General features: G+C 45.7%; 56 protein-coding genes (1 of these 56 running past the window's edge). 16 read left to right on the forward strand and 40 right to left on the reverse strand.

The window, feature by feature from the left end; all coding sequences use genetic code 11:
• Window positions 1-146: 146 nt before the first annotated feature.
• The 5 genes from OIU26_RS06070 to citZ all read right to left on the reverse strand — a co-directional run bounded on the left by OIU26_RS06070 (window position 147) and on the right by citZ (window position 5,509).
• The gene (locus OIU26_RS06070) at window positions 147-1,016 is read right to left on the reverse strand and encodes an SDR family oxidoreductase (RefSeq protein ID WP_025676257.1); all 870 of its coding nucleotides are present in this window, start codon (window positions 1,014-1,016) and stop codon (window positions 147-149) included.
• Window positions 1,017-1,228: 212 nt separating this feature from the next.
• A complete protein-coding gene (locus OIU26_RS06075; RefSeq protein ID WP_013370353.1) occupies window positions 1,229-1,645 on the reverse strand; it encodes a hypothetical protein in 417 nt (138 codons plus the stop codon).
• 350 nt (window positions 1,646-1,995) lie between these two features.
• Window positions 1,996-2,937, reverse strand: a complete 942-nt coding sequence (gene mdh / locus OIU26_RS06080) for a malate dehydrogenase (RefSeq protein WP_264216274.1) — start codon at window positions 2,935-2,937, stop codon at window positions 1,996-1,998.
• A 16-nt stretch (window positions 2,938-2,953) separates the two neighbouring features.
• Window positions 2,954-4,249, reverse strand: coding sequence for an NADP-dependent isocitrate dehydrogenase (icd, locus tag OIU26_RS06085; protein WP_016819629.1), 1,296 nt, complete (start codon window positions 4,247-4,249; stop codon window positions 2,954-2,956).
• Window positions 4,250-4,396: 147 nt separating this feature from the next.
• Entirely contained in the window at window positions 4,397-5,509 is a 1,113-nt protein-coding gene (gene citZ / locus OIU26_RS06090) for a citrate synthase (protein WP_013370349.1), read from the reverse strand.
• Between the two features lie 344 nt (window positions 5,510-5,853).
• On the opposite strand from citZ, the gene ytvI reads away from it, so the two are divergent.
• Window positions 5,854-6,972 carry a sporulation integral membrane protein YtvI gene (ytvI, locus tag OIU26_RS06095; protein ID WP_264216275.1) on the forward strand — a complete coding sequence of 373 codons (1,119 nt, stop codon included), beginning with the start codon at window positions 5,854-5,856 and terminating at the stop codon, window positions 6,970-6,972.
• 28 nt (window positions 6,973-7,000) lie between these two features.
• On the opposite strand, the gene OIU26_RS06100 is transcribed toward ytvI, so the two are convergent.
• From OIU26_RS06100 to OIU26_RS06130, 7 genes are all read right to left on the reverse strand, one after another.
• Window positions 7,001-7,399, reverse strand: coding sequence for an FxsA family protein (locus OIU26_RS06100; protein ID WP_013370347.1), 399 nt, complete (start codon window positions 7,397-7,399; stop codon window positions 7,001-7,003).
• Window positions 7,396-7,914, reverse strand: a complete 519-nt coding sequence (locus OIU26_RS06105) for an acyl-CoA thioesterase (protein ID WP_044785433.1) — start codon at window positions 7,912-7,914, stop codon at window positions 7,396-7,398. The genes OIU26_RS06100 and OIU26_RS06105 overlap by 4 nt, the downstream gene beginning before the upstream one ends.
• 135 nt (window positions 7,915-8,049) lie before the next feature.
• Window positions 8,050-9,258 carry a pectate lyase gene (gene pelA / locus OIU26_RS06110; protein ID WP_264216276.1) on the reverse strand — a complete coding sequence of 403 codons (1,209 nt, stop codon included), beginning with the start codon at window positions 9,256-9,258 and terminating at the stop codon, window positions 8,050-8,052.
• Between the two features lie 206 nt (window positions 9,259-9,464).
• Window positions 9,465-10,307, reverse strand: a complete 843-nt coding sequence (pstB, locus tag OIU26_RS06115; RefSeq protein ID WP_264216277.1) for a phosphate ABC transporter ATP-binding protein PstB — start codon at window positions 10,305-10,307, stop codon at window positions 9,465-9,467.
• Window positions 10,308-10,324: 17 nt separating this feature from the next.
• On the reverse strand, window positions 10,325-11,221 hold the full coding sequence (gene pstA, locus OIU26_RS06120) for a phosphate ABC transporter permease PstA (protein WP_013309592.1): 897 nt from the start codon (window positions 11,219-11,221) through the stop codon (window positions 10,325-10,327).
• Window positions 11,221-12,153 carry a phosphate ABC transporter permease subunit PstC gene (gene pstC, locus OIU26_RS06125; RefSeq protein ID WP_013370343.1) on the reverse strand — a complete coding sequence of 311 codons (933 nt, stop codon included), beginning with the start codon at window positions 12,151-12,153 and terminating at the stop codon, window positions 11,221-11,223. The genes pstA and pstC overlap by 1 nt, the downstream gene beginning before the upstream one ends.
• 105 nt (window positions 12,154-12,258) lie before the next feature.
• On the reverse strand, window positions 12,259-13,182 hold the full coding sequence (locus OIU26_RS06130; RefSeq protein ID WP_013370342.1) for a phosphate ABC transporter substrate-binding protein: 924 nt from the start codon (window positions 13,180-13,182) through the stop codon (window positions 12,259-12,261).
• A 206-nt stretch (window positions 13,183-13,388) separates the two neighbouring features.
• On the opposite strand from OIU26_RS06130, the gene OIU26_RS06135 reads away from it, so the two are divergent.
• A complete protein-coding gene (locus OIU26_RS06135) occupies window positions 13,389-14,276 on the forward strand; it encodes a LysR family transcriptional regulator (protein WP_264216278.1) in 888 nt (295 codons plus the stop codon).
• A 94-nt stretch (window positions 14,277-14,370) separates the two neighbouring features.
• Here the strand turns inward: OIU26_RS06135 and pyk are convergent, their stop codons facing one another.
• The 6 genes from pyk to OIU26_RS06165 all read right to left on the reverse strand — a co-directional run bounded on the left by pyk (window position 14,371) and on the right by OIU26_RS06165 (window position 22,657).
• Entirely contained in the window at window positions 14,371-15,801 is a 1,431-nt protein-coding gene (pyk, locus tag OIU26_RS06140; protein WP_013370340.1) for a pyruvate kinase, read from the reverse strand.
• Between the two features lie 125 nt (window positions 15,802-15,926).
• Window positions 15,927-16,910, reverse strand: a complete 984-nt coding sequence (locus OIU26_RS06145) for an acetyl-CoA carboxylase carboxyltransferase subunit alpha (RefSeq protein WP_264216279.1) — start codon at window positions 16,908-16,910, stop codon at window positions 15,927-15,929.
• On the reverse strand, window positions 16,911-17,804 hold the full coding sequence (gene accD, locus OIU26_RS06150; RefSeq protein WP_013370338.1) for an acetyl-CoA carboxylase, carboxyltransferase subunit beta: 894 nt from the start codon (window positions 17,802-17,804) through the stop codon (window positions 16,911-16,913). It lies immediately after the preceding gene.
• 180 nt (window positions 17,805-17,984) lie between these two features.
• On the reverse strand, window positions 17,985-18,173 hold the full coding sequence (locus OIU26_RS06155) for a hypothetical protein (RefSeq protein ID WP_007429680.1): 189 nt from the start codon (window positions 18,171-18,173) through the stop codon (window positions 17,985-17,987).
• Between the two features lie 153 nt (window positions 18,174-18,326).
• The gene (locus tag OIU26_RS06160) at window positions 18,327-18,824 is read right to left on the reverse strand and encodes a phosphatidylglycerophosphatase A family protein (protein ID WP_013370337.1); all 498 of its coding nucleotides are present in this window, start codon (window positions 18,822-18,824) and stop codon (window positions 18,327-18,329) included.
• A gap of 167 nt (window positions 18,825-18,991) precedes the next feature.
• Window positions 18,992-22,657: a DNA polymerase III subunit alpha gene (locus OIU26_RS06165; protein WP_264216280.1), complete on the reverse strand. Its 3,666-nt coding sequence runs from the start codon at window positions 22,655-22,657 to the stop codon at window positions 18,992-18,994.
• Window positions 22,658-22,794: 137 nt separating this feature from the next.
• Between OIU26_RS06165 and OIU26_RS06170 the strand changes: the two genes are divergently transcribed.
• On the forward strand, window positions 22,795-23,124 hold the full coding sequence (locus OIU26_RS06170) for a YtrH family sporulation protein (RefSeq protein WP_013309582.1): 330 nt from the start codon (window positions 22,795-22,797) through the stop codon (window positions 23,122-23,124).
• A 12-nt stretch (window positions 23,125-23,136) separates the two neighbouring features.
• The gene (locus tag OIU26_RS06175; protein WP_013370335.1) at window positions 23,137-23,634 is read left to right on the forward strand and encodes a hypothetical protein; all 498 of its coding nucleotides are present in this window, start codon (window positions 23,137-23,139) and stop codon (window positions 23,632-23,634) included.
• Between the two features lie 42 nt (window positions 23,635-23,676).
• On the opposite strand, the gene OIU26_RS06180 is transcribed toward OIU26_RS06175, so the two are convergent.
• From OIU26_RS06180 to OIU26_RS06190, 3 genes are all read right to left on the reverse strand, one after another.
• Window positions 23,677-25,011, reverse strand: a complete 1,335-nt coding sequence (locus OIU26_RS06180; RefSeq protein WP_058711216.1) for a DRTGG domain-containing protein — start codon at window positions 25,009-25,011, stop codon at window positions 23,677-23,679.
• A 198-nt stretch (window positions 25,012-25,209) separates the two neighbouring features.
• Entirely contained in the window at window positions 25,210-25,494 is a 285-nt protein-coding gene (locus OIU26_RS06185) for a hypothetical protein (RefSeq protein ID WP_025676037.1), read from the reverse strand.
• A gap of 72 nt (window positions 25,495-25,566) precedes the next feature.
• Window positions 25,567-25,911, reverse strand: coding sequence for a YlbF family regulator (locus OIU26_RS06190; protein WP_013370332.1), 345 nt, complete (start codon window positions 25,909-25,911; stop codon window positions 25,567-25,569).
• A gap of 162 nt (window positions 25,912-26,073) precedes the next feature.
• Between OIU26_RS06190 and OIU26_RS06195 the strand changes: the two genes are divergently transcribed.
• From OIU26_RS06195 to OIU26_RS06220, 6 genes are read left to right on the forward strand one after another with little or no spacing between them, the layout of a single operon-like run.
• Window positions 26,074-27,453, forward strand: a complete 1,380-nt coding sequence (locus OIU26_RS06195) for a YheC/YheD family protein (protein ID WP_040101721.1) — start codon at window positions 26,074-26,076, stop codon at window positions 27,451-27,453.
• A 43-nt stretch (window positions 27,454-27,496) separates the two neighbouring features.
• Complete coding sequence (locus tag OIU26_RS06200; protein WP_064963841.1) at window positions 27,497-28,651, forward strand: YheC/YheD family protein; 1,155 nt, start codon at window positions 27,497-27,499, stop codon at window positions 28,649-28,651.
• A gap of 12 nt (window positions 28,652-28,663) precedes the next feature.
• On the forward strand, window positions 28,664-30,034 hold the full coding sequence (locus OIU26_RS06205) for a YheC/YheD family protein (RefSeq protein WP_264216282.1): 1,371 nt from the start codon (window positions 28,664-28,666) through the stop codon (window positions 30,032-30,034).
• A complete protein-coding gene (locus OIU26_RS06210) occupies window positions 30,031-31,137 on the forward strand; it encodes a YheC/YheD family protein (protein WP_264216283.1) in 1,107 nt (368 codons plus the stop codon). Before OIU26_RS06205 ends, OIU26_RS06210 begins: the two co-directional genes overlap by 4 nt.
• Before the next feature lie 18 nt (window positions 31,138-31,155).
• Window positions 31,156-31,671: a GNAT family N-acetyltransferase gene (locus OIU26_RS06215; RefSeq protein ID WP_264216284.1), complete on the forward strand. Its 516-nt coding sequence runs from the start codon at window positions 31,156-31,158 to the stop codon at window positions 31,669-31,671.
• Complete coding sequence (locus tag OIU26_RS06220) at window positions 31,653-32,831, forward strand: YheC/YheD family protein (RefSeq protein WP_013370325.1); 1,179 nt, start codon at window positions 31,653-31,655, stop codon at window positions 32,829-32,831. Before OIU26_RS06215 ends, OIU26_RS06220 begins: the two co-directional genes overlap by 19 nt.
• 101 nt (window positions 32,832-32,932) lie before the next feature.
• Here OIU26_RS06220 and OIU26_RS06225 read toward each other — a convergent pair whose 3' ends face one another.
• The 3 genes from OIU26_RS06225 to OIU26_RS06235 form a co-directional block, all read right to left on the reverse strand.
• Window positions 32,933-33,634 (reverse strand): HAD family hydrolase, encoded by a 702-nt coding sequence (locus tag OIU26_RS06225; RefSeq protein WP_016819605.1) that lies wholly within the window; start codon window positions 33,632-33,634, stop codon window positions 32,933-32,935.
• A gap of 83 nt (window positions 33,635-33,717) precedes the next feature.
• Window positions 33,718-34,380 carry a class I SAM-dependent methyltransferase gene (locus OIU26_RS06230; protein ID WP_264216285.1) on the reverse strand — a complete coding sequence of 221 codons (663 nt, stop codon included), beginning with the start codon at window positions 34,378-34,380 and terminating at the stop codon, window positions 33,718-33,720.
• Between the two features lie 27 nt (window positions 34,381-34,407).
• A complete protein-coding gene (locus tag OIU26_RS06235; protein WP_264216286.1) occupies window positions 34,408-37,257 on the reverse strand; it encodes a methyltransferase domain-containing protein in 2,850 nt (949 codons plus the stop codon).
• A 389-nt stretch (window positions 37,258-37,646) separates the two neighbouring features.
• Here OIU26_RS06235 and OIU26_RS06240 point away from each other — a divergent pair, with 389 nt between their 5' ends.
• A complete protein-coding gene (locus OIU26_RS06240; RefSeq protein WP_264216287.1) occupies window positions 37,647-38,720 on the forward strand; it encodes a glycosyltransferase in 1,074 nt (357 codons plus the stop codon).
• A 163-nt stretch (window positions 38,721-38,883) separates the two neighbouring features.
• Here OIU26_RS06240 and OIU26_RS06245 read toward each other — a convergent pair whose 3' ends face one another.
• The 7 genes from OIU26_RS06245 to OIU26_RS06275 all read right to left on the reverse strand — a co-directional run bounded on the left by OIU26_RS06245 (window position 38,884) and on the right by OIU26_RS06275 (window position 45,761).
• Window positions 38,884-39,453 carry a manganese catalase family protein gene (locus OIU26_RS06245; RefSeq protein WP_016819601.1) on the reverse strand — a complete coding sequence of 190 codons (570 nt, stop codon included), beginning with the start codon at window positions 39,451-39,453 and terminating at the stop codon, window positions 38,884-38,886.
• A 41-nt stretch (window positions 39,454-39,494) separates the two neighbouring features.
• Window positions 39,495-39,995 (reverse strand): spore coat protein CotJB, encoded by a 501-nt coding sequence (locus OIU26_RS06250; RefSeq protein ID WP_436449031.1) that lies wholly within the window; start codon window positions 39,993-39,995, stop codon window positions 39,495-39,497.
• 1 nt (window position 39,996) lies between these two features.
• Window positions 39,997-40,221: a spore coat associated protein CotJA gene (locus tag OIU26_RS06255; protein ID WP_016819599.1), complete on the reverse strand. Its 225-nt coding sequence runs from the start codon at window positions 40,219-40,221 to the stop codon at window positions 39,997-39,999.
• A gap of 277 nt (window positions 40,222-40,498) precedes the next feature.
• Window positions 40,499-41,857 (reverse strand): hemolysin family protein, encoded by a 1,359-nt coding sequence (locus OIU26_RS06260; RefSeq protein ID WP_264216288.1) that lies wholly within the window; start codon window positions 41,855-41,857, stop codon window positions 40,499-40,501.
• 107 nt (window positions 41,858-41,964) lie between these two features.
• Window positions 41,965-43,095, reverse strand: a complete 1,131-nt coding sequence (gene yfkAB / locus OIU26_RS06265) for a radical SAM/CxCxxxxC motif protein YfkAB (protein ID WP_013370310.1) — start codon at window positions 43,093-43,095, stop codon at window positions 41,965-41,967.
• Between the two features lie 97 nt (window positions 43,096-43,192).
• Window positions 43,193-44,353, reverse strand: coding sequence for an HD-GYP domain-containing protein (locus OIU26_RS06270; RefSeq protein ID WP_264216289.1), 1,161 nt, complete (start codon window positions 44,351-44,353; stop codon window positions 43,193-43,195).
• Window positions 44,307-45,761 (reverse strand): bifunctional metallophosphatase/5'-nucleotidase, encoded by a 1,455-nt coding sequence (locus tag OIU26_RS06275; RefSeq protein ID WP_264216290.1) that lies wholly within the window; start codon window positions 45,759-45,761, stop codon window positions 44,307-44,309. Before OIU26_RS06275 ends, OIU26_RS06270 begins: the two co-directional genes overlap by 47 nt.
• A 272-nt stretch (window positions 45,762-46,033) precedes the next feature.
• Between OIU26_RS06275 and OIU26_RS06280 the strand changes: the two genes are divergently transcribed.
• Window positions 46,034-47,098 carry an HD-GYP domain-containing protein gene (locus OIU26_RS06280; RefSeq protein ID WP_165084071.1) on the forward strand — a complete coding sequence of 355 codons (1,065 nt, stop codon included), beginning with the start codon at window positions 46,034-46,036 and terminating at the stop codon, window positions 47,096-47,098.
• 169 nt (window positions 47,099-47,267) lie between these two features.
• Here OIU26_RS06280 and OIU26_RS06285 read toward each other — a convergent pair whose 3' ends face one another.
• Complete coding sequence (locus OIU26_RS06285) at window positions 47,268-48,122, reverse strand: manganese catalase family protein (RefSeq protein ID WP_013370306.1); 855 nt, start codon at window positions 48,120-48,122, stop codon at window positions 47,268-47,270.
• Window positions 48,123-48,347: 225 nt separating this feature from the next.
• On the opposite strand from OIU26_RS06285, the gene OIU26_RS06290 reads away from it, so the two are divergent.
• Window positions 48,348-49,187 (forward strand): manganese catalase family protein, encoded by an 840-nt coding sequence (locus OIU26_RS06290; protein WP_165084067.1) that lies wholly within the window; start codon window positions 48,348-48,350, stop codon window positions 49,185-49,187.
• 226 nt (window positions 49,188-49,413) lie between these two features.
• On the opposite strand, the gene OIU26_RS06295 is transcribed toward OIU26_RS06290, so the two are convergent.
• A complete protein-coding gene (locus OIU26_RS06295; RefSeq protein WP_014599600.1) occupies window positions 49,414-49,776 on the reverse strand; it encodes a YmaF family protein in 363 nt (120 codons plus the stop codon).
• A gap of 1,400 nt (window positions 49,777-51,176) precedes the next feature.
• Window positions 51,177-51,782 (reverse strand): CPBP family intramembrane glutamic endopeptidase, encoded by a 606-nt coding sequence (locus OIU26_RS06300; RefSeq protein ID WP_264216291.1) that lies wholly within the window; start codon window positions 51,780-51,782, stop codon window positions 51,177-51,179.
• 231 nt (window positions 51,783-52,013) lie between these two features.
• On the opposite strand from OIU26_RS06300, the gene OIU26_RS06305 reads away from it, so the two are divergent.
• Together OIU26_RS06305 and OIU26_RS06310 are read left to right on the forward strand one after the other, a co-directional pair.
• Window positions 52,014-52,274, forward strand: coding sequence for a hypothetical protein (locus OIU26_RS06305; RefSeq protein ID WP_165084064.1), 261 nt, complete (start codon window positions 52,014-52,016; stop codon window positions 52,272-52,274).
• An 86-nt stretch (window positions 52,275-52,360) separates the two neighbouring features.
• On the forward strand, window positions 52,361-52,630 hold the full coding sequence (locus OIU26_RS06310) for a phage antirepressor KilAC domain-containing protein (RefSeq protein WP_264216292.1): 270 nt from the start codon (window positions 52,361-52,363) through the stop codon (window positions 52,628-52,630).
• Window positions 52,631-52,749: 119 nt separating this feature from the next.
• Here OIU26_RS06310 and OIU26_RS06315 read toward each other — a convergent pair whose 3' ends face one another.
• Both OIU26_RS06315 and OIU26_RS06320 read right to left on the reverse strand, forming a co-directional pair.
• Window positions 52,750-52,914 (reverse strand): hypothetical protein, encoded by a 165-nt coding sequence (locus OIU26_RS06315; protein ID WP_165084054.1) that lies wholly within the window; start codon window positions 52,912-52,914, stop codon window positions 52,750-52,752.
• Window positions 52,915-52,982: 68 nt separating this feature from the next.
• On the reverse strand, window positions 52,983-53,255 hold the full coding sequence (locus OIU26_RS06320; RefSeq protein WP_185156554.1) for a hypothetical protein: 273 nt from the start codon (window positions 53,253-53,255) through the stop codon (window positions 52,983-52,985).
• Window positions 53,256-53,329: 74 nt separating this feature from the next.
• Between OIU26_RS06320 and OIU26_RS06325 the strand changes: the two genes are divergently transcribed.
• Window positions 53,330-53,611 carry a tyrosine-type recombinase/integrase gene (locus OIU26_RS06325; protein ID WP_165084062.1) on the forward strand — a complete coding sequence of 94 codons (282 nt, stop codon included), beginning with the start codon at window positions 53,330-53,332 and terminating at the stop codon, window positions 53,609-53,611.
• Here the strand turns inward: OIU26_RS06325 and sufB are convergent.
• The 4 genes in view from sufB to sufD are tightly spaced (at most 30 nt apart) and all read right to left on the reverse strand, a layout consistent with a single transcriptional unit that may run on beyond the window.
• On the reverse strand, window positions 53,601-54,998 hold the full coding sequence (sufB, locus tag OIU26_RS06330; protein ID WP_264216293.1) for a Fe-S cluster assembly protein SufB: 1,398 nt from the start codon (window positions 54,996-54,998) through the stop codon (window positions 53,601-53,603). The two genes, OIU26_RS06325 and sufB, sit on opposite strands and share 11 nt — an antisense overlap.
• A 30-nt stretch (window positions 54,999-55,028) precedes the next feature.
• On the reverse strand, window positions 55,029-55,451 hold the full coding sequence (sufU, locus tag OIU26_RS06335; protein WP_013309555.1) for a Fe-S cluster assembly sulfur transfer protein SufU: 423 nt from the start codon (window positions 55,449-55,451) through the stop codon (window positions 55,029-55,031).
• Window positions 55,441-56,664 (reverse strand): cysteine desulfurase, encoded by a 1,224-nt coding sequence (locus tag OIU26_RS06340; RefSeq protein ID WP_264216294.1) that lies wholly within the window; start codon window positions 56,662-56,664, stop codon window positions 55,441-55,443. Before OIU26_RS06340 ends, sufU begins: the two co-directional genes overlap by 11 nt.
• Window positions 56,661-57,671, reverse strand: the 3' portion of a protein-coding gene (sufD, locus tag OIU26_RS06345) for a Fe-S cluster assembly protein SufD (RefSeq protein WP_264216295.1). 294 nt of this gene lie beyond the right edge of the window; 1,011 of the gene's 1,305 nt are visible here — the last part of the coding sequence; its start codon lies beyond the right edge, outside the window; the stop codon is at window positions 56,661-56,663. The genes OIU26_RS06340 and sufD overlap by 4 nt, the downstream gene beginning before the upstream one ends.

A 57,671-nucleotide genomic window follows, 5' to 3' on the forward strand; every position in this document is an offset into this window, starting at 1 on the left:
TATAACTCAATTCGCATTCAAACAAAACTAAACAACCAGTCGCCGGTTCATTTCCGACAACTGGCTGCTTAAACTTGGAAGGTGTTTTGATCCCTGTCTCACAAACGGGGGTCAGTCCCGACTGCCCCAACCTTTTCTTTATCCTCTTATCCGTTTACAACTTCACCGCCATTAATATGAATAACCTGCCCGCTTACATAAGACGAATCGTCTGAGGCAAGGTACACATAAGCTGGCGCCAATTCTTCCGGCTGACCTGGGCGTTTCATAGGCTGTGCTCCTCCAAATTCGCTCACTGTTTTTGCATCAAATGTAGACGGGATTAACGGTGTCCAGATCGGTCCTGGTGCTACAGCGTTCACCCGAATACCTTGATCCGCCAAATTGAGCGAAAGGGAACGAGTGAATGATGTGATTGCCCCTTTGGTGGAGGAATAATCAATGAGTGTCTTATTCCCAGCATACGCGGTAATCGACGTTGTGTTGACGATCGCGCTCCCTTTCTTCAAATGCGGCAATGCCGCTTGTGTCAGGAAGAACATACCGAAGATATTCGTACGGAACGTGCGCTCCAACTGTTCTTTGGTGATATCCTCCAGCTTTTGCTGTGGATGCTGCTCGGCCGCATTGTTCACGACAATGTCGAGCTTGCCCAGTTCGTTCACCGTCTGTTGCACCGCTTTTTTGGCAAATTGGTCATCTCCGATATCGCCAGGAATCAACACGCATTTGCGTCCTTCCTGTTCGACTTGACGCTTGGTTTCTTCCGCATCCTTATGCTCATTCAAGTAGACGATAGCTACGTCCGCACCTTCTTTGGCATACGTGACAGCTACAGCCCGCCCAATTCCACTGTCTCCACCAGTAATCAGTGCAACTTTGCCTGTGAGCTTGCCAGCCGCTTTGTAAGTTGGTTTTTCAAATTGAGGTGCAGGCGTCATTTTGGATTCAATCCCTGGTTGCTGGTCCTGATGCTGTGGGGGCAAGGTTTGCTGAGGTTGGTTGCTTTTAGCCATTATACATTCTCCCTTCAAAATCAGATATTTTTAGGATGCAACATTTGCATCCACTCTACTCCTGATTTACCACACAAACTTATCGGTTAAACGAAAAAAGAAAAAACTAGCTATATGAGCACACAAAAAAACGGCCTGTGCTTATTCTGCACAGACCGCTTTATTCAACGTTAGCCTTCGTCATTATTTAATTGGCCGATTAAAATGGTTCATTAAATAATATGGCTGTATACCATTAAAATCGTAATTAGAATCATGAAGACAGCCAGCAGCGTGCTGAACATCCGCATTTTACCAGCGTATTGCGTAATCGGCTGTTGGTTGCGAACCGCTTCCAGTGACAAGCGTAATGGCTTACCCATAGCACCAGCGATACCGGAAATGGCAAGAAACAACACCAACACAACAACGATCCATGCTACCGAATAAGAATCCCAAACAAAGATCATATAGATGCCGCTAATAAGGACAAGAATCAGTGCAAATTGAGCCAGACGGTTCAATAGCTGTACAGCCGATATTGTCCCTTCCTGCGCGCTTGGAGCCAATTTGTCGATTTTGCCCACAACGAAGGGAAGCAATAAATAAAAGCCCATTGCCAGTGATCCAATAATGTGAATAAAAAACATTTTTTACAACCTCCCAGTTCTTTGTTTTCTTACAAACTTTTTTCCATAGAACGATCATATTCCAACGAATGACTAGCATCTTTGCAATGTTTTGGGACATGCTTTTCTATGTAACTATTAGTGCATATGAACTCTATTATACCGGGGAAGTGGATCAAAGCAAAGGAATACGACGGGGAAAGTTTCAGCTTGGGGGGAGGGTACAAACCCAAACTGAAATTTTCAATATTAAATGAAAAGGAAGAAAACGAATAGACTATTAAAAAATGAAAGAGGTGGCCAGCAGCCATAACGATGGCTAGGGGACACCTCTTCAAGTAAAAGTATACTGTTTTAGTAGAAAATCGGATCTATACGTTGACTATTTTAGTCACATTGCGAACCGCTTCAGCGGATTCATCGAGCGCTGCTTTTTCTTCGGCTGTCAATTCCAACTCGAACACTTTTTCGATGCCATTACCGCCAAGAAGTGTAGGCACACCGAGGAACAAGTCCTGATAGCCATACTCTCCTTCCAGGTAAGCAATGACTGGAATAATCCGTTTTTTATCTTTTACAATCGCTTCTGTCATTTGCGCAAGCGAAGCTGCCGGAGCATAATATGCGCTGCCATTACCCAATAGGTTAACGATCTCTCCGCCGCCCACTCGTGTACGTTGTACGATCGCCTTGATACGTTCCTGAGAAATCAGGTTTTCGATAGGTATACCTCCCACGCTGGAATAGCGTACGAGCGGCACCATATCATCACCGTGACCACCCATAACGAAGCCGCGCACGTCTTCAACCGAAACGTTCAGTTCCTGTGCAATAAAGGTACAATACCGAGCTGTATCCAGCACACCTGATTGACCAATAACCCGATTTTTCGGGAAATCAAGCGTTTGGTATGCAGTATAGGTCATAGCATCGACCGGATTACTCAGGATAATGACGATAGAATCGGGCGCATACTTCTTCACATTCTCACATACGGATTTTACAATTTCTGCGTTCGTATTGACCAAATCATCACGGCTCATACCCGGCTTGCGCGCGATCCCGGCTGTAATAATGACGATATCCGAGTCGGCTGCATCCTCGTAATTAGAAGTGCCCATGATCTGGGTGTCAAATCCCTGCACTGGACCAGCTTCCAAAATATCAAGCGCTTTGCCTTTAGTCGGATTCTCTAGTTGCGGAATATCGATGAGTACGATATCACCTAACTCCTTTTGAGCCAGCAGCAATGCGGTAGTGGCACCGGTAAAACCGGCGCCAACAATGGATATTTTTTTGCGTTGAATGGTCAAGTAGTATTCCCCTTCCTTACAGGTTACTAATAATGGTATCCGCGAACTCGGAGCATTTCACCTGTGTAGCACCATCCATCAGACGGGCAAAGTCATAAGTTACAATCTTCTTATTAATGGACGTCTCCAGTCCTTTGTAAATCAGGTCAGCTGCTTCTTTCCAACCCAAGTGTTCAAGCAGCATGACGCCGGACAGAATTACGGAACCTGGGTTCACTACGTCTTTGTCAGCATATTTGGGAGCTGTACCATGTGTAGCTTCAAAGATAGCATGCCCGGTTACATAGTTAATGTTTGCACCTGGCGCGATACCGATTCCACCAACTTGAGCAGCAAGAGCATCGGACAGATAGTCCCCGTTCAGGTTCAGCGTAGCAATGACATCAAATTCAGAAGGACGAGTCAGCACCTGCTGAAGTGCAATATCAGCAATCGCATCCTTGATAATGATTTTGCCTGCATCTTCAGCTGCTTTTTGAGCTGCATTTGCCGCATCCTCACCTTCTTTTTCCTTGATGACATCATACTGGGCCCAAGTAAATACTTTATCTGCAAATTCTTGCTCGGCTACTTCATAGCCCCAGTTCTTGAAGGCACCTTCGGTAAATTTCATAATGTTACCTTTGTGTACGAGCGTTACACTCTTGCGTCCGTGGTCAACAGCATACTGAATAGCTGCCCGTACCAGACGCTTTGACCCCTCGGAAGACACTGGCTTGATCCCAATTCCTGAAGTTTCAGGGAAACGGATTTTATTCACGCCCAGCTCTTGCTGAAGGAACTGAATCACCTTTTTCACGTCTTCGGACCCTTCGGCATATTCGATCCCTGCGTAGATATCTTCTGTGTTCTCACGGAAAATGACCATGTCCACCAACTCAGGACGTTTTACTGGAGACGGGACACCGTTAAAGTAACGGACAGGACGCAGGCAAACGTATAAATCCAGTTCTTGGCGCAATGCCACATTCAATGAACGGATACCACCGCCAATAGGTGTCGTAAGTGGACCTTTAATGGCTACAATATACTCACGGATGGCTTCCAACGTATCGTTAGGGAGCCACTCGCCGTATGTATTGAAAGCTTTCTCACCAGCGAAAACTTCATACCAGGCAATCTTTTTCGTGCCGTTATATGCTTTTTCTACAGCTGCGTCCAGTACGCGCTTGGAAGCTTTCCAGATGTCGCGACCTGTGCCGTCACCTTCGATAAACGGAATGACCGGATGGTTTGGAACCTGCAGTTGACCGTTATCAATCGTAATTTTTTCGCCTTCAGTTGGGAGCTCAAACTTTTCAAATTTCGCCATAAGTTCCTTTTCCTCCTCAGATATGAATGGGTACAGGACGAAAGACATGATCTTTATCATAGACAAAAAATTACATCTCTCGCCGACCCTTCTATTGTACCTTATTTTTTAAATTCAGGGTATACAACCTCAATCTTCCTCCAAAGGTTAGCGCAACTCTGGTGACACATATTTTTGATCCATTGGGCCTGTGTATTCGGCACGAGGACGAATCAAACGGTTATTTTCATACTGCTCTAAAATATGTGCAGTCCACCCCGATACACGGCTCATAGCAAAGATAGGAGTAAACAAATCCCTCTTAATACCCAGCTGGGTATATACGGAAGCAGAATAAAAATCCACATTCGGTTTCAAGCCTTTTTGCCCTGTTACAATACTTTCAATTCGAACTGACATATCAAACAATGTAGTGTCGCCGTTCATTTCTCCCAGTTCGCGGGACATTTTGTGCAAATGCTTGGCACGCGGATCACCGTTTTTATAGACACGATGTCCGAAGCCCATAATTTTTTCGCGGTTATCCAGTTTGGCCTGAATATAGGAGTCCACCTGATCCAGACCGCCAATCTCCTCCAACGTTTTAGCAACAGCCTCATTGGCTCCACCATGCAACGGTCCTTTTAAGGCCCCGATGGCAGACGTGATCCCGGAATAAATATCTGATAAAGTGGCTACCGTTACACGCGCAGCAAAGGTCGAAGCATTCAACTCATGATCGGCATGCAGCACGAGAGCCTGATTGAACGCTTTAATAGCCGTCTCCTCCGGATCCCTGCCAGTCAGCTGATACAAAAAGTTTTCAGCAATAGAAACACCTTTTTTAGGCGCAATTGGTTCCAAGCCTTCGCGTATACGTGCTATGGCTGCCACAATTGTGGGCAATTGCGCCTGAAGCTTGACGGTTTTAGTCACATTGGACTCTCTTGACATATCATCCGCCTCTGGGTCATACAAAGCAAGAGACGATACAGCTGACCTCAAGGCAGCCATCGTGCTCAATTCTTTCGGGTATAACTTTAATTGAGTAATAATTTCATCCGGAATAGCAGCATAGTCGCTTAACTGGCTGCGAAGCTCTTGCAATTGTTCTTGGTCAGGTAATTTTCCAAACCACAACAAATAAGCTACCTCTTCAAAGTCGGCGTTAACAGCCAAATCATCAATGTTATAACCCCGGTACGTGAGAACGCCATCTACGATAGAGCTTATGGAGGAAGTGGTCGCTACGATCCCTTCCAGACCTTTGGTCGCCGTCATCGTTACATCTCTCCTTTGTAAAAACATTGTGAACGGACTTGCAATGTAAACATTTTCAAAAGTAAGATATGTCTTTTAAATAGCTGAGTAATGTTAACGCCATATGTCAATATTTAAACCTTCTTTCACTATACTGGATTTTGTCGTTTATGTGAACATTGAGGGCTATTCCAACACATTCAAATGTTTTATCGCTTCTATAAAGAAATTTTTGAAACCCCTTACAAAAAATATGAGCTCATTTGCACTTTTTTACATAGGTCTTGTCTTACCCTCTCCCCGCATAAGTATAGTAGAGCACTGATTTTAAGGGACACCATCGAAAAGAAAGGAGTCGTGAGCGCTTGAGTCGGTTAATCCTGAATCGCATATTACGTGCTCTATGGGTCGTAATCGTGATTGCAGCTCTGTTGCTGGGCATATATGTGCTGTTCCCTCTCGTTTATCCTTTCCTATTCGCCTGGCTTGTGGCCTATGCTATGAACCCACTGGTCGTTTTTTTGCGTAACAAGGCTCGTATGCCGCGTTGGGCAGCTGTCACGGTCTCATTATTTGTATATTTAGGCGGAATCGCAATCATCCTGTCTGCTGCAATCACCCGCATGGTTCGAGAAGTGATTAAGCTGGCCATGACTTTTGACGGGCATATCGAGCGTTTTAAAAGCCTGTTTATTGATTGGACTCAAAGCGATTTGATCCAAAATATAATTATTGAAATCAACCATTTTATTCGGGATAATCCCGATTACCAACACACCATCAACAGCAATATTGATAAAACGACTCAAACCGTCAGTTCGGCTGTTACTACGCTAGTTGGTCAATTTTTTAATGGGGTTTTGAATTTACTAACCTCTCTGCCTAATATGGGAGCTGTGCTTATGGTTATTGTATTATCGGCCTTTTTTATTAGTAAGGATTGGGATCGACATTATCGGATACTTTCGAATACGGTTCCAGATACGATCCGCAAACCATTGTCAGATATTTGGCACGATCTGCGTAAAGCATTGTACGGCTATTTGCGTGCACAGTTTATTATCATTTCCATTACGGCATTAACGGTTATCATTGGGTTGTTCATCTTGCGTGTGGAATCGGCCTTTACTATCGGTTTGATGATCGGGCTGGTGGATTTGTTACCTTATTTAGGGGTTGGCATTGTGATGATTCCGTGGATACTGTATGCGTATATGTCAGGGAATTTAGCACTAGGGGTTGGATTGTCGATCCTATATGCCATCCTGTTGATTGGACGGCAGATCGTGGAGCCTAAGGTGCTGGCCAGCAGCGTGGGATTGAACCCGCTTCCCACCCTCATCGGTATGTTCATCGGGCTCAAGCTGTTTGGCGCTTTAGGACTCATTATCGGACCTGTATCACTCATCGTCCTCGATGCACTAAATCGCGCAAATGTCATTCAGGACTTGCGCAACTATATTCTTGCTGGAAGAGTCCGTTAGTCATGGATAGGGGATAACGGCAGCTCAGTCAAAAGCGCCGAAATGTAATACTGCCGTTTTTCATTTTTTTCTCCAGCCACTTTAATAAAAAACGTCGGTACAATACTCGTGTTAAAGGAAATACCAACGTAAAACCAATAATATCCGTTATAAATCCAGGGATGAGCAGCAAGCTCCCACCGAAAAACACACATAATCCATCTAGCATTTTACGGCCGGGCATTTGGCCCCGATTCATTTCATTTTTGGCATCGGCAATCACCTTTCGGCCTTCAAATTGCATCATGGCAGCGCCAATCAAGGTCGTCAGAATAATGAGCAGAATAGTTTTCCCCGCTCCAATCCAGTGACTTACCCATATAAACCCGTACAGCTCCGCCAAAGGAATGAGCAGCAGCAACAGCCACAGACGTTTACGCATCATCATGACTTCTGTCCCTCCCCGCCTGCAAAAGCAGACCTTAACGCAGTGTACAACTCAGGTAGTGCCTGATCAAGCCGAACGGGCTTCCAGTCGGTATTCAGCCACACATGTCGTGTCGTTCCCGTGACCAGCAGTTCTCCCGGCAGCGTGTCAGCCTCTGTCCATACCTTTCCCACATTCTTTTGGTGCTCCTCCTCCGTTACCCGTCGAACCTCATAAGTATAGTTCAAACGTAGTCTGGAGAAGTCCGTAATAGCGGTATAAATAGTAACTAAATCATCATATCGAGCAGGACTCGCATATTTCGCATTGATTTCAATAACTGGCAGCAAAACTCCCCGATCTTCCATACTCCGGTAGTTAAAGCCTGCCTGCCGGATCATTTCCGTACGCCCGATCTCAAACCAGTTTAAATAATTCGCATGATACACGACCCCCATCTGGTCGCTTTCCTGATAACGGACACGTAGAGGTGCGCCATACCATCGTAGTTGCGTTTGTTTCTCCTCTTGAGTCATACAAGCTCTCCTATCTTTGTGCATCTTTATCTCTATTTTGCCCTCTCTCCATTAAACCATATTTACCGCCTGGGAACAAAAAGAGGGCCGAACCATACGGCCCTCCCTCTCAAAGCATTTACAATGATGGCTTTATTATTGTGGCAACGGCTTGGACAGTTTATAATATCCACTTTCCGAAGCCAGTTTCAGTAAGCTCTTCGCTTGACTTCCCGCCCAGGCGTAACCGAGTCGTCTTTCTTCACTAATTTTCATGATGTCCGTATACTTTTTGCCATCTCGGTCTGAGAAGAAATACTTATTGTCCTCCACATTGTAGAAACGATACCACATCACGCTTGATGCATCCTTTTGGAAAAACTCCGGACCTTGACGGTTGTATTTCATACCGTCGATCCGATTCGTGTCAAACCATTTCAAGGCACTCTGAGCAGCCTTTTTCACCTCAGCCGTCTGCGGTTGAGACATCAAGAAGGCCGTAATGCCTACCGATTCCGTAGTTGTTTTGGAAGCAAGCTCGAATGCTCGCGCAGGTACAGATTCATAAGTAACCGGATCATGCTGTGCTCCCCAAATTGTCGGTGTGCCATTGTTTACAATTTGAGCTTTAATTGTGTACTGTACGCCTTTATTCAGAGCCTGCTGAAGTCTGGAGCGATATGTATTGTCAAGAATATCGCTATCAAACGGCTGCCTTTTGTTTACAATGTCATCTGCCAGTACCATCACTCTAACCATTGCATCATCGTTGTAAGTTGCGGCATCTGAGTAATTACCGCGTTTAGGGTAAACCTGCGGCCAAGCACCGGAGGAATATTGAGAGGTTAATACAAAGTCGATTGCTTTTTGCACACTGTTCTTGATGTCTTTGTTTTTAGTTTTTTTGTATACATCCGCTAAAAAGCGGATCTCGGTTGTCGTGGCCTCGTTATCAAACGTTCCGAGTTCGACACCATCCTTGCTCTTCCATGTAGAACGTGCTGCCTTGCCATCCCATTTGGATTTATAATTCTTTTCCATCGCTTTGAAGAATCCACCATGCGGCAATTGCCACGATACAATATTCAAAGCAAGCGTAGTGTCCTTGGATGTATTTCCTGTAGAAAATTTACTAAAATCACGATACTTGTCCAGCAAACTGCTCACATTCACACTAGCCAGTGGAACAACAGCATTTTTGTAAACGTTTGCATCATTGTACACGGCTTGGGTAACACTCGCACCTGCATCAGTCACATCCTGCTCAGCTGCTGCCCATGAAGGGCTAATAAGTCCAGTTGTTAGGGTAATAGCCATTCCAGAAAAAGCAATCCATTTGACAGATTTTTTAACGTTAAACCTCATTGCAAACCTCTCCTTTAATTGGATTGTGGTATTACAAGAACTATTAAACACATGTATTATATGAAAATATAACCAAATAATCAATATATTTTATTATATACAAATGTAAGAGTTTACTAAACTAATAAAAAAACATCTTACCAATACTAGATTAGTAAGATGTTTTTCATGTTTTATATCTATAACAAGTTGTCAATCTGCACGGCTTATCCAAAGCGACCCATGATATACTCTTGAGTCAACTCGTTTTCAGGATTGGTGAAAATATCATTTGTTTTCCCATGTTCAACCAAACTTCCAACATAAAAATAGGCAGTATAATCGGAAATCCGTGCAGCCTGCTGCATATTGTGCGTCACAATAACGATGCGCAGTTCTTTTTTCAATTCGGTAATAAGCTCTTCGACCTTGCCTGTAGACACAGGGTCCAGCGCGGAAGCTGGCTCGTCAAGCAACAGAATTTTCGGTTGAACGGAAAGAGCACGTGCAATACAAAGCCGCTGCTGTTGCCCGCCAGACAGAGCAAGAGCCGAATCGTGAAGACGATCCTTGACCTCATCCCATAATGCTGCCTTACGCAGGCTGCTTTCGACGATTTCATCAAGCTGCTTCTTTTTACGCACTCCCCGGTATTTAGGACCGAAGGCAATGTTATTATAAATCGATTTGTAAAAAGGGTTAGGCCGCTGCCACACCATACCAATTTGCTGACGCAGCTTGATCACGTCCGTCTCAGGTGCCGTTAAATCCTGTCCGTCCATCCAAATATGTCCCGTTGTCGATGAAGACGCAATCTCATCATTCATTCGGTTAAGGGAACGCAAAAAAGTCGATTTACCACAACCGGAAGGCCCAATCAGGGCGGTCACGGTCTGCTCTGGAAAAGCTAAGTTTACTTTTTTTACAGCCTCAAAGCTTCCGTAATAAATACTCAAATCCTCAGTACTGAACGGATGTGGCGCTTGCCCCGCAAGTTGTTCTGAACGCGTAGACTGAACGGATGTTGCTGGTGTGACGGTTTGTGCCGTTCGTGTAATCACATGTTCCATTGTTCTCCATCCCCTTTCTAATCCATTCGTTTGGCAGCTGTCAACCGACGGTAAACGACTCTTCCGAACCATCTTGCACTCAAGTTGAAGACCAGTACCAGCAGCACCAATACCGCAGAAGCGCCTGCGGCGATATCTTTGGAGTCAGGAGCAATGCCTTCACTGTTGACCTTCCAAATATGAACAGCCAATGTTTCGGCAGGTCGCATCGGATTAATAGGCGATCTGGCATGCAATGGATTCCAATCGGTAAAATCAAGCGGCGGTGTACTCATCCCTGCGGTAAACAGCAATGCGGCGGCTTCCCCGAAAATACGGCCTGCGGCCAAGATGGTACCCGTAATCAAGCTTGGCAGCGCTGCTGGCAACAAAATGGAGGTAATGATTTTCCACTTGGACAATCCGAGCGCAAGTCCGGCTTCCTTTTGCTCCTTCGGTACAGCACGGAAAGCCTGCTCAGTTGTACGAACCATCAGCGGCAGGTTGAAGACGGCCAATGCCAAGGCTCCTGACAAGAGAGAAAAGCCAAAATCAAACGTATTGACGATGAGTAATAGTCCAAACAATCCAATGACAATCGACGGGAACGAGGACAATACTTCGACGACAAGTCGTATGAAGTCCGTAATTTTTCCCGGCTTTGCATATTGCGCCATGTAAATGCCGGCGCCCCAGCCAATTGGAATGGTAATAATCAAAGTTAAGATTAGCAAAAATACAGAATTAAACAGTTGCGGACCAATGCCGCCACCTGCACGTAACGTTTGTGGAGCACTGGTTAGAAAATCAAAAGAAATATGACTGACTCCGCGGGCCAAAATGAAGCCCAGTAATCCCACCAAAAGAGCAACAATGAACAAGGCGAAGAAACAGATTACAAATGTAGCGATCTTGTCGGTCGTTTTAGCTTTCATCAAACCCGGTTTCTCCTTTCAAGCAGCCTTACCAGCAGCACGAAAATGAATGTCATGAGCAGAAGAACAAGCGCCATACTCCAGAGTGCATTGTTATGAACAGAGCCCATCGCTGTGTTGCCCATGCTAAGTGTAATAACGCTGGTCAAGGTCGAAGCGGATTCCAGCAAGGAATGCGGTATGTGCGGAGCATTCCCGATAACCATCTGTACAGCCAATGCTTCTCCGAAGGCACGAGCCATACCGAGAATAATTCCTGTTAAAAGAGCAGGCAGCAACGTCGGAATAATAACACGGGCAATCGTCTGCCAGCGGGTAGCACCCAACGCATAAGAGGATTCACGCAGCCCTCCCGGCAAAGAAGACAACGCATCCGCCATAATACTCGTAATTGTCGGTAAAATCATAACTGACAACACAAGGCAACCTGCGAGAATACCGATGCCTTGTCCCCCAAACACGTTTCTCAGCAGTGGGACGATTACGGTCAAGCCGACAAAGCCATAGACAACCGACGGAATGCCGGATAATAATTCAATGGCAGGCTGAAGGATACGTTTACCCGATTTTGGCACGATTTCCGTCATAAACAAAGCTGCACACAAGCTAAGCGGACTGGCAATTAAGGCCGCTAATATGGTTACGGCAAAAGAACCCGTAATGAACGGAAGCGCGCCGAAGGACTTGGGCTCGCCATCCGGGCTCCATTTGGTTCCAAAGAAAAATTCCCGCAGACTGACTCCATTCACCGCAAATGTAGCTACACCTTTGGAGGCAACAAAATATACGATGGAGACAATGACTGCAACTAAAAAAACGACACAAACCGACGTATAGATGCGGCCGGTCCATTCTTCCCAGTAATGTCTTTCTTTCATAACTCGGGATCGTTTATTCTGTTCCATGTATGCCTTCCCTTCAATTGGTTCCATACTGTGACTCCTTTAACCGAAGAATAGAGGCCGGACGCTAGTCCGCCTCTTCTTCGTGAATATACTCGCGTTAGCTGCGTTCATCCGAACAGGAGATCGCTCTCCTTATTTCGTGATATTACCGTCAGCATCACGTTTCACTTGCATACCTGATACCGGAATGTATCCCAAGTCTACAACGTCTGTTTTTTGGATTTCATCAGACAGAATGTAGTCCAAGAATGCTTTTACATGTTCTTTTGGCTCACCCTTGGTGTACATATGCTCATATGCCCACACTGGATATTTACCTTGTTCTACATTTTCAACGTTAGCTTCCACACCGTCATACTTCAAAGCAGTAACTGTGTTGTCGATGTAGGACAGAGCCAGGTAACCAATCGCACCAGGTGTTTCAGCAATCAGCTTTTTCACAGTACCAGAGGAATCTTCCTGGATGGAGCCTGGCAGATCTTCCGTTTTTTGTCCCAGCGCATATTTTTCAAAGGTTGCACGAGTACCGGAGCTGCTTGGACGGTTCACGATCACGATTTTTTGATCTGCACCACCAACTTCTTTCCAGTTCGTAATTTTACCTGTGAAGATTTGTACCAGTTGATCTTTCTTCAGGTCTGTTACGCCTACTTTAGGATTCGCTACCGCTGACATGGCTACAACAGCTACTTGGTGATCGACCAACTCTTCTGCGCCGCTCTCCAGTTTCTCCTTTGCAAACACGTCAGAGTTACCGATATCCGCTTGTCCACCGGATACTTGAGTCAAGCCAGTACCGCTACCGCCACCCTGCACTTGAACTGCAATGCCTTTATATTTATCGACAGCCATAAATTTTTGTCCCGCTTGCTCTACCAATGGTTGAAGTGCAGTGGAGCCAACAGCCAGAATATTACCTGTCAGTTCAGCAGCTGCTTTATTGTCTGTTCCTGCAGCAGCATCTCCTTGTGGTGCAGCATTGTTACCTGATCCGCAAGCTGCAAGTGCAAATACCATGGTGAGAGTCATCAGAATGAACGGCCATTTTTTCAACATTTTTTATTGTCCTCCCCTTAGTTAAGTGACGGTTTTTTATTTATGACCATCAACACTTTTACATTGTAGGCCTGGAATGTTAGACGAACGACTAGGTTTTGTAAAACAAATATAAAATATTGATAGATAAATTGTTTTTCGGTATATAATTAATCTATAGTGTAAATTCACGCATAAATATCAAGTAAGGAGAATTATTCGATTCCATGAATATTTTAAAATTGCGCATCTTAGTGCTGATCGACAAATTCCATAAAGCAACAGAGGTGGCCGAAACTTTGCAAATCAAACAGCCCACCGTCAGCTTCCATATGAAAAGTCTGGAAAAGGAAATGGGTGCGACCCTGTTCTCTCTTCAACAAGGCAGAATTATGCTAACCGAGGCTGGTAAAAAAATGTTGCCTTACGCAAAGCAGATTCTCTCTCTCGAGCAAGAAGCCAGACAAGCTGTAGATGAACTGACAGAACAATCACAGGGCCTCTTACATCTGGGCGCAGAGTCGATTTCAGGCATGTATCTTCTCCCGACTATCATGGCTGATTTTGCTCAACAATATCCAGAATGTCGTATTCAGTTAGAAATTCAATCTCCGGATGTAATCAAGCAGCTACTGAAAGACGGAGAAGTTGATTTTGCTTTTCTCGACGATGGAGAATCTCTTCTGGAGAATACTGTGGCAGAACCAGTGGCTTCAGATCAGGTGGGAATTATCCGCTCTGCATCGGCAGAGACATCCAAGTCACTGGACATCAATGGGGCCGATACGCTGGATAAACACATATGGGTAAAATATAGCGGGGCATCCGTTGTAGATTCCTATTCCTCGCTAGTTAAATCCCAACTGGAAATCAACTCTTGGGAAGCAGTAAAGCAAGTGGTTAGTAGCGGAGAAGCGCTTGCCTTCTTTCCTGCCTGCGGAGTTCGTAGCGAGGATCATACTATCCCCTCGGTGGAATGGCTTCCTTATCCCGAAACTGACAGCACAAAGAGCCATTATCAAATAAACATCGTATATCAACAAGATACACATAAGAACATGATGCAACAGGCATTCCTTGATTTTATACGACGAGAAGGAATAAGAACTAGCTAACAAAAAAAGAGCATTCAGGTCTTATTGACCTGAATGCTCTTTTGCTTCTGTAACGAGTAGATGCCGTCCCAGTATTACTTCGTGGAGACTACAATTACGCTTGTGCTGGAACGCAGCTAATTTTGATCAGGTTCGTGGAACCGGAATCACCAAGAGGTACGCCCGCTGTAATCACAACCAAATCGCCCTCTTTAACGAGGCCAGATTTGCGACCACCTTCCAGCGCATTGTCAAACAGACTATCTGTTGTGTCGACGATTGGTCTGCCTTGTACTGCATGTACGCCCCAGATCAGAGCCAAACGGCGAACTGTTCTTTCCTGTGTTGTCACAGCGATAATCGGAGCTTCTGGACGGTATTTAGAGATCATACGCGCTGTTGTTCCGCTTTGTGTGGACGTCAGGATTGCTTTGGCATGCAGGTCAAGAGCAGAAATAGAAACGGATTGGCTGATTGCTTCTGTAATACTAATTTCTTGCGCCGTTCTTTGTTTTTTGAACAAATCGCGGTAGTTCAGAGAAGACTCAGCTTTTTCGGCAATACGTGACATTGTCAATACAGATTCTACCGGATATTTCCCAGCAGCTGTTTCGCCGGACAGCATAATTGCATCTGTTCCGTCAAAAATAGCATTGGCTACGTCACTTGCTTCCGCACGAGTCGGACGCGGGTTACGTTGCATGGAATCCAGCATTTGTGTTGCTGTAATAACAGGCTTGCCAGCTACATTACATTTGTTAATCATCAATTTTTGCGCCAGAGGCACTTCTTCAGCAGGGATTTCCACACCGAGGTCACCACGGGCAACCATCAGACCATCCGAAGCTTCCAAAATTTCATCCAGGTTGTCAACACCTTGCTGATTTTCTATTTTGGAGATGATTTGAATGTGGCTTGCATTGTGCTTCGCCAGCAATTCACGGATTTCCAGTACATCACTTGCTTTACGAACAAAAGAAGCCGCGATGAAATCAATGTCCTGCTCAATACCAAAAATGATATCATTAGCATCTTTCTCCGTAATACCAGGCAATGAGATAGCAACGCCTGGAACGTTAACGCCTTTCTTGCTTTTGATCGTTCCGCCATTGACAATGCGGCATTTGATTTCAGTGCCTGATACTTCAATAACGGTGAGTCCGATCAGACCATCGTCGATCAGAATGGTGGAGCCGGGCTCCACGTCCGAGGGAAGATCCTTGTACGTAATGGAGATACGATCTTGCGTACCGAGAATTTCTTCCGTTGTCAGCGTAATGAACTCGTCCTGAACAAGCTCAATAGGTTCAACTTCGAGCTTTCCTGTCCGGATTTCCGGCCCCTTCGTATCGAGCAAAATAGCAACATTTTTGTTAAGCTCCTTACAAGCTTGACGGATGTTTTTAATCCGGTTGCCATGCTCCTCGAAATCACCGTGAGAGAAATTCAGGCGGGCTACGTTCATACCAGCCATAATCAGTTTCTTCACATTTTCCAATGATTCACTGGAAGGACCGATGGTACATACAATCTTAGTTTTGCGCATTTGGGTTTTTCCTCCGTTTTCAAAGGTGCTACTCTTTATATCTTTTTCCAACAATTAAATCTACTACACTTTTTCCTATTTGTATAGGAAGTTCGTCATATTTATTGTTACCCGTTTCCAGCGTATTACAACATAGGTTCAGATTCCGAAGGTTTTAAGAAAGTATATTGGCCTATTTTCCGGAATTTTTGATACCTGTCTTCTCTCAATTCATCGCAGCTCATATTCGTAAGGTCTGCCAAATGACGTTCTAATAACTCCTTGATTGCGGCAGCAGTCACTTCATAGTTACGATGTGCGCCCCCTTTCGGCTCTGGCACAATATCCTCGATAATCTCCATGCGCAGGAGGTCATTAGCGGTGATCTTCATCGCTTCAGCTGCCTGATCTGCCTTAGAAGCATCTTTCCATAGAATCGAGGCTGCGCCGTTTGGAGAAATGGCCGAATAAATAGCATGTTCCAGCATCAGCACACGGTTACCCACTGCAAACGCAAGCGCACCGCCGCTTCCACCCTCGCCGATGATCACACAAATAACAGGCACCGAAAGCTTTGCCATCTCCCGCAAATTGCGGGCAATCGCTTCCGATTGACCTCTCTCCTCTGCTGTATTACCCGGATAAGCGCCCTTCGTATCAATAAATGTAATAATAGGACGCTTAAATTTGTCAGCCTGCTGCATCAGCCGCAAGCCTTTACGGAATCCTTCCGGATGGGCACTACCAAAAAAGCGTGCAATGTTATCTTTCGTATCCTTACCACGTTGCTGGCCAATGACGGTCACCGGAATACCATTTAGCTTGGCAATCCCGCCCACAACCGCCAGATCATCTCCGAACAAGCGGTCGCCATGCAATTCAATAAAGTCCGTAAACACCTGCTCGATCAAATCAAGGGACGTTGGCCTTTGATGATGGCGGGCCAGATGCATTTTTTGCGATGCTGTAATGTTAGAATATATTTCTTCTTCCATCTGGAGATAACGTTCTTCCAGGCGGTTAATTTCATCTGTAAAATCAATTTGCTTATCCTGTCCGAATTGCTTAAGTTCTTCGATCTTCTGTCGCATCTCGACCAGGGGCTTTTCATAAGGCAATTCGCCAGCCATTTATTCCTCCCCTTTCACACTGTGCAGATCAAGCAATTGCCCAAGGGTATCACGCAGTTCCTTGCGATGTACAACCATATCCAATTGTCCGTGCTGCAAATTAAACTCGGAAGTTTGGAAATCATCCGGCAGCTTCTGTCTGATCGTTTGCTCAATTACAATACGACCTGCAAAACCGAATACAGCACCTGGCTCTGCAATAATAATATCTCCAAGCATAGCAAAGCTGGCGGAGACTCCACCTGTAGTCGGATCAGTGATCACAGAAATATAAAGCAATCCCTGCTCGTCCAGACGAGCGAGAGCAGCGCTTGTTTTGGCCATCTGCATCAGACTCAGAATACTTTCCTGCATACGTGCCCCACCGGATGTGGAGAAGATGATAAGCGGCAAGCGCTTGTCTATCGCCTGTTCAATGGCGCGCGTAATTTTCTCTCCTACGACTGAGCCCATACTGCCTGTAAAAAAGTCAAAGCTCATCACCGCTACGACAACAGGAAGCCCATGAATAAGGCCGTCGCCCGTAACGACAGCCTCGCGCAGGCCAGCTTTCAGGGTCTGTTGCTCCAACTTACTTGCATATCCCGGAAAGTCCAGCGGATCAACCGAAATCATATCGGCATCATATTCCGTAAACGTGTCTTCGTCGAGCACCATGCGAATGCGATCCATCGCATTCAAACGCATATGGTATCCGCACACCGGACACACTTTCAAATTTTTCTCCAACTCTTTGCTGTATTGAATACTTCCGCACTTGCCACATTTGGTCATAAGACCTTCGGGAATTTCCCGTTTGGGACGATCCGGCATGTCCGCTTGATCGCCGCTCAGCGCCCGTTCCGAAGGGATGGTCGCGTATTTACGCTTCTTTTGGAATAAATCTTTAAACACAACTACACCTCTCCAGCCGTTTATTTGTCAGCCGTAACCGATACAAGGTCCTCTGCCGTCGATGCGGCACCTCTAAGCATTATGTTCATACACACGTCAACGCCAGTTAATACAACATTACCGCCGATCGTGCATCCTTTGTTCCATTCATGCTGCTGTATCACTTCCGCCGTTCCGGACTCAAGGGCGCAAAATCGAATTCAGCACTTCCTGTATTTCTTCGACTTCACCCGAAGGCACAAGTATCTCAAACTGTTGCTTGGATGCACTGATGGCCCGGGTCTGCACCATAAAACCTTCTTCAGACAGTTTGAGCTTAATCATGTCAGCCAGTCTGGCCGTCGGTGCAATATATATCACCGTCCACATGCCTTGTTTCTACCCCCTAAGCCTCAAGTTTTGAGCCCATATAATAGACTCATGATAACATACCTTACTTTTTTCCCGCAACAAAAGCCCTCCTGATCGTTCAAGTTCCGTCGGAGGGCCTAGAAAATCATTAATTCTGTTTATTCAGGCCAATTAAACATCCAATGATGCAGGATAATGCTTGGCATGAAGGCTCCGATGGGCAATACGCGAAGAAGCGGCGGCAGCCAATCCGGCGACAAGATCATCTAAAAACACATGAATACCACTGCCTTTTTGGTTCAGCTTTTCGATAATTCCAATCTTTTCTTTATCCAGATAGCCAAAACTAGTCAAGCCGATCATGCCGTACACGCTCGTAATGCCAAGAGCCATTGTCTCGTCCACTCCATACAGCGGTTCGTCTGCCTCCATAATGGCTTGAAGTGGCTGGGGAAGAAGTTTTTTTTCGGCCAGCTCATCAAGCGCAATGCCTGTCAGCAGTGTATATTGTACCTCTCGCTTTTGCAAAACCGCTTTGACACTTTCTACACATTCTTCCATAGTCAAATGAGGATAATATTTTAGCTGAAGCTGAAAAACAATGTCCGCAATGGATTCGATCTGAATGCCTCTGCGATTTAACAAGGTTTCTGCATATTCATAGGACATAATTTCCCTCCCGCTTTCACCATGCAGTTCTATTCTTCCACCGTGCGGGACTTTATGGTGCAGGATACGTGTTGAACCTCCTGTTCCGCCAGTTTTCCAAGTGTATGCGAAAGGGAAGGAAAATGTTCATTAAACCGTTACAATAAAGACGAGTTACTGCGTGCCTGTCATTTGACTTTCACGGTGCCTTCACCCAGCATCGATTCCATTCGATCAAAAAGCTGAGGAGAAGGCTTAATGCTGTAAGCATCACTCAACGCCAGCAGACGCTGGTTGCTCTCGTAAAAAAGTACGGTAGATACAGCACCGGGATGCTCCTGTAGCAATGCCTTTAGGCTGACTAGCAAGCTAGCGTCCTCCTCGGCTTGGCGGGTGATTTTGACAAACACCCGCTGACGGGCGGGCGATTCCGAGCCGCGCGGGGAAGGCACCTGCTCACTGTGAGCGGCTTCGCCTCTGCGTTGTGAATAAGCCGCCACGGGACGAGCCTCTTTCTGCTGGGGCGACGCTGATGGGGCTGCCGCCGAAAGCGAGGTCGACACACGTGGCGCTCTCCCGCCTGTATTGCCAGCAGCTGGCACGGATGTTCCAGCTGCTGCGGACGAACGTGCTCCGGTACGCCGGCGCTGAAGAAGCCGTGACAGCGTATCTTCCGCCAACGGAACTGCCTCATCCGCTAGGAGCTTGAAGTGTTCGTCCTGCTGCTGCATCTTGGCGCGAAGTGCAAGCAAGGCACCTTTTTCAATCCACTGCTGGCTTCGCTTCCAAACTTCAGGAAACAGCACAACCTCACAGCGCTCAATCTGATCCTCCAGCTCAATGAAGGCCATGGCCTTTCCCTGCTTGGTCGTAATCGTCTTGAGTGACACCACCATTCCTGCGGTCACAATAACCGTTTCATCTGGCACATCGCTCAGCTCCATCAGACGATCCGCTTGGCTGCTTTCCAGCAGCGACTCAAAATCATCTAGCGGATGTCCAGACAAATACAGTCCCAGCAGTTCACGTTCCAGCTCTAATTGCTGGCTGGTACTAAATGGGGGTACATTGGGATATTCGATATCCCAATTAGGCATTTCCACAAACCCAAACATATCAATTTGCAAATCGTCACGTTCCTTGCGCCATTTGGCAGCTGCATCCACCGTTTCATCAAGCATGGCAAGCAACTGTGCCCGATGGCCTGTCAATGAATCAAATGCTCCTGCCTGAATGAGCGATTCAATCACTCTCTTATTACACACCCTCAAATCAACACGTCGACAAAAATCGAGCAGACTGTCGAAAGGACGTTCCTTACGAACAGCAAGAATGCTTTCCATTGCTTGTGTGCCGACATTTTTAATTGCAGCCAGTCCAAAGCGGATATCACCGTGCTGTAATGGGGTAAACAGCACCCCACTCTCATTCACATCAGGCGGCAACACTGCGATATCCATACGACGACATTCGACGACATATTCAGCCACTTTTCGATGACTTCCCATTACGGCCGTCAGCATGGAAGCCATGAATTGCACTGGATAATGTGCCTTAAGATAGGCCGTCTGGAATGCTAGCACACCATAAGCAGCTGCATGGGCACGCGGAAAACCGTAGTCGGCAAAACGGACGATCATATCGTAAACCCTTCCAGCTTCCTCCTCCGTGTAGCCTTGCTTGATACTGCCATCAACGAAATGGCCTCGTTCCCGATCCAACACCTCACGCTTTTTCTTGGACACCGCGCGGCGCAGCAAATCGGCTTCTCCCAGGGAAAAGCCCGCCATACGCGAAGCAATCTGCATGATTTGTTCCTGGTACACAATAATACCGTAGGTGTCCTTTAGGATCGGTTCAAGATCAGGATGCGGATAAGAAATCTCAATCTGTCCGTGCTTCGCCTGTATAAAGTTAGGAATAAAGCCCATCGGACCCGGACGATACAAAGCCACGACAGAAATGATATCCTCGAAAACATTTGGCTTCAAATCCTTGAGCACCCGGCGTATACCAGCCGACTCCAGCTGGAACACACCTCCTGTATCCCCTTTGCCAAGCAATTCATAGGTATGCGGGTCATTATCGGGAATATGGTCAAAATCAGGTGTTTCTCCATGCTGTTCCGCAACCCAGCGCATACACCGTTCTATAATGGAGAGTGTACGCAGTCCGAGGAAATCCATTTTCAGCAACCCAATGCGCTCCAGATTTTCCATCGAGTATTGCGTCAGAGGAACCCCTTCACTCCCCTCTTGCAGCGGAACCGCATCAGTCAATGGAGTCCGCGAAATGACAACACCCGCCGCATGTGTCGAAGCATGACGTGGCATTCCTTCTACTTTGATCGCCATATCCAGCAATTCACGGGTCTTGGGCTTCGTGTCATACAGTGCCTTCAACTCGGGGGTGATCTCCAACGCATGCCGGATATTAATGCCGAGCTGTGCTGGAATCAACTTGGCCGCTTTGTCTACCTCGCCATACGGTACATTCAATGCTCGGCCCACATCCCGGACTGCGGCTCTAGCTGCTAACGTACCAAAGGTAATAATTTGCGCTACATGCTCATTTCCGTACTTCTGTACTACATAGTCAATAACCTCATCGCGGCGTTCATCGCTAAAATCAATATCTATATCCGGCATACTGATCCGTTCAGGGTTGAGGAACCGTTCAAACAGTAGATTGTATTTCATCGGATCGACATTCGTGATATTAAGCACATAGGCAACCAAACTCCCTGCTGAGGACCCCCGCCCCGGTCCTGTTGCAATCTTATGCTTATGAGCAAAAGCAATAAAATCCCATACAATCAGGAAGTAATCGCTGAAGCCCATGCTGTCAATCGTATTCAATTCGTAGCTCAGCCGCTGGTCCAGTCTTTCCCGCTCCTCCGGCTGCTCCCATGCAGGATCGCTTCCATAGCGACGTTCCAGCCCTTGCACGCACAGACTGCGCAAATAGGACGAAGATGTCATGCCTTCCGGCAGAGGGCGATATTCAGGCAAAATTGATTGACCGAATTCCAGTTCCAGCTCGCATTTCTCAGCAATACGCACCGTATTGGCGATGGCTTCTGCTACATGTGGAAATAAACGAGCCATTTCCTCTTGATTTTTCAGATACAACTGGCGTGTTGGTATTCGCAAGCGCTCCTCATCGTCAACGGTCTTCCCTGTCCCGATACAGATCAAAACGTCTTGGACGTCAGCATCCGGTTCGGTTAAGTAATGTACATCATTCGTCGCCACTAGCGGAATATCCAGCTCCTTCGCCAATGCGATCAATTGAGGATTTACGCGTTTTTGCTCCGACAGACCATGATCCTGAAGCTCCAGATAAAAATCATCGCCAAAAATGTTGCGGTATCGTTCCGCTGCACGTCGTGCCTCGGCTTCCCGTCCATGCAGCAAATGCTGCGGCACTTCACCGCCCAAGCATGCGCTCAGGCATATGATGCCTTCATGATGGGCAGCCAAAGCGTCCATGTCGATGCGCGGCTTATAGTGAAAACCCTCCAAATGGCCAATGGAGCACAGCTTCATCAAATTTTGATAGCCTGTTTTATTTTTGGCGAGCAAAATTAAATGATATATAGGCTGATCCTTCCGGCTGCCACGCTCCTTGCGCGATCCTGCCGTCATATAAGCCTCACACCCGATAATCGGCTTAATGCCGTTCTCTACACATGCTCTATAAAAAGGAATGGCACCGTACATGACCCCATGATCTGTAAGAGCCAGCGCCTTCATTCCGTAAGCTGATGCCTGTTTGACCAATTCCGCGGTACGAGCCGCGCCGTCCAGCAGGCTGTACTCGCTGTGAACATGCAAATGCACAAATGAACTCATGCGCTTCTCTTCCCTTCACCGCTTGATTTTCTTCAAACTATTTTATCATATCCGCGTTAGTAGCGCCCATAGAATAAAAGTACAGACCCGGGCGGACAAGCGCGGTCCTGATTCATATACCCAAGGAGGAAAAGGGCATGAGCACTTTTATATCCAAAGCGATTCTCGACTTCTTCATTGCCTTCGGCATCGTGCTCGGAGGAGCCATGCTCGGCGGAATGGGAGCTGTAGTATCGCTTCAGCCACCTACCCAGACGATGCTGGAGGTTGCAGGAAGGATTAAAATATGGGCGCTTGCCGCCGCTGTGGGGGGAACGATGGACCCGATCCGGGTCATTGAGAGCAATATGTTGGATGGTAATTTGTCACCTGCCATTAAGCAGATATTGTATTTGATTTTCGCCTTTCTAGGCGCTCATATGGGTGCAGAGCTGGTCAAGTGGGTATGCGGCAACGGACGGCCGTGAGGTGAAACGACTATGAGAGTCCCCCCCTTTGAGCGCCTGCGCCCTTTTATGCAATTATCCTCCGTTTTTGTACTCGGTATGATTACGGGAGGAATGATCTATAATGCCATCTGGCATGCGAGCTTCAATCAGCTGTGGGTGAACAACCAGGACCTTCAATTCCAGCTCCAGCAAGCCGAAGAGGACAACAAAACATTACGTAAATACAGCAAGCGCCAAACCGTCATCAAAGAAATCAAGCTGATCGCAGAGGAAGCTTCGGCTGAAAAAATTGACTCTATTAATCTGAAAGAGCTTCTTCGCCGCGTCAGTCGTGATCTGGAGGTGCTGCGCGGCAGAGATATGTTTGAGATTGACTCTGATAGCAAGCTGGTACGTATGTTGCTGCACCAAAAAAAATACACCGTTCGTGACAAGGAGTATACAATCCAGGTCAAAACGATGCTTGTAATGGAAGGTGTGCTGCAAATTTGGCTGGAGGCCAAAGAAAGACTGCCTCAAAGCCACTAATCGATCTATTCACCCCACCTTTTGCTCCAATCCAGAGGTAGATCAACCATGTTCAATAGATTGGAGCGTCATTACTGCTTTGCACACCAAATGATTTTCCCGAGAAATCGCAATTTCTAGCTTACATGTGCGGCGACTCATCTCAAGCAGCAACGGACGAAGAACGACAGCATCCTCAATCTGTACCGGTCGAATAAAATAAGTCGTCAAATTATCCAGCACATAATCCTTGCCGCTCATATCTCTAGCTGCTCGGTAGCCCGCTTGTGTCATCACGTTGACCAGTACGCCTTCCGAGATCGTCCCTAAATTGGTGGCCATCTGTGGAATGATAAAACCGCGAAAAAATAAGGATCCGTCCTCATTACGCTCCTCAGCAAAACCGTTCCAAATCAGCTGGTCGAACGTCTCGCCCAGTTGTGGCTGCTTTTGGGCGTTACGCAGTGCTTCCAGCACCTCACGCCGTGTAACGGACCCAAGCAGCTTACGGTTGCGATCCACGACCGGCAAGTAATCTACACCTTCCCATGCCATCATTTGAGCAGCAGAAGCCAGCGAGGTCTGGTAGGTGACCGTAATTGGGTTACGGATCATACATTTATCCATCGTATGCTCAGGTTGAAGTCCTTCCACATCTTTACGGCTGACGATACCAATTAAACGATTCCATTCATCCACTATGGCAAAATGATGATATCCCGTGGTCGCTGATAGCTGTTCAAATTCGGTAAGCGTGCTGTTGATTTTCAAGGTCAGCGTCTTCGGTTTGCTTGCCGCAATGTCTTCAATCAACATAATTTTCTTTTTGATCAGGCGGTCAAATATTGCTCTATTAATCATAGATGCCACCGTAAATGTATCATGGCGCGAGGAAATAATCGGCAGACTAATCTGGTCTGCAAGCTGCTTAACCTCCCGACTCGTACCGAACCCCCCTGTAATCAGCACACCTGCCCCTTGCTCTAATGCAAGCGAATGTGCATCCTCCCGGTTACCTACGATCAGCAAACTGCCTGCGTCAATATAACGAGCCATCGCTTCCTCACGCATCGCCCCGATCACATACTTGTGCAACGGCTTCTCTAGCCCCTCGCTTCCGCCCAGCACATGTCCCTCTACAATATTCACGACATCCGCAAAGGTCAGCTGCTCAGACAAGCCGCGTGGACGCTTCTCCACTCGTACTGTTCCAATCCGTTCCTTGGTAATGACAATTCCCAAATTCTCTGCTTCTTTCACGGCCCGATAAGCCGTGCCTTCGCTAACGCTCATTTCTTTAGCCAACCTGCGTACAGAAATTTTGGAGCCTATTTTCAACTGCTCGATATGACGCAATAGCTGCTCATGCTTCGTAACTGTTTCATCTAGCCCGTCCAACTCTGTTACACCCCCAACGTTCAATCTGTATCATTCTGTATCTATTATACCACAAAACCCCTTTGTTTTAGACCCTTATTATTAGGATATCTTTCCTTTGAAAATAACAAAAAAGCGGTCCCTTGTTACAAGAGACCGCTTCGTACTAGAATTGATTTGTAATTTAGGAGCAAGCTTAGAACAAACTGGCAGAAAAACTTACAGCATCTTGCCTTTGTCAGCTTTATTATCCCATTTCATCTGCCACTGCTGCATTTTGGCCCGTCGCACACGCTCCAGCGTTTTGCGTTTTTCCTCATCTACACCCAGCAAAAAATGCAGGTTCGCTCCGATGACAAGCAACGCAAAAAGTACCCATACCATCCCAAAGCCGTTGACCCAGTTCAAACCACCTGCCAGCGAGATGCGTGGTAACGCGACCAATACCATAGCCAATGCGATCAGTGTGTACATACCGTGTTTCCATTTTTTAAAAGAACCCAATCGTATCCCTTCCTCTCCCTGTGACTCTATGTATCTAGTCTATGAGAGGACAGGAAGGAATATGAGACAAACTTACAGAGACGAACCGTACAAATGTTGAAGACTGTCTGCAATAATCTTATTTACGTCCTCAATAATCACTGCCAGGCGACGTTCAGCGTCGAACAGACGACGGATGTTAAGGTTCAAGCTGAGTACCTCGAACATTTTTTCCATCTTTTCCATCTCTTCCTGTGCTGGCATATCGCCGCTCATCATCCGCTGTTGCACTTCCATTTGGCGTTCACGGAAATCGTCGAGCATTTTCTTGGCTTCCGGATCAGTCTCAATCAGCTTCATCGCTGACGTAATTTCCTCTACCTCTTTGCTTTCCTTCAATGCTTTCGCTAAATCATGGGCTTTGTCATAGATATTCATGATTGTTCATTCCTCCATTACAAGTTTTGTGTCAACATTTCACATTGTCCGTCAATCACCAAGGTATATATGTCCTCATATGATGAATCAGTGCTATTACAGCCCATTCACGTTTCCCGTTACTTTCAAGACATCAAGTTGCTGCCCGGAAGGAGATCCACGATGTCCATCAAAAAAACAACGATTCAAATCATCGGATCGGGCATCTTGCAGGATGACGTACTCATGGTCGGCGAGTCCCTGCTTCGCAAATGGAAAATATCCGCAGGCCACCCCGTTCAGCTCGCCTTCGGTTCGTTCCGCCAAGAGGTTACCGTCATATCGGTACCCCGATACAGCGGTCTACGCGTGGGAAGCGTGCTGGCCCGAAAAATGGGGCTTCATGCCAGTCATGACAGTTGTAATCTGCGAGTAACCTACAGCCGAGGCCGCCGGACACTTCGAGTGGGCCCACTTATTAGCGTGCTGGTTAGTCGGGACTATCCCGAACAGCCCGACAAGCCTTTCGGGTCGATCACCCTGTTCTGCCGTGAACTAGTCGGGGAATGCCGCAGACAAGGAGCATATGTGTATTTCTTCACCCCGGAGCATATCGGAAGTCAGCCCGGGCGAGTTCAGGGATGGGTGTATGACGGAGGCTGGAAAAAGACGGTCATGCCTGCCGGCGATGTCGTCAATAACCGGCTTACCTCCCGTAAACTCGAGAACAGAACTAGCGTACAGCATTTCATGAAAGAAGTAAAATCGCAGTACGGCACGGCCTTTTTTAATGAAAAGTTTTTGGATAAGAACGAAGTGTTTGATGCACTCAAATCGAATTCTTCCCTGCGCAAGTATTTACCCGAGTCCCACTTGCTGCAAACCTTTGCCGTTTTCAAAAAAATGTGCAACCAGTATCCCTCTGTTTTTCTCAAACCCGTGCGCGGAAGCCTTGGTAAAGGCATTATGCGCATTAACAAGCAAACCGATGGTACCTTTTCGGTGCTATCCACGACAGCGGGCACACCCCGAAAGCAAGCGTACGCTAACGTCGATAAACTGTACAAAAGCTTAGCGGGAAAAATGAAATCAACACGTTTTCAGCTGCAACAGGGTCTTACCTTGATTGATCACGATAAGCGTCCGGTCGATTTTCGCGCGCTTGTACAAAAAAATGCGTCTGGAACCTGGACCGTAACATCCATTGTCGCTCGGATCGCAGGAGGCAGCCACTTTGTATCCAATCTGGCAAGAGGCGGTACGCTCAGTACAGTCAAGGAAGCACTGGCCAAAACCACGCTGCCCGCAACTGTTAAATCGAATGGTCTTACCTCTCTCAAAACAGCAGCACTGGATATCGCAAGCGGAGTAGAAAAGGCAATTCCCGCCCATTTCGCGGAATTTGGTATTGATTTGGCGATTGACAGCACGGGACGTATCTGGTTGCTGGAGGTCAATTCCAAACCATCAAAAAATGACAATACACCGTTGAACGATCAGAAAACCCGCCCGTCCGTAAAAAAAATGATTGAATACTGCTGTTATTCAGCCGGATTCAAATGAATCTATCTCTTCCAGAGTCCGGCTGCCAAAGGAGCTGTTGTCGGTGTCTCTTGTTATGCCAGGCATGCTGGGCGTGCTTGTTAGCCGAAAGCAGGACGCTACTCCCCCTATTACCGAAGCCGATTTCTGCCGCAGGCTAAGTTTGTTGGGCAGGCGCTCTGGTATTAGCGTAATGGCGTTTACCGCCGAAGGAGTTTCACCTGAGGATCATTCCATACGGGGTTATGTTTATCGTGCTGGAGTATGGACATTCGGCCGCTTTCCCTTGCCGGATATTGTTTATAACCGCTGTCTCCATGTCCATGAGAGCCAGAATGTCAAGCGCACACTGGGAGACATAGCGGAGCAAAAATCGCGCAAGCTCATCTACTGGTCGCGTAACTTGCCTGGCAAATGGCAGGTATATCGCGCTCTGCATACGGTAGATAAAGTGCGGCCCTTTGTACCGCCTACGGCCCCATACCGGGATACAACCCAGCTTGTGGAGTGGCTGCAACGCCATTCGGAGCTATTTATGAAACCACAGTCCGGAACACATGGCAAGGGCACGCTGTATCTCCGGCTGGCGGAAGGAGGTCAGGGACTGTACGTACAAGGCAGGAACTCCCAAAACCGCCCGTTCCGTCGCTTGTTTTCTGAATTGGATGCAGGATTGTCATGGATCGACGGTATTGCACACAAACGCGCCTATATCGTGCAGCCTTATTTGAAATTAACAAGCCAAAGCAATCATCCCTTTGATGTTCGCGCGCTCATGCAAAAGGACGGCAACGGCTGTTGGCGCCTGACGGGCTTTGCCGTGAGAGAAGGCAGAAAAGGAACTCTGACTTCCAATCTGCACGGTGGGGGCGAAGCCCATCCGGCAGAGCCTTACCTTCGTGAACAATTTGGCGTGGACAGCACACGTCTCATCATCGGGCAGATGATGGAGCTGTCCTTGACCATTGCCGGGGCGTTGGAGGAACGCTATGGTCGCCTTGGCGAGTTGGGAATTGATTATGGTATTGACCGGAGTGGGAATATCTGGCTGTTGGAGGTTAATTCCCGTCCTGGTCGGGCCTCCTTTTTTCAGACTCGTCAGCCAGAGTGCGCTTTTCGGTCGGTCAACCGCCCGCTCGAATATGCTCGATATTTAATGACCCATTCCAAAGCGACAGGGCCAAAGGGCGCGGGCGCCTCCCTTGAACATACGGTATAGGAGGATAAACAGATGAGTTTAACGCATTGCAATGTGCATTTCTCACAGCAGCCCGACAAGGTGGCGTATATATCCACTGCCTTGTTGAAAAGCCTTAAGTTATCTGGAGCCAAGTCCATTCGTTTGCGACTTGGCAAGGATCAGATTCCCGCAACAGTAAAACCCATTCAGAAGGCGGGACATCATCTATACTTGACCTCCGGCTTACGCAATGCAATCCGTGTTCCCAAAAGCGGGTCTATCTATTTGCGGAATCTGGACGGAGATGTTCAGCTTGGACCGTTGATTGGAGTATTGTCTGATGCTACTAACTCCACCACCCGCCCTTTCGGATCACGCACAGGCTTTATTAAGCAACTGTTGAAGGAAGGCAGCAAAAAGTCTTATATTTTTGCCTTCACCCCACGGGATATCAACTGGCAAAATGATACGATTAACGGCTATTTTCTGTCATCCAGCGGGGAGTTTACCCGTAAACTCGTACCTCTACCGGACGTAATTTATAATCGTTTGCCGAGCCGTCGCTCTGATTTTTCCCCAGCGATCAATCAACTACGCGAACGCTTTTCCCGCAAACGAATTCCTTTCTTTAACTGGAGCTTTTTCAATAAATCCGATATCTATCATTTGCTAGAAAATAATCCAGAGGTTAACCGTTATGTCCCTGAATCCTATATGAATCCTAGCTCTGAACGTATTCGAGGTATGCTGGAGCGGCATCAATTTGCTTATTACAAGCCAAGTAGCGGCAGTCTCGGCAAAGGAATCTATCGTCTGTCCTATGTCCCCAAGCAAGGATACTATGTAAGGTACCGGAAAAAAAATAGCAATGTATTGCTGCGGTTCGCCTCTTTTAATTCCATGCTGAGGATGCTTCACTCCAATAAGGGGCAGACGCTAAAAGGCTACGTCATTCAGCAGGGCATTCAGCTGATCGAGATTGATAATTGCCCGATTGATTTTCGGTTTCATATGCACAAAGACGGTAATAACCAATGGGTCGTCGTTGGCATTGGAGCCAAAAAAGCCGGACGTGGCAGTGTCACGACCCATATCAAAAACGGCGGTTCCCTGATGACACCCGAGCAAGCGCTCGGTCGTGTATTCGGAGACCGGGCGGGTGAAGTGCTGCAACGTGCCAAGAATGTAGCAGTTACACTAGCAGAAGCCATTGAATATCACCACCAGCATCTACTGGGTGAAATCGGATTCGACCTGGGCATTGATCAGGATGAAAAGGTATGGATGTTTGAAGCCAATTCTAAGCCAGGTCGATCCATTTTTCAGCATCCATCGTTGCGTGCGGAGGGTAAAGCATCCGTGGAGCATATTTTGGACCACTGTCTTTACCTCAGTAAATTCCGCAGAAAAGAGGAACTATGAATACCCGGGCGGAGAAAAAACCAGTTGTTGCTGTATTGACAGTGCACGACGATGAACAATTTTTCAAGGGAAATCAGCGAAACTTCAGGGATATTCTTGAAACGGGAACGCGCATGGGTTATCAGGTATACATTGTTACTGTCAGGGACTTGAAACTGGCGGATGAAACAGTGAAGGGCTACATCTACAACAAAAACTCACAGATATGGGAGGAACAAAATTTCCCATCTCCACAGGTCATTTATAATCGTATCCCCAACCGTAATTATGAACTTAAAACATCTGTGCGCACAAAGCTGGATGAAATTGCACATGCCTCAGGCGTTGAGCTGTACAATCCAGGCTTTTTTAACAAATGGGAACTGTTCAAATGGCTCCGCACCTCGGAATCCACTCGTCAACTTGTTCCGATTACCAAAAGGTTAAGCAACCTGTCATCCTTAGGAAAAATGCTGTCTGCATATCCATACCTGTATCTCAAACCGGAAAACGGTAAAGCCGGAAAGGGAATTATGATTCTCAGATTCAACCCAGAGCATCTGATGGCATACAGGTTGATCATTCAACATGACAAAAAAAGCATAACCTACCGATCTGTATCCTTGTCTCGGTTATGGGGACGTATTCGCCGAGAAGCAGGCAACTCCCCTTATATCATTCAGCAGGGTATCGATCTGGCAACCTATCAGAAAAAGCCCTTCGATTTGCGCATTCTAGTGCAAAAAAATGCCCGTGGCGCATGGAGCATTACCGGAGTAGGTGCCAGACTAGCGGGTAAGGGAAGTATTACAACACATGTTCCGCGCGGGGGAAGTGTGGAGGACCCGTTTATGCTGCTGTCCTCACTCTTTGGACCTGAGGATAGCACAGATTTGCTGAATAAGGTTAAAAGTACGGCCATTCAGATTGCACGTCAAATTGAACGCGCATCCGGTCTTTCTCATGGTGAAATGTCCATGGATCTGGGCGTAGACACACTCGGGACCCTCTGGTTTTTTGAAGCCAATGCCAAACCGATGAAATTCGACGAGCCGGACATCCGCCAAAAATCACTTAGACGTATATTTCAGTACAGCTCCTTTTTGGCCGAACGAATGAAATAATCTCAAGGAAGTGGAATCATGCCGCAAATTAGCGATGTTCAACATTTGCCTGGCCGGAGTTGGGTACTGAGACGACGACAGTTGCTGTTTCTGGCTCGTAGCTCGGGCGGCATGCGCATTACTCGCAATGCTCTGCGGCAGTTGGCTGTTTTAACGCCGGAGCAATTAAACACCCCTGGCTCCTCCCTCCTGTGCGCATATGTGCGCACGGAGAAGGGGCTGCGGATTGCGGGATTTTCCCTCGCTCTGAATTATGGGGAGGATGCTTGCATCGTGATTGTTCGTCCGCTTTACCGGGGCCGCAGACTGGGCGCTAGACTGCTGTCCGCCCAGCTCCAACAGCTGCGCCGTCTGACGTGCAGCGTAGCCACCGACAATATGGCCAGTCTCAAAACCTGTTTTCGTGCTGGACTTATTGCACATGAAATGACAACTGGACCGACGGGGAAGCCCACGCTAATATTTTGTGGGAAGTTATCCGAAGATGAGCAGACGGCAGAGGAAGGTGGAATGCTGTGCCAAAACCTGTCCTAGGCATCATGACTTTGTATTTGAACAGTAAGAAGCAACTGGAGGAACGTGACATATATGAACGCATGATTGCAGAAGGAAAAAGGCTGGGACTGGATATGTATGTATTCACTCCTGCGGATGTCCATAAGGATCGCAGACTGCTCCTTGCCCAAATCTATGATCCACACAGCGATAAATGGACTCGAAAATGGCGAGAATTTCCGGATATGATTTTCGACCGCTGCCGAGTGCAGCGCAGTGAGCGGTATCGTCAATTAAAGAAATTCCGATTGCAGTATACAGACCTTGTTTATTTAAACCGACCGCTGAGCAATAAATGGGCCATTCATCAGCAGCTTGCGAGAAAGGCTGCCTTTCGCCCCCATCTGCCTGCAACAGAGCCGTTCGATGGATTTCATAGTGTAAAGCGAATGCTCAAACAGAATTCACTAGTATACCTTAAGCCAATTAACGGCACGGGAGGCCGCGGCATTTTACGCATTGAGCCTGTTAACAAGCAGAGCGGCCTGTATCTGATTGAGGGACGCAATCGCAAACGCCATATTATTCCTCAACAGCGGGTACGTCTGGATCGTCTGGAGCCGCGTCTGAGCAGCTGGAACATGGATAACTACATTGTTCAGGAAGGCATTCCTGTGCAGTTGCCGAATGGCAGGGTCCATGATTACCGTATGCTGGTACAGAAAAATAGCCAGGGAGTATGGGAGCTAACGGGATGTGCCGGGCGCATCGGGGCACATCGGAGTGTCACTTCCAACCTACATGGCGGAGGCAAGGCAGTGCCGATGAAGCAATTGCTGACGCAATGGATTCGTGATGAAGACCAGAGAGAGAAAATCATCAAGCAAGGGGAAAAGCTCGGCCTGGACATTGCTGCGTATCTGGAAGAAAGCTATGGGGCATTATGTGAACTTGCGCTCGATTTGGCAATCAATAAGGACGGTCATATCTACGTGCTCGAGGTCAACCCGAAGCCGGCTCGCGAGGTATTTTCACGCATTGGCGAAAAAGAAACCTATCGTCGTGCCATCACCAAGCCCATGGAATACGCCCTGTGGGTCTACCACACTCAGATTAATCCGAAGCCGCAGACGGAACAAAAAACAGAAGAACAAACAGAAGATAAGACAGAGAGTAAAGCAAAGGAAGGCTCCGCCTAAGTGGCTGCCTTCCTTTGTTTTGTTATCGCCCAACATCGTTTGCATGTATTATTTATATGGTACGCCACAGCTATTTATAACTCTTATCTGTGCTTTCACAGTTACTCGGCGTTTTTATAAAGTGTAAGCAGCTGGGTAAAGTCCGTAATAATCGCATCGGACCCTTCCAACTCATCATTCACACCAAATCCAGCGTAAGCACAGCCGATCACGGTCTGTCCGTTCTTTTTGCCAGCTTCCACATCGGAGGAACGATCTCCGACCATCCATACATTCGAAATATCGTGCTTGCTCAACAGAATTTCTAGCAAATTCACTTTGGAAAGCGTACTGTATTCCCCAGCGCTGTACAGTCCTTCAAAAATAGGAACCATTTCATACGCAGCAGCAATCCCCTTTACGTAATCCTCCAGCCCGTTACTGGCTACGAATAATCGGACACCTTGCTCATGAAGTGCTTGGAGTGTTTCTTTTACATGTGGATACAGAGCATGACTTCCATTCTTCAACCCCTCCAGCTCCAGCTGAAGCAACAACTCGTCCGCTCTTCTGTGAGCTGCTTCACTGGCTTCTGGCATTACTCTTCTCCAGATTTCATCCAGCAGCATACCCAAACTATTCAAAATAAGCTCCTCCGGAGGAGTCTCTCCTTCATAAAGCCCTTCGGCGCGCAGCGTATCAAACAGCTTGTGATACGCAGGAAGCAGCAGCGTCTCCGTCTGAAAAAGTGTACCATCCATATCAAATACCATAGCCTCAGGTTTCTTCAACACAGGTGCATTGTTCATGTAGTTATCAGTCATTCCTTTCCTATGTAAGTTTACACTACGACCCCTCTCATGATAAGCAATAAGAGAGGTCCATGTAAACCTCATTGCGCATACCGTTAACTCTTATATTTTTTTAGAACGGTCCTAAAACAATGTAATCCGCCCCACATATCTGTGTGTAGAGCTCCCCGTGGAAGCTTAAGATCCACACCACTCCAATACGAAAATCCCGCTTTTTCTATCCATTGTTCCATCGCTGAAAGATCTACTGTAGGGTAATCAAACGTCAACAGAAGCATTCCGTCATCTCGTAAAGTTCGATGAAATTCACGCAAGGCTGTCAAAGATTCATCGGGCGTTAAATGCTCCAACACTGAAATACATACAATTTTGTCAAAACTGGCATCCTCATAGGGCAGGGCGGTCAGATTGGCATGGGCGGAGTGGAGCCGAACCGGTAAAATCTCCTGAATGCGCTCAGCGGCCTCCTCTCCAATATCCCGCCGCACCTCGGCCAAGATAGCATCTACAGAAACGATTCGTATATCCAGATCGCAGGCATAGACCTGAGAGCAACGGCGGGCCAGCTCAAATTTGAATGGATGAGGGATACCACATGCCGCGTCCAATACTGTATCTTGCCCAGACATAAATTGGAGACACCACTCATACTCATAAGGACGACTCCACCAGCTTTGAGGGAGTCTGTAAATCATGTTGGACGAGTTGGGATCAGAATATACAAAAAAGCGAGACAGATACGGGTCAGCCATATTCATGAATGTAGCCTCCTCCTTTGGAGATGTTTAGATTACTCTTGCTACACAGCATAATTCATGACCCCGTTTCTCGCCTTGAAGCTTAGCCAACAATCCCATTTGTTCTGTAAAGGCAAGCTCATCGTACAATGGATGTGCTTGCAGCAAGGCATCCAAACCAGCAGGAAGCTGGCGGGTGAACAAAGCCACCGGACGCAAGCCGGACTTTTCCAGCAAGAGCGTCAGCGTATGATCTGAATAATGGTACAAATGATCTTCCTCCGTAAATAAAGGTGAATGAACGCCGTAAGCCTCGTTGGTAAACGAGTTTTTATTGGGCACCGTAATATATAACGTTCCGTCAGGTTGAAGCTGTTCGCACAAATCCGTCAAAAATGCGACTGGGTCCGCGATATGCTCCAGCACATGCCAGCATGCGATGGCTTCGTATTGGTGCTCCAAAGATAAGTCCAGTTCTTCCTCTAAACTTTCGGCCTCAATCCCTTCCTGAGCTTCATGAGCTTGGTGAATTTCCACTTCCACAGATTGTTGTGTTTGAGCATCTAATTCTGTTTCACCGTTCCAATAGCCGGGTAATAAATCTACCTCATATTTGCTTTTGGCGTAGGCACGCGAGTCACTGGACGGCTCAATGCCCACTGCATTCCAGCCAGCTTGAAGGGCAGCATGGATAAATTCTCCGGTGCCTGAGCCAATCTCTAGCAATTTTCCTTTTCTGGGACTGAACATATCGAGCAACATAAGTCCAAAAAGAGCATGATCCCCATAGGTGGACGCCGCTGCACTATCCCGCATAGCAACCCAATTGGCATTATAAATCTCTGCTATCATTTCCTCAGACTGAATATGATCCACATCCTTACGAAAAACCAATCCACAGGAGCCGCATCCCATCAAGGTAAAGCGTTGATAATCATGAAATACTACCGTGTCTGATGAGCCACACAGTTTGCATTTTACACTCTGCTCTGCTCCTTTCCCCTTCTCCGTAGCATAAAAGGTGTCCTTGGTTTCACTTTTTATTTGTGGTTCGGGTTTGTTCATGACCTGTACACTGGCCACCTTGGCGACATCCGAGTCGTCCACCTGATGGGCAGGTTCATATTCTGGTGTAGGTTCTTTTTCTGTATTTTTGTTGTCCTGATCCACCCAGAGCGTGAGTCGTGGGTTCGAGTCCAGAATTGATTCATATTGCTCTTTCCATCCATAACGAGCACTTGGGTCAAGCAGCTGGTACCGCTCAAATTTAGCCATGCGAATAGCAGGTGTATACCAACCCCAATGCTGAATACGGTAGTTGCTGATCTCTGTGGGAAGATCAAGTACATTTTCGGGTAATCTCCCACAGTGCAAGGACTGCTCCTTCCATTTATAAGGGAATCCCTCTTTATATCGAATTAAAAAAGGACGGTAATACCGATGAGCCTGCCAATATTCATCATCACGGTAATGCGTGGAAGACCACATATCAAACAACCTGAAACAAATCGTATCCGCTGTCGTTCCCGCTAACAAAGAATGTACCCCTTGGGCAAAGCGGGATTCGAACATTTCGTCGGCATCCATGCTTAATATCCATTCGGGAGAGGAAGCCAGTGTTTCTCTCCACTGCTGCTTTCGCAGTTCGACTTCATTGGTAAAAGAGGGTGTTTCATTACGGATCAGACGCAGTGAGATTCCTTGTAAGATTTCCCGGCACAACTCTCCGCTATCGTCATGACTACCATCATCAATAATGACTGCTTCATCAATGTATTCTCGGTGGCTCAGCAGCACGTCTGTAAGCTTGTGATCTGCCTCATTGTATACCGTCATGGTCAGCGTCAATTTAGGATTAGAGACAGGCGGTGTATAAAGCTCACTTTGTCGTGGACCAGTGAACGTTGGTGGTACAACAAACGAATCCGCTGTGTACTTGGCAAAGACAGCAGTTTCGTGGAGATGATCGGGTATAACTGGAGGTTCAGGGAACTTAGAAGTTCTTGAAGATGCTGAACGATTGAAGGCTGGAGAGCTTGGAGAAGTATCGGAGTGTTCCGCATGTGTTACTTGCTCTGGATGGTTCGATGTGAAATATTTTAGGGTGAATAGTAGCTGTTCTGCCTTCATTCGATCGGCTTCCCGATATAGATGCATTGCCGGATAGTGTGTGTCTACAAAAAGTGGAAATCCATATGCAGCCGCCCGAATACAAAAATGTCGATCTTCTCCCCAATAAGAAACGTTTTTGATTTTGCCAAAATGAATTCCTGCTTCCAGCGCCCGTCTGCGGATTAAGGTGCAAGCGCCTAGACCACCCACCTCATACAAACCAGGAACATGCAACTGGTGTATAAAATGCAACTCACGTTGCGCTCGCTCCTCTGCCGACAACACTTCGCCATCTTCACGGTGAAACAAGTTATATTCATCACTGACCCACACTTGAGGCAATAACGGCCCTTCCGGTTGCCAACGTGTCCAGAAAATCTCTGATACGATATCCTTCTCCGTCTCCACCAGCCTGCACAAGGTACGAGAATGGAGAACCAGGTCTGAATCGACCAGAAACAACGCGTCATAATTGTGCTGAAGTGCATATTCAATAAGACGATTTTTAAAGCCAGCCACTTTCCAGACGAGACCAGGCGGCCAATAATGAGTGTGCTCATCACTACGATTCTCCACTTGCTGCGAGCCTGTTAACAAGGGCAAAACCCGACCCGGTAGCCGATTGGAAAAGTCAACTAGCCACTGGCTTGAAATCGGATTGTCATTATCATCGACAAACAAATAATCCGGTAGCACGTCAGGTGTCTCCAGGCGCTCCAAGGCTTGAAGAAACAAAGACAAAATTTCCGGCTTCTGGTGCACCGGGCTGCCGATTAATATACGCATGTGTCAACGCCTCCATCAGGCGGAAGCCTCATAACCGTTCCCCTCCATGTCCTAACGCATACCATAATTGCGACCAAGCGATTGGGAGTGAGCGTGGTATGAATGGACTTACACCTGGAAATATCATTGAAAACGACAACAATACAAAATACAATCTCCCCATTCAACGATAAAACCCATCCTGTCGCACGTCCTAACCCGGAATGTCACGCACATCGTTCAATCCATTCTCTCCCCCCAAACATCCAACTTGATTTTCTAATTTATTAGAACAGAACTGAATTTATGATCATCATCTCCTCTACACGTTCCATCCGAATTCTACATAATGAGCAAGCTATCCTAATAAAATGGGAATTATACCAAGTTAATTTGGGGGGACAAAGAGCATGGTAACTGTCAGCTTATGTATGATTGTCAAAAACGAAGAAGAAGCCCTTCATACCTGTCTGAAATCAGTCCATGACCTGGTGGATGAAATCATTATCGTTGATACTGGATCTACCGATAGAACCCAAGAGGTCGCTACAGCATTCAACGCTCGGATATACAACTTTGAGTGGTGCGATGATTTCTCCGCTGCTCGCAATTATGCGTTTGATCAGGCCACGCAAGAATATCAATTTTGGCTGGATGCCGATGACATACTGGAAGAAAAAGATCGACTATCCTTTCTTAACTGGAAAAATCAAGCCACCCTCTCTTATGACAGCATTACAATGGATTATGTGCTTTCCGTAGATGAACAAGGACAGCCGTTGTATAAGCTCAAAAGAAACCGAATTGTACGGCGTGATCGCAGATTCAGATGGACCGGATTTGTTCACGAGTTCCTGAATGTAACAGGCAGCATCTTTCACAGTAATATGGCGGTGACTCATAACAAGACACGCGCTTATACTGACCGTAATTTGCACATATATCTCAAACATCGGGAGCAGGGTACCGTATTTTCTGAACGAGATCACTACTACTTCGCCAATGAATTATATGATAACGGGCGCACGCTAGAAGCCATTCAGCAGTACGAACATTATCTAGGGCTAAATCAAGGATGGATAGAAGATCGGATTGCTGCTTGCTTTAAGCTTGCGGATTGTTACAATCGACAAGGACAAAAACAGGAGCAAGGTATGGCTCTGCTCCGCACACTTACCCTCGATGTACCACGCGCCCAATTCTGCTGTGCTTTCGGCAATTTGTTCATTGAAGATGAGCAGTATGCCCAAGCCATTTATTGGTTTCGTCAAGCGACGCTGATCGAGCCCCCGCAAGATGTGATGGCCTTAACCAATTGGTCGTACTATACCTGGTTTCCACACTTGCAATTATGCCTGTGTTATGACCGAATCGGTGACACCGAAAAGGCAAGATCGCATCATCGCATAGCCCAGTTGCACCATCCTACTCATCCAAGTGTTTTATATAACGAACAGTATTTTGCACAGCTAGACCAAAAATAATATTCTGTTGGGCGTCATTGAAAAAGTCGATTTCTTTTGCAGGAAATCGACTTTTTTAGTTAAAATCCGCTTCGTTTTACAAGTTACTAGTTTTATAAATAGGAAAGGCCACCTGCACTTGATGCTTGCAGATGGCCTTTCTTATTCGTCATACAAGACTCCCTCAGAACACCTTTTTCCGGTCTCTTTCTCCCTTCAAAATTTCGACTGACTCACGGAAACGCAACGAATGAATCACCTCACGTTCACGCAGAAACTTCAAACTATCCTGCAAATCAACATCGTCTGTTAAATCAATCAGCCACTGATATGTAGCTCGCGCCTTTTCCTCTGCCGCAATATCCTCATACAGATCGGCAATCGGGTCACCTTTAGCTTGGATATAGGCCGCTGTAAAAGGAACTCCAGACGCGTTTTGGTAAAATAACGCATGGTCGTGTGCTGCATAATATTCGCCTAGACCGGCTGCCTCCATTTGCTCTACGCTCGCATCCTTGGTTAGCTTGTAAATCATAGTCGCAATCATCTCGAGGTGCGCAAATTCCTCCGTACCGATGTCATTCAGTACACCAATGACTTTATCAGGAATCGTATACCGCTGATTCAGATAACGCAATGCCGCTGCCAGCTCGCCATCTGCTCCACCATACTGCTCCATCAGCAGTTTGGCCATATGAGGATCACATTTGCTAACACGTACGGGATATTGCAGTTTTTTTTCATATACCCACATTCATGTTCCTCCTTTATACAAAAGGTTGTACGATTCCCTACCTACACCTGCCACGGCCAAGGTGATTGGCTCCACTCCCAAGGATACTTGGAATAGGCACGACCAAAATTCTGCAATGGCCCATATAGGAGCTGGTACTCGTTAGCAATCGCTGTTCTTTCTTGTGTCAGCTTGTTGAACTGTTCGATGGCCTGCAAATCATCTGGGTGTGTATCCAGATACAAATTCAGCTCCACCAGCACAAAATCCACCGCTTGGAGCTTCTCCAATAGCGCATAAAACTGAGCATCACCCGGCTTGGTTTGAGGCGCATAACCTTGGGGCGTATAGCCTTGGATTGGCTCTCTGGGTTGACTATAGTCCTGGGTTTGACTTTGATACTGGTTCTGGTTCTGGTTCTGATATTGATATTGGTTCTGGTACTGGTACTGATATGAATTTGAATAAGAGCTTTGAGACTGATTCGGCTGTTGATATCCACTCTCAGGCTGATTTGGCTGTTGGAATTGATTTGGGGACTGTCCCTGATTTGAATTCTCCATTCTATTCGCCTCCTCCCTGGTTTCTCCTAGGCTCATAAGGACTGTAAAGCAATGGCCATAGCGTTCCTTTCGTCAGCGCCTCCTCTGGACTGAATTGCGGTAGACCAGGGGGCTGAAATTGTATAAACAAGTTTGGCGGAAGCACATAAGTCTTGCACAAAACGGGCGGACACGGATCGAACGGGCCGACAAACGGGGCATACTGACCTTGCTGTGGAAATTTCACGGGCCGGGACCTCCTTTAATTGATCCATCTGCTTTACTATTCAACATATGCCGCATCGCCCAAGTCTCGAACAAAAAAATAACAGATACAAATTTTTGTTCAAAAAATAAGCTATAGAACTGCTGCTCAAGTTGATTAGGGCATCCTCCCCGCTATCTATATTTCGATTGCAGCAGTAACTAACTCAAAAAGAGCCTTTAAAACCACGGTAATGTGGGTTTAAAGGCTCTTTCTTCAGCACTCTATATAACTAACTGATCATGCTATTCTCTGTGGATCAGGACTCCTCATCGCCGGAATGTTCATCTTCAATGACTGGCTCAGGTTTGCGGTGAATTTTCACTCTCATGATGCGAAGCCTTGTTGCTTCCTCCACTTCAAAGGTCAGATTATAAAACTCTATTTTCTTCCCTTTCACCGGGCTGCCTTCTAATTCCTTGAACAGCCAGCCTCCGATGGAGTCCACCTCGTCGTCTTCAATGTTCACTCCAGTCAAATCATTAACATCTTCAATAAGCATACGACCGTCCACAGAGATGAAGTCTTCCTTCATTTCCACGCTTGGACGTTCATCTTCAAACTCATCATAGAGATCCCCTACGATTTCCTCCAGAATTTCCTCCGCTGTCAGCAGACCGGCGGTTCCGCCGTATTCATCCACCACGAGAGTCATTTGGGAGTGCTTTTTCTGCATAAGGCGCAGCACATGACTTACTTCCATAGACTCAGGCACATTCAGAATTGGACGCACCACTGAGGCCAGATCCAGTTGTTCGCCCTGCTCGGCTAACAGAAGATCTGTAATATGAACAAAACCGATAATCTGATCTTTATCCTCAACCGCTACCGGGTAACGGGAATGCTTGGTCTCACTGATAATCTTCAGGTTTTCCTTAAACGACAAATTCGTGTACAAACAATCCATATCCGTACGCGGCAACATGATTTCACGAGCAAGCAAGTCGGAAAAATCAAAGATATTATCCATCAGTTTGATTTCATCCTTATCGATTACACCGCTTTTGGCGCTCTGATTCATCAATATACGGATCTCTTCCTCCGAATGTGCCGCTTCGGCTTCACTGGCCGGCTGAATGCCGAATGCCCGTAACAGCATGTTTGCGGCAGCATTCAACACCCAGATTACAGGGAGAAAAACCTTATAAAAAAGTAACAAGGGTGCCGATAAAAACAACGCCACACCTTCGGTCTTTTGAATCGCCAAAGACTTGGGAGCCAGTTCGCCCAATACAATATGCAAAAAAGTAATTACGCAAAATCCGACGACAACGGATACCGTTGTAATGAGTGTACCGTCAGTTACACCGAGTTTGTGCATGAGTGGCTCTATCAGGTAGCCGGATATTGCTGGCTCACCAATCCAGCCTAGCCCCAATGAAGCCAGCGTAATGCCCAATTGGGTGGCAGACAGATAAGCATCCAACTTTTGGTTCACCTTCAGCGCATAGCCTGCCAGGCGATGACCCTCACTTTGGAGCTGCGTCAATCGGGATTGGCGCATTTTGACCAGCGAAAACTCTGCGGCCACAAAGACACCATTTAGAAAGACAAGCAGCAGTACCAAGAAGAGATTCACCCCTAGCAATCCCCAATGAAACTCGGTATGACCATCCAATACGAACTCCCCATTTCTTTAGTTAGCATTTTGCACCATTCGACTTGCAAGCTATTCAATTCAATATTTATGATTGGAAACCTGGATTTGGAATCATGTAAAAATGCTTATAATTGCAATGCTTTTCTTGATTTAAAGTCTACACCCTTGTAATACATATCGGCTACGAGTAGATTCGGTCCGCAACACGCAGCCGCATCACAATGACAGTTCACGGTCTGATTCAGCGGATGCTCATTCAGCCATTCACCGAAAATATTGTCCAGACTGTTTTCCTGAATGTTTCCGAAAGCTGGAATGTCTGCAAAATCCGTCACATATACGCTACCCGTGAACATATTCACATTTACACGGTTTCTTCCGTCTGGATCATTACGCACCGTAATATTCGGTTCTTGACGCAAGCGACGAAGCAATTTACGGTCTTCCTCCCGCTCAGAACAAGCAAAGAACGGTAGTGTACCAAATAACATCCACATGTCCTGATTTCGCACATCCAGCAGCTTATCAATAGAGTTCCGCATATCGTCAAGGGACAGTACAGGCAAGGCAGAAGCAAAATTCGATGCGTACATCGGATGAACCTCATGTCGGCGGCATCCCATTTCGTTGATCAACTGATGAATGCCTTCTAGCTTCGTATGTGTCCGATAATTAATCATGGACTCAGCTGAAATGAACATCCCCATTTCGCTCAATCTGCGTGCATTCTCTATCATTTTTTCGTACAGGCGCACAGCACCCGCGCGTGGAGTCGGACGTCCGGTATTTGCAAATCCCACTTCATAAAAATCGTCTGCATTTAAATAATTAAACGATATATGCATGACATCCAGATACGGAAGCATCTTCTCATATCTTCTGATATCCAATGTCAGGTTGGAGTTAATTTGCGAACGAATACCGCGCTCTTTAGCATACTTCAACAGCGGAACGATCACATCGTCCACTGTTTTATCAAGCAATGCAGGTTCTCCACCTGTAATACTTATTGTCTCCAGATGCTCAACTTCATCCAGCCGCTTCAGCATCAGATCTAAAGGAAGGAAAGGGGCCTCCTTCATAACCAGCATGTCGCCGACAGCGCAATGCTCACAACGCATATTACATAAATGTGTTACGGTCATTTCCACACTTGTAAGCAAATGACGACCATGTGTACGCAGTGAGACAATCGGGTCCCACGGATCATACGTTGGCGATATTTGGGGTAGCGTGTTATTTTGTAGAACTGTCATTATGTTTTCACCTTATTTCTGTTATTAACCTCAAAAGACGTATAATTATCATATCATGATGTGTAAAGTGCCTGCATGCTTTCTTCCACATCCTCTGCTAATCTACGCGTACTCCTCCGAAAGGGCCGGTAGCAGCGCCTAATGTATTTGTAATCATGACCGAAAGGGATACGGACAAATCCACATCATAAGGCGCCTTCAGTTCCTGCCCATCCCGGTCTCTTACAATACGAATGACAGGCCTTTGCGGGATTTTGGGATGTATACGCACTACGACTCCCTCTTCCCCTGTGTTGAGCATTACAGAAAGCCCCAGAGGGTAAATAGCTACACAGTCACGAAAGGCTTCCAGCATCCGCTGCTCATACAGCGTTCCTGCCCCGGCGTATAGCACCTCCATCGCTTCATAAGGCAACAAAGCCTGCTTGTAGATTCGACTTGCCGTCATCGCGTCATACGAGTCCGCCAGACCGATCCATTTCGCATATTCGTGGATTTGGTCCTTTTTCCAACCGTGTGGGTATCCACTACCGTCAATACGCTCATGATGCTGTAATGCACAATGAGCTGACAACAAGGGAATCCCGGGTTCGTCTTTAAGTAGCTTATAGCCGATCACTGTATGTGTCTTCATATGCTCATATTCCTCGTCCGTCAATTTACCCGGCTTATAGAGCACTTGAGGTGAAATCTTCATTTTACCGATATCGTGCAGTAATGAACCTATCCCTAGCTCCATGAGCTGATTATTATCGTAGCCATTGGATATCCCCAGGACTAGTGAATACAAGCATACATTCAAAGAATGATGATACAAATCCTGATCCGCGGCCCCGATATCCATCAACATAATGATGGCATCCTGGCGGCCTCCAATATCGTCCAGAATCGATTCCATGACCTTATAAAATGACTTGCCAAAATATTTGTGCTTATGATCTACGGAGTAGGATGACAAACCCTGAAACTGCTTTTTGATTTCCTGTAGCGCCGCCGCCCTTGTCTGTTCATGGATCATCTCGGGTATGACGATATCTTCTGTCACAGCATCCTCAATGTATACATATCCAATTCCGACTTGGCCTAGACGTTCAATCAATCGCGAAGTAAGCTCAACACCTTCCGAGAGCAGCACCATTCCATTTTCATTGTATATTTTTTTGCCCAGCTTCATGCCGGCTCTCAATAATGTAACAGGTACCAGTCGCAGCTTAACCCTCTCCCGATTGTTTTGATACCTGAAGCCACCTAGCTGCAAAACATTCTTCCATCGCGCCCGGACGCTTCAACTCCATTTCAATCAAATCCCGTAAAAATTCTGGAAGCATAAATCGGAGATCTGTTCCGTTCGCAAGCACCTTATAGCCTGCTTTGAAAGTGAACATATCCAACGTGCCCACTGTGTATTCCTCATCTTCTTCCAAAGGTTGACCCGCTACATGAATGTCCGTCACTTTTTCATAAGGAGCACGGTCCGGATCATACTGAATGGTCAACCCTTCCACACACATCGTGCCCAGCACTTTGCCTCTAAAGCCAAAGCCCGACATGGGCTTGTCTGTAAATTCAGGCAGCAAAGATTGCTCCAGGGCCAACCGAATGTCTCTACCCCGCAACTTCATAACACAGGGATTAATCGGCGATGGGCATAAGGAATGCAGTATTCCTTTGCTAATATCTCCTTGAGGCAAGGGACCAAGCAGTTGACCTGCATTGACGAGGGCAATTTCGGTTCCTGTAAAATGGGACACCGATTGTGCCAGCAAATTCCCGAAAGGGGACTCCTCATTATAGGCGATCTCCAATTCCCGATCTGTTACTGTTACCGTGCTCTCCATGGCGCGTTCTGCTTGTCTGCGATGCAACACAATGGCCGATGCCACTTTTTCGTCTAGCAGCGTCTGATCCACAGGAACTACGCCGCCTGAGGTAACTCGAAACGGTTCAAGACTATGGTTACGGGTTAGCGTCACTTCACCGAGCAACGTTCCGAACTTCCCAGCCCCACATAGAACGGTGTTCCCGATCCGAAGCGGTTCCTCCAGCACATGGTGGGTGTGACCACCAAGGATAACGTCAATTTCAGGAAACTGGGATGCTAATTTCTCATCAGAGGGTAAACCTAGGTGAGACATCACGACCACCACATCCACCTGCTTTCTGAGTGCCGCGATCTGCGTCCCCAGCACCTCAAACGGATCGAGCACGTCCCAGCCCAGCAATTGATAAAACTCTGTAAAAGGAGCCGTCACACCTAGTAAACCGATCTTGATTCCTGCTTTGTTCAAAATAACGGATTCCTTCATCCACGAAGGAATCCTCCCCGTAGCACGCTCTGTTAGATTGCCACATACGACTGGACAATGAATGCCCGCATATGCCTGTTCAATCATATCCGAGGTAAAAGTTAGTCCCTCATTGTTACCGATCGTAATTGCATCGTATCCTGTCAGATTAATCACATCCACATTTGCCCCACCGAGCGTTCCTTCCGTTTCGGGGGCCATCCGATCCATGTGGTCTCCTATGTCCAGTACAAGTAGCGCATCCCCTGATGCAGCTCTTCGTTCATTGATCATCGCGGCTATCGAAGGCATACTGCCAAAATGACTATGGATATCATTGGTATGCAAAATGGTCAACGTTTGCCGAGTCGTCATCTCCATAACCGCCCTCCTCTATATTTTATATATCGACTTTGGAGCTTCTAATGTTTAAGCATACCATGTTATTTAGCAATATGGTACATATGAGTGGGCATAGATAGTGAAAATCATTGACATTACCTTCTATATATAACTTAGAGGAGACGGGTCCTTGGGACCTATTTTACAGCTTGGAATAATAGTAAATTAGTCGTTGTCATCCCATATAATTCTTGATATATTAAGTTTGTTTCGTATTTTCGACAAATTTACGACAATAAGGAGGTTAGCGCATGAGAGTTCACGTTACCGATGCCAAGCCGGGAGATCGCCTCAAATCCGATACATACAATGGGCACGGTGTACCTGTCTTGATTCAGGGCACCGAGCTTCAGCATGACGATATTTCCAAGCTCATTTTGCATGGTGTTGATTATATTGACATTGATGCTGGTTCTACGAGCATTCCGGTTGGCTTTGCCCCCGATGTTCCTGCTTCCCCCGAGTCCCTCAAACGCGCCGTTCCCCTCATGGAGCAAACGATCAGTGGCTTTGAAAGCATGTTCCTCGAAGCTTCCTCAACTGGAAAATTTGATGAACATCGAGTTGATGAGCTGTTCGCCCCTCTTGTTTCAGAGCTGGCTCGTCAAAAAGATGTCGTATCTCTGCTGTTAATTATGGAACGGGGAGATCACTATACCTATAACCATTCTCTCCAAGTAGGTATACTGTCATATTACATTGCCACTTGGCTTGGATATACAGAGGAAGAGGCATATGCCGCGGGAAAAGCTGGATATTTACACGATATAGGCAAGTCCATGATACCGGATGAAATTTTAAATAAACCGGATAAACTAACACCTGAAGAATTTCATGAGATGAAGAAACATTCTCTGTATGGCTATGATATTATTCGCAATTCAACCAGCGATGATATTTCAGCAATTGTCGCCTTGCAGCATCACGAACGCGAAGACGGAAGTGGATACCCCCACGGACTGTTCAAGGAAGAGATTCATCCTTTTGCCAGCATCACAGCTGTTGCCGACGTATACAGCGCGATGATTTCCAACCGTGTGTATCAGACAAAACAGGAGTTGCTCACCGTATTACGTGAGCTGCACAGTATGAGTTTTGGACATCTGAATCCAGAAACTACCCAAGTGTTCATCAGACATATGCTTCCGAATTTTATTAATAAGCAGGTTCTATTGACTACAGGCCAGACAGGAACCATTATTCTGAACAATCCTGTGGATTACTTCAGACCCTTAGTAAGAATTAACGATAATGAATATATAGATTTGTCAAAGGAACGCCATGTATACATTGACGAAATTTATCTGGAATCCTGATCTGCCACTGCCACCCGGCGTTACTTTGTTTGTACGGAATGTTTTACCGAAGCACAGGCTACACGAATAAAAAGAGACTGTCCTTTAATCCGTAGGTTTTTCCTACAAAGGACAGCCTCTTTTTGTATTACGAACATTAGCCCAATTACTCTGTATTGCTTGTTTAATCCTAGGAGTTAAGATCTTGTAGGCCTGGGCTATGTTCATTAGGCAATTCAGGCATATACGGAAGAGGAAAGCCTTCTGGAGGGTCAATGACACTCAAATCTCCACCGTTTCTGCTTGGCGTTTGCCCATTGAATATTTCTCCAATACGGGTAGAATCCAATCGAAAATTAAACTGTGCATTGTGAAAGCCCATTTCAACATACTTCCGACATTCTGGATACTTGTTAATATCGTAGTTTGGAACCGGGAACAATTTGCCCCAATCTACTCCAAGTGTCTCTAACGCTTTGGCAAACGCATTTTGATGAGCATTATCTCGTACAATCAAAAAAGCTAATGTTTCCCGGAATGTTTTGTTCGAGCTCATTTCGTAAATTCGGGATTTTTGCAGAACCCCTGTAGATTCGAGTACGAGATTATCAAGCAAATCACTAATCAGATTGCCGTGGGAATAGACATAACTGCCTAACCAAGGGTTACCACTTGCATCAACGGGTAAGGAACTTTGAGCTCCCATAATAAAATGATGAGGATTGGCATGTTTTATCGCTTCATCCAAAGGAGCATGATCAATTCCAGCATCGCCGGCTTGGTCTTCGCCTGAGCCAGTCAGAAGTTGATTTATGGTATGTTGGACCAGTTCAACATGACTAAGCTCCTCTAGGAAAACTCCTCGTATCAAATCCCTATACTGCACAGCATTACCACGAAAATTATTACTTTGAAAGAAAAACTGCATCATCGTACGCATTTCTCCAAATCGACCACCCAAAACCTCCTGAATCACTTTTGCAGCAGCTGGGTCGGGTTTATCGGGCACTATTAAGTTAATCAAATCTTCTTTATAAAAATACAATACCAAAACCCCCTCAGAGCTTTTATTTTGAAGTAAAACATATGCTACCCATTTTTATCATTTTTATACAAGACAAAGAAACAGAAAGGGTATTATTATGCAGGCTCCTATCAGTCTAGTATTAGAGTTATTTGTTGTTAAGCAGCTCCTCGTTTTGTTGCGCATTGAATGGGTTAATATAGCTTGGATTCACTAAACTGCTTTTAACCTATAGGAGGACTAATTATGTTTAGACATCAAAAAGAGTTGCAGTTCGAAGTGAAAGTAGAGCGACCTGACCCTCTATTTGCCCGACAGGTACAAGAAGTTTTGGGAGGCCAATTCGGAGAAATGACCGTGATGATGCAATATTTGTTTCAAGGGTTTAACTGTCGCGGTGATGAAAAATATAAAGATATGTTAATGGATATTGGAACAGAAGAAATAGGGCATGTGGAGATGCTGTGTGCTTTAATTAGTCAATTACTTGATGGGGCTAAACCAGAAGATCAGGAGCAAGCTGCCAAAGACCCTGTTACAGCTGCCATTATGGGGGGAATTAACCCGCAGCATTTACTGGTGAGTGGTCTTGGCGGATTACCTACTAATTCAAATGGAGTTCCATGGAACGGTTCTTACATTGTTGCTAGTGGTAATCTTTTGGCAGATATGCGGTCCAACCTGCATGCAGAGAGTCAAGGTCGATTGCAGGTAGCAAGACTATATCATATGACCCAAGATGAAAGCATTAAGGCTACATTGCGGAAAATGCTAGCACGCGACCGCTATCATCAGTATCAATGGCTGGCGGCAATCCAAGAATTAGAAGAAAAAAATGGTGTTGTGGTACCGGCTTCCTTTCCTCCTGAAGCAGAGCAAGAATCTCAGCCTGAGGCATATGAGTTTTGGAACTTGTCTGAAGGCGAAGAATCTAGTGAAGGTCTGTGGGCAACAGGAAGTGCGCCGGATGGAACCGGAAGCTATGTATACATCTCTAACCCCGTTGCCAAAGGCCAGATCTATAATGCCAAAATACCAGCAACTGAGTTACATCATGACTTAGACCATAAAACTTCAGATAAATAAACTTGTAACAGACGAGTCTTCCCAACATTAAAGATTGCTTATTGGTGACACTAACCATAAAATGAAACAAAAATATATACTTAAAGTGCACATAAGACGGCTTATCGTAAGGCACATCAAATCACAGCTGATCTAAACAAAAAGTATAGAATCAATGTAAGACCAAAAAGCCCTGCCGACCAATTATGGTTAGCAGAGCTTTTTGATTTAGTCAAACTACTGTTCATTAAACAAGAGGTGCCTCAATCAATGTTGCGAAATTAAACTGGTGTACATGACCATCATTTAATGTAGTTTGGCCCGTAACAAAATGTACGTGTTTTCCATTTCCGACTGGAATAGCTGGTCCTGTTCTAATCCTTCTCAGATTGTGAAAATGGTTTACAAAATCAGTTTTCGTAAGATCAATTTCGTGGACATGACTTCTTCCAACTCGAATCGCTTGCCCAGTAACACCTGCAAAACGGTGATTATGTCGGTCTGCACCTTCTTCAGCCAGTTTGGTACTACCTTCAAATTCATGTACATGCCTCTGTGTCTGTTTAGAAGAGATTGTCTTCTTCTTTACTACAGGTTTATTCTTCTGCATCTGTTGGTTGCCTCCTTATGTTTATGTCGCTCACAACATCCTATTAAGCAAACATACATAAGTTCTAGGCAACTATCTGCGGTCCCAGAAAAAATAAAAGAAGACGAACTTAAAAAGTTCGCCTTCTACACTACCGCTCAATTGGGGGGATTAATGTTATACGCACAGCTAAATTAACAATTTTTCTTTAGACTTAATAGCTTTCGGTATCATGCGTGGTATCACATTTTACTGAAAGCTTAATTTTTTTCTACTATTATATATAGTGTTTTTTTGACAATTAACATTCATCCTTTCTTTTCCCATCCAGTACCTCCTTTAAAACAAATATTAGACAGGCGCTCCATCCAGAACCAAAGTAGCTCGTTGGCCTTTAGTCATTTCTACTATGTATTTACGCAAGTTACTTTCCAAATTCACAGGAGCGGTTAAAACAACCTCCTTTCAATATTGATCACCTGACTCTAGAAATAAGCTGTTTTCATACTCCAGTAGCCATTATTGTTTTACTAAGAATGTCTCTAAGAAATTGCCTAAAAATCATTATCAAGTATTTTGTAACATCATCATTGGTCAGCAATTTCAAACTATGATCTTTCCAGATGATCTTGCACGTCTGTTCTTCCGTTGAAATTCTTACATATACGCCTGTCACGCTGTACACTTTCATATTTTTTATAATTATACTCATAACAAGCGTCTCGTAATTTATCAGTAGAATCAGATGTAATAAATTCAATATGCATCTATGCATCACCTCGCCCTTTATAGCGGTTTTGTCACACAATCCAGATTACACCACAAAAAGGCTCTAGGTAAGTCTGGAGACTTTACTTTTATTTTTCCATTAATTCATTAAATATCTCTCTATCTTTGGGAGTAAAGTCGGAAATCCGTTTCTTTTTCACGTATGTGTTGGTACTTGAATCCAATTTAATAAAGCTATTTTCACCAACCACGTATACGATATTTTTTTATCTTATATGACACAATATTATCAACAGCTTTTTCCAGTGGATCAGCAAGATGATTATAAAGTATTAAAGGGCTTGCGGCCCCCCTCTCAAAATTTGAAAAGTCCCGTCACCAAAATATTCTACTGTATCTTTGCCTGATGGGTATTTATACTTCGTATTATCCCCCCTTATCGGCTACCGTCTGTTCATGTTTATTGAGTTATTGTTCACGTTAGCTCTATATAAATTCATAATAATAGTCCGTTGGATATTGTATAGGGAGTTTTAAACGTATAACCCAAACATTAAGCTTCTCAGTCGTAACGAACGTGCTAACTTCTTCTAATAATAAGGCCAATTCTTTTATAACTTCATTTTCTCCAGGTTCAATAACATCATCGGTAAAAACATAAAGGATTGACGCACTAAAAGGAATAGGTATATTTATTGCCTTAAATAAATAAGAATATTATAGACACTATGTGCAATCGTTGGAGCCCATATCGAAGAAGTCTTTTTATATATAAATCCAAGAATGTATCCTACGAGAAATATGGTCACATAGTTAAGAAGTGAATATCCTGAAATAATACCTATTGGAAAGTGTATGCCCATAAAAAGTATGGCTTGTATAAAGTTATATCCTTTTACCCGACGGTCTCTTAGTTTATTCATAACGAATCCCCGGAACACTACTTCCTCAGAAAATGCAGTTAACGGTGTAATGATCCATCTGATTCCTAAGTCCAATCTAAAATCATTAAAGATAGTAACCTCGATTGCTACCAATAATAATCCAATAATTCCGCCAGTAAATACTCCCTTGATGATATTTTGTTTTAATTTTATGTAGTCAATGATTTGTTGCAACTTTACTCGATCGATATATACGAAATAAATGACCACTAGCCCAATCCAAAAAATCATTTTTATCAAGAAGGATATCAAATAAAGCTCCAAATCAGTTATTTTTGGATGGAATGTTAGCTCCTTAATTGTCCAGCCTATATAAAAAAACAATATAAAGAGAATAAGTTTACTTTTAGCCATTTTTTTGTTTCCCTCAATAAATTTCAGCTGATAGTTTGATATTACCATAAAATGTTCAGAAACTCTAATATCTGTAGTGGTCTTGGATTGGCGTTTATTGGGGATAAATAGAACAATGTTTCCCTTTAAAATCCGCAGCGTTATAGTAACAAAACCAATTTAAGATATAAGTATGAAAGCCTCTGATAACTCAGGAGCTTATTTTGCGTTCAAAGAAAGGTGAGAACAGGTATGGATATACATGCAATTCACGGAGTACGAGGTTTTATTGATGGAAACGGAACGACACAATTGAGTTTAGAGGATGTTTCCCGTGGTCTTGTTCGTTCAGCAGCCAGTGGCAATAAAGTTGTAAGGTGGGAGCGAGTGAGAGGGTACCTGCAAGATTTTGGCGTACCCACAAGTGGGCACAGTGATGAAGTTGGGAAAGTTGGTCTGCCTGAGTTTATTCCTGAAAACATCTTTTATCGTAGCAATGAAAGCAAAAAATGAAGTAGCAGAAGCCTTTCAGATTAAGGTAGCTGATGAAATACTGCCGTCGATCAGGAAGCATGGAATATATGCTACGGATAATGTGATTGATAATAGCCTATCCTGACTTTGGAATTGAACTACTGACTAAGCTCAAGGAAGAACGTGCTGCCAGAGTACAGGCGGAAAGAACAAATTCAATCCTAATGCATGTTAACAAAACCTATACTGCCGCAGAGATTGCCAAAGAACTCGGATTTAAGTCAGCCATTGCTCTTAACCATGATTTAGGCAATCGAAAGATTCAATTCAGGCAGAATGACACATGGTTGTTGTATAGCAGATATGCGGATTGCGGCTATGTTGAAATCAAATAAGAAGTTCTTGATAACGGTAAAGTGATCTATCACCGTAGATTTAGTAAACTAAAGGTGTCTTTTTTTGTGTAAGAGGGAGGTAATGAAACCCATGGCAAAGATAAATCCACATTGGATATTCAATTGGATCTAACCAGACCTGTTGAAGATTTGACTGAGATCATTTCTGCTGTAATTGCTTCCAGCCAAATAAACGTAAAGAAATACTTCTTGTATGCCGATTTCTGTATTCTTCTTGGTTTCACTTCTGATCCCAAAATATCATCAGACACTGGGGTATTCATATTCGATATCTTCTGAAGGGTCAGAAATAGCCTTGTCACGATCTTTTTCGATATCGGATAAATATTTTTCAACTTCCGCCTTCCACCTTTCGCCGATTCAGCTTTTCTTTGGGCCATCCTTCATATTTTCCTGTTGAAACTGTACTTACAGATTTCGTATCGTCAGATCCATTAGTAATCTGAATTGTTTTACCATCCACTTTTAAGTTCACTCCTTGAGAGTCAGACACAGCTCTCAAAGGTACATGTTTTTTTCCATCAACTACTATCGCATTTTCCGACAGAGAGTTTCCGTTAACCTTCACTGTGTACTCACCTGCTACTACTCTGGTATAATCCACCAAAATTATCCGGTAAATTATTTGCCCCTTTCTACAACTCGTGAATAATTTAAAAATATTGTAAAAATGCTAATGTGGAGTATAAGGGAACTCATGGATTTAGACATACTCACGCTGTACTCTTACTGGAATCTGGAGCTACTATTAAATTTGTATCGAAACGATTAGGTCATAAGACCATTAAAACGACAGCAGACACATACTTAGACATCACTGAAAAAATAAAAGAAGACGAACTTAAAAAGTTCGCCTCCTATATTAGCAGAAAATCCGAATCGGCACGAATGAGAATTAACAGCTTTAGATGGTCTAAAAAAACCTTGTCACACCAAGGATTACTGCATTTTAACCGATAGAACCTTCCATTTCGAACTTGATCAAACGGTTCATTTCTACCGCATATTCCATCGGTAGTTCTTTGGTGAACGGCTCGATAAAGCCCATAACGATCATTTGCGTTGCCTCAGCTTCGGTCAGACCACGGCTCATCAGATAGAAGAGCTGATCTTCCGATACTTTGGACACCGTTGCTTCGTGCTCAAGTGTAATATCGTCATTCATGATCTCATTATAAGGAATAGTATCTGAAGTTGACTGATTATCCAAAATCAACGTATCACACTTAATATTCGATTTTGCACCTTGAGCCTGACGACCAAAGGAAGCTAATCCGCGATACGTTACTTTACCACCGTGCTTACTGATCGATTTGGATACAATGGTGGATGTAGTATCTGGTGCCAAGTGGATCATTTTCGCACCTGCATCCTGATGCTGGCCTTTGCCTGCAACAGCGATGGACAAGACCATCCCTTTCGCTCCACGACCTTTCAATACAACGGCAGGATACTTCATTGTCAGTTTGGAACCGATGTTTCCATCGACCCATTCCATGGTTGCATTTTCTTCAGCAACCGCACGTTTGGTTACCAGGTTGTAAATGTTTGGTGCCCAGTTCTGAATCGTTGTGTAACGAACGCGTGCATTTTTCTTACAAATAATTTCCACCACAGCACTATGCAACGAGTTCGTGCTGTAAATTGGAGCTGTACAGCCTTCTACATAATGCACAAAGCTGTCTTCGTCAGCAATAATGAGCGTACGCTCAAATTGCCCCATGTTTTCCGAGTTGATACGGAAGTAAGCCTGCAATGGAACTTCACATTTTACACCTTTAGGCACGTAGATAAAGCTACCGCCTGACCATACCGCACTGTTCAGGGCCGCAAACTTATTGTCCGCAGGAGGTACGACTGTGGCAAAATACTCTTTCAGAATCTCAGGATGCTCACGCAATGCCGTATCGGTATCCATGAAAATGACACCCTGCTCTTCCAGGTCCTTTTGCATGCTGTGGTAGACAACCTCGGATTCATACTGCGCGGATACACCAGCCAAAAACTTTTGCTCCGCTTCAGGAATTCCCAGTTTATCAAAGGTTTCCTTAATTTCTGTAGGAACCTCTTCCCACGTTTTCCCTTGTTTCTCGGAAGGTCTTACATAGTACTGGATATCATTGAAATCCAGCTCATCCATGTCTCCGCCCCATTTTGGCATTGGCATTTTTTCAAATTGCTTCAATGCTTTCAGACGGAACTCCAACATCCAATCCGGTTCACCCTTAATTTTGGAGATTTCTTTTACGATTTCCGGAGTGAGACCCTTACCTGTTTGGAAAATGGACTTGTGCTCGTCACGAAAGCCATACTTATACTCTTCCATTTCCGGTGCTTTCTTGGCCATGTTTCTCAAACCTCCTCTGTTCTATTTAAATTATTTATCTTCATCTATTCCTTTACGCAGCGCGTTCCAAGCCAAGGTCGCACATTTAATGCGGGCCGGGAACTTATTAACACCTGACAAAGCTTCCAATTCTTCATAATCATCAAATTCGACGGCTTCGCCCTTCATCAAGGAGGAGAAGCGACTCGCCATATCCAAGGCCTGATCAATCGTTTTTCCTTTGACCGCTTCTGTCATCATCGAAGCCGAGGACATACTAATCGAGCAACCTTCGCCAGTAAAACGGGCATCCTCGACTACGCCGTCTTTCGTTTTGAGTTGAAGGGATATCCGGTCACCACACGTAGGATTGTTCAAATCCACCGTAACAGCATCGTCCTCAAAACGTCCGCGATTGCGCGGATTTTTATAATGATCCATAATCACGCGTCGGTACAAGTCGTCAAGTTGCATCGCCAAAATACTCCTTTGTTTGGATTAAGGCGCTGACCAGAGCGTCGATATCCTCTTCTGTGTTATAGAGGTAAAAGCTAGCACGTGCAGTTGCACTGGCTTTCAACCAGCGCATCAATGGCTGGCAGCAATGATGGCCTGCACGTATGGCCACCCCTTTACTGTCCAGTACAGTAGCTACATCATGCGGATGCACATCATCCAAGTTGAATGTTACAAGCCCGACATGACGTTCAGCAGGTCCGTAAATCGTCAAGCCCTCCACTTCACGGAGACGTTTGAGTGCATAATTCGATAGACGGCTCTCATGCTGTGCAATGGCGTCCAGTCCAATGCTTTCCAGAAAATCAATGGCAGCTCCCAAGCCAACAGCCCCAGCGATAATCGGGGTGCCACCTTCGAATTTCCAAGGTAGCTCCTTCCATGTGGATTCATATAATCCCACATCGTCGATCATTTCACCGCCAAACTCAATGGGCTCCATGTTTTCCAGCAGAGCCTTCTTGCCGTAAAGTGCACCAATCCCTGTAGGAGCACACATTTTGTGACCAGAAAAAGCATAAAAGTCAGCATCTATGTCTTGCACGTCTACTTTCATATGTGGCGTGCTTTGTGCACCGTCGACAACGATGACTGCACCTTTGCGATGTGCAATAGCAGCAATCTCTTTGACCGGATTCACAACGCCAAGTACATTGGAGACATGCGCAATTGCTAAAATTTTTGTATTTTCTGTGACAGTTTTCTCCACGTCCGCAAGATCAACGCTACCGTCCTCTTGAAGCGGAATATATTTCAAAGTTGCACCAGTGGCTTTGGCTACCTGTTGCCACGGAATCAGATTACTGTGATGTTCCATCTGAGTGATGACAATTTCATCACCCTCCTTACAGTTAGCTCTACCGTAAGAAGAAGCCACCAGATTCAGCGCCGTTGTTGTTCCGCGTGTAAAAATGATTTCCTGACTGCGCTTGGCATTCAGAAAACGGGCTACCTTCTCCCTCGCACCTTCATAAGCATCCGTAGCACGGCTACCCAAGGTATGCACACCACGGTGTACATTCGAATTATCAAATTCATAGTAGTGCTTGATCGCCTCGATGACCGCTAGCGGCTTTTGCGAAGTGGCCGCATTATCCAAATAAACCAGCGGATGACCGTTAATCTCCTGATGTAAAATCGGGAATTGTTCACGGATCAATGCAGTGTTCATTGGCCTAACTTCCTTTCAACAAGGCTTTGCAGCTGATGTTGAAGTCCTTCAAGCGGAATTTCAGATACGACAGGTGCCAGGAAGCCGTAAATAATCAATCGTTCAGCTTCTGCACGGCTAATTCCGCGGGACATCAAGTAATACACTTGCTCACGGTTAACCTGACCAACCGAGGCTGCGTGTCCAGCCGTTACATCATCTTCATCAATCAACAGGATCGGGTTAGCGTCACCACGTGCTTTCGGGCTTAGCATCAGTACACGCTCTGTTTGCTGACCGTCTGCTTTGGTAGCGCCTTTTTCAATTTTCGTAATTCCGTTAATGATGGAAGATGCTTCTTCACGCATAACTGCGCGTGTAATCATCTGACTAGCGGAATTTTTACCAAAATGCTGTGCTTGTGTCGTATAGTTCAGCTTTTGTGAACCAGAACCTACAGCGATAACCTTGGCATCCGAGTTGGAGCCATTGCCTTTGAGCACGGACATGGTATTGCTCGCTGTATTGCCGTTGTTCATTTCGCCTACAATCCATTCGATAGCAGCGTCATTTCCGAGCGTGGCACGACGAATGGAAATATCCGTTACTTGCTCTCCAAACTGATGCACTGTCGCGTAGCGTACTTTAGCCCCTGCATTCGCAACCACTTCTACCGCACCGTTATGAAGAACAGGTGCCGCCAAATCCGCAGATACATAGTTGTCTACGTACGTCACGGAACTATGGTTTTCAGCTATGAGCAGCACATGCGGCGCAAACGTTGCAGTCGCATCATCCGTGAGGAACACAGCTTGAAGCGGTACGTTCAGTTCTACATTTTTAGGCACATAAGCAAATACTCCACCGTTCCAGAGTGCTGCATGCAATGCCGACAATGAATTTTCTTCAGCCTTAATAACAGTGTTCAGATGAGCTTTGACCAAATCAGCATGCTCTTTAACCGCCGTTTGCAAATCCGTGAAAATGACGCCTTGCGCCGCCAGTTCCTCGCTCAGCTTCACGTATAC

It is taken from the genome of Paenibacillus sp. BT-177 (genome assembly GCF_025846815.2).
Classification (GTDB): domain Bacteria; phylum Bacillota; class Bacilli; order Paenibacillales; family Paenibacillaceae; genus Paenibacillus; species Paenibacillus polymyxa_C.

Bases quoted from the DNA above. Each gene is read 5' to 3' on its own strand.
- OIU26_RS06070 (WP_025676257.1), bottom strand. From the start codon at position 1,016: ATGGCTAAAAGCAACCAACCTCAGCAAACCTTGCCCCCACAGCATCAG.
- OIU26_RS06075 (WP_013370353.1), bottom strand. From the start codon at position 1,645: ATGTTTTTTATTCACATTATTGGATCACTGGCAATGGGCTTTTATTTA.
- icd (WP_016819629.1), bottom strand. From the start codon at position 4,249: ATGGCGAAATTTGAAAAGTTTGAGCTCCCAACTGAAGGCGAAAAAATT.
- citZ (WP_013370349.1), bottom strand. From the start codon at position 5,509: ATGACGGCGACCAAAGGTCTGGAAGGGATCGTAGCGACCACTTCCTCC.
- OIU26_RS06100 (WP_013370347.1), bottom strand. From the start codon at position 7,399: ATGATGATGCGTAAACGTCTGTGGCTGTTGCTGCTGCTCATTCCTTTG.
- OIU26_RS06105 (WP_044785433.1), bottom strand. From the start codon at position 7,914: ATGACTCAAGAGGAGAAACAAACGCAACTACGATGGTATGGCGCACCT.
- pelA (WP_264216276.1), bottom strand. From the start codon at position 9,258: ATGAGGTTTAACGTTAAAAAATCTGTCAAATGGATTGCTTTTTCTGGA.
- pstB (WP_264216277.1), bottom strand. From the start codon at position 10,307: ATGGAACATGTGATTACACGAACGGCACAAACCGTCACACCAGCAACA.
- pstA (WP_013309592.1), bottom strand. From the start codon at position 11,221: ATGAAAGCTAAAACGACCGACAAGATCGCTACATTTGTAATCTGTTTC.
- pstC (WP_013370343.1), bottom strand. From the start codon at position 12,153: ATGGAACCAATTGAAGGGAAGGCATACATGGAACAGAATAAACGATCC.
- OIU26_RS06130 (WP_013370342.1), bottom strand. From the start codon at position 13,182: ATGTTGAAAAAATGGCCGTTCATTCTGATGACTCTCACCATGGTATTT.
- OIU26_RS06135 (WP_264216278.1), top strand. From the start codon at position 13,389: ATGAATATTTTAAAATTGCGCATCTTAGTGCTGATCGACAAATTCCAT.
- pyk (WP_013370340.1), bottom strand. From the start codon at position 15,801: ATGCGCAAAACTAAGATTGTATGTACCATCGGTCCTTCCAGTGAATCA.
- OIU26_RS06145 (WP_264216279.1), bottom strand. From the start codon at position 16,910: ATGGCTGGCGAATTGCCTTATGAAAAGCCCCTGGTCGAGATGCGACAG.
- OIU26_RS06155 (WP_007429680.1), bottom strand. From the start codon at position 18,173: ATGTGGACGGTGATATATATTGCACCGACGGCCAGACTGGCTGACATG.
- OIU26_RS06160 (WP_013370337.1), bottom strand. From the start codon at position 18,824: ATGTCCTATGAATATGCAGAAACCTTGTTAAATCGCAGAGGCATTCAG.
- OIU26_RS06165 (WP_264216280.1), bottom strand. From the start codon at position 22,657: ATGAGTTCATTTGTGCATTTGCATGTTCACAGCGAGTACAGCCTGCTG.
- OIU26_RS06170 (WP_013309582.1), top strand. From the start codon at position 22,795: ATGAGCACTTTTATATCCAAAGCGATTCTCGACTTCTTCATTGCCTTC.
- OIU26_RS06175 (WP_013370335.1), top strand. From the start codon at position 23,137: ATGAGAGTCCCCCCCTTTGAGCGCCTGCGCCCTTTTATGCAATTATCC.
- OIU26_RS06190 (WP_013370332.1), bottom strand. From the start codon at position 25,911: ATGAATATCTATGACAAAGCCCATGATTTAGCGAAAGCATTGAAGGAA.
- OIU26_RS06195 (WP_040101721.1), top strand. From the start codon at position 26,074: ATGTCCATCAAAAAAACAACGATTCAAATCATCGGATCGGGCATCTTG.
- OIU26_RS06205 (WP_264216282.1), top strand. From the start codon at position 28,664: ATGAGTTTAACGCATTGCAATGTGCATTTCTCACAGCAGCCCGACAAG.
- OIU26_RS06210 (WP_264216283.1), top strand. From the start codon at position 30,031: ATGAATACCCGGGCGGAGAAAAAACCAGTTGTTGCTGTATTGACAGTG.
- OIU26_RS06215 (WP_264216284.1), top strand. From the start codon at position 31,156: ATGCCGCAAATTAGCGATGTTCAACATTTGCCTGGCCGGAGTTGGGTA.
- OIU26_RS06225 (WP_016819605.1), bottom strand. From the start codon at position 33,634: ATGACTGATAACTACATGAACAATGCACCTGTGTTGAAGAAACCTGAG.
- OIU26_RS06230 (WP_264216285.1), bottom strand. From the start codon at position 34,380: ATGAATATGGCTGACCCGTATCTGTCTCGCTTTTTTGTATATTCTGAT.
- OIU26_RS06235 (WP_264216286.1), bottom strand. From the start codon at position 37,257: ATGCGTATATTAATCGGCAGCCCGGTGCACCAGAAGCCGGAAATTTTG.
- OIU26_RS06240 (WP_264216287.1), top strand. From the start codon at position 37,647: ATGGTAACTGTCAGCTTATGTATGATTGTCAAAAACGAAGAAGAAGCC.
- OIU26_RS06245 (WP_016819601.1), bottom strand. From the start codon at position 39,453: ATGTGGGTATATGAAAAAAAACTGCAATATCCCGTACGTGTTAGCAAA.
- OIU26_RS06250 (WP_436449031.1), bottom strand. From the start codon at position 39,995: ATGGAGAATTCAAATCAGGGACAGTCCCCAAATCAATTCCAACAGCCA.
- yfkAB (WP_013370310.1), bottom strand. From the start codon at position 43,095: ATGACAGTTCTACAAAATAACACGCTACCCCAAATATCGCCAACGTAT.
- OIU26_RS06275 (WP_264216290.1), bottom strand. From the start codon at position 45,761: ATGGAGATGACGACTCGGCAAACGTTGACCATTTTGCATACCAATGAT.
- OIU26_RS06280 (WP_165084071.1), top strand. From the start codon at position 46,034: ATGAGAGTTCACGTTACCGATGCCAAGCCGGGAGATCGCCTCAAATCC.
- OIU26_RS06290 (WP_165084067.1), top strand. From the start codon at position 48,348: ATGTTTAGACATCAAAAAGAGTTGCAGTTCGAAGTGAAAGTAGAGCGA.
- OIU26_RS06295 (WP_014599600.1), bottom strand. From the start codon at position 49,776: ATGCAGAAGAATAAACCTGTAGTAAAGAAGAAGACAATCTCTTCTAAA.
- OIU26_RS06300 (WP_264216291.1), bottom strand. From the start codon at position 51,782: ATGGCTAAAAGTAAACTTATTCTCTTTATATTGTTTTTTTATATAGGC.
- OIU26_RS06305 (WP_165084064.1), top strand. From the start codon at position 52,014: ATGGATATACATGCAATTCACGGAGTACGAGGTTTTATTGATGGAAAC.
- OIU26_RS06315 (WP_165084054.1), bottom strand. From the start codon at position 52,914: ATGAATACCCCAGTGTCTGATGATATTTTGGGATCAGAAGTGAAACCA.
- sufB (WP_264216293.1), bottom strand. From the start codon at position 54,998: ATGGCCAAGAAAGCACCGGAAATGGAAGAGTATAAGTATGGCTTTCGT.
- sufU (WP_013309555.1), bottom strand. From the start codon at position 55,451: ATGCAACTTGACGACTTGTACCGACGCGTGATTATGGATCATTATAAA.
- OIU26_RS06340 (WP_264216294.1), bottom strand. From the start codon at position 56,664: ATGAACACTGCATTGATCCGTGAACAATTCCCGATTTTACATCAGGAG.